At 73.3% G+C, this 57494-nt stretch carries 53 protein-coding genes and 2 tRNA genes; 28 read left to right on the forward strand and 27 right to left on the reverse strand.

What is annotated here, in order from left to right:
- The first annotated feature begins 4 nt into the window (after window positions 1-4).
- The 12 genes from FH969_RS15380 (at window position 5) to FH969_RS01025 (ending at window position 10740) form a co-directional block, all read left to right on the forward strand.
- On the forward strand, window positions 5-235 hold the full coding sequence (locus tag FH969_RS15380) for a DUF6112 family protein (RefSeq protein ID WP_246071637.1): 231 nt from the start codon (window positions 5-7) through the stop codon (window positions 233-235).
- Window positions 236-362: 127 nt separating this feature from the next.
- Entirely contained in the window at window positions 363-632 is a 270-nt protein-coding gene (locus FH969_RS00975; protein ID WP_108717360.1) for a DUF6112 family protein, read from the forward strand.
- Window positions 633-663: 31 nt separating this feature from the next.
- Window positions 664-1995: a TrbL/VirB6 family protein gene (locus tag FH969_RS00980; protein ID WP_139985514.1), complete on the forward strand. Its 1332-nt coding sequence runs from the start codon at window positions 664-666 to the stop codon at window positions 1993-1995.
- 6 nt (window positions 1996-2001) lie between these two features.
- Window positions 2002-3468, forward strand: coding sequence for an SCO6880 family protein (locus tag FH969_RS00985; RefSeq protein WP_139985516.1), 1467 nt, complete (start codon window positions 2002-2004; stop codon window positions 3466-3468).
- A 49-nt stretch (window positions 3469-3517) separates the two neighbouring features.
- Window positions 3518-4309 (forward strand): hypothetical protein, encoded by a 792-nt coding sequence (locus FH969_RS00990; protein ID WP_108717357.1) that lies wholly within the window; start codon window positions 3518-3520, stop codon window positions 4307-4309.
- 42 nt (window positions 4310-4351) lie between these two features.
- The gene (locus tag FH969_RS00995; RefSeq protein ID WP_108717356.1) at window positions 4352-4813 is read left to right on the forward strand and encodes a hypothetical protein; all 462 of its coding nucleotides are present in this window, start codon (window positions 4352-4354) and stop codon (window positions 4811-4813) included.
- Complete coding sequence (locus tag FH969_RS01000; protein ID WP_139985518.1) at window positions 4810-6294, forward strand: ATP-binding protein; 1485 nt, start codon at window positions 4810-4812, stop codon at window positions 6292-6294. The genes FH969_RS00995 and FH969_RS01000 overlap by 4 nt, the downstream gene beginning before the upstream one ends.
- A 66-nt stretch (window positions 6295-6360) precedes the next feature.
- Entirely contained in the window at window positions 6361-6873 is a 513-nt protein-coding gene (locus FH969_RS01005) for a hypothetical protein (RefSeq protein ID WP_139985520.1), read from the forward strand.
- A gap of 53 nt (window positions 6874-6926) precedes the next feature.
- Complete coding sequence (locus FH969_RS01010) at window positions 6927-8648, forward strand: type IV secretory system conjugative DNA transfer family protein (RefSeq protein WP_139985625.1); 1722 nt, start codon at window positions 6927-6929, stop codon at window positions 8646-8648.
- A 79-nt stretch (window positions 8649-8727) separates the two neighbouring features.
- The gene (locus FH969_RS01015; protein ID WP_139985522.1) at window positions 8728-9315 is read left to right on the forward strand and encodes a hypothetical protein; all 588 of its coding nucleotides are present in this window, start codon (window positions 8728-8730) and stop codon (window positions 9313-9315) included.
- Entirely contained in the window at window positions 9312-9527 is a 216-nt protein-coding gene (locus tag FH969_RS01020; protein ID WP_108717352.1) for a helix-turn-helix transcriptional regulator, read from the forward strand. The genes FH969_RS01015 and FH969_RS01020 overlap by 4 nt, the downstream gene beginning before the upstream one ends.
- Window positions 9511-10740 carry a tyrosine-type recombinase/integrase gene (locus FH969_RS01025; RefSeq protein WP_139985524.1) on the forward strand — a complete coding sequence of 410 codons (1230 nt, stop codon included), beginning with the start codon at window positions 9511-9513 and terminating at the stop codon, window positions 10738-10740. Before FH969_RS01020 ends, FH969_RS01025 begins: the two co-directional genes overlap by 17 nt.
- A 208-nt stretch (window positions 10741-10948) precedes the next feature.
- Here the strand turns inward: FH969_RS01025 and FH969_RS01030 are convergent.
- The 4 genes from FH969_RS01030 to FH969_RS01040 form a co-directional block, all read right to left on the reverse strand.
- Window positions 10949-11022, reverse strand: a tRNA-Pro gene (locus FH969_RS01030).
- Window positions 11023-11043: 21 nt separating this feature from the next.
- Window positions 11044-11113, reverse strand: a tRNA-Pro gene (locus FH969_RS15050).
- Window positions 11114-11216: 103 nt separating this feature from the next.
- Window positions 11217-11873, reverse strand: a complete 657-nt coding sequence (locus tag FH969_RS01035) for a nucleotidyltransferase family protein (protein WP_139985526.1) — start codon at window positions 11871-11873, stop codon at window positions 11217-11219.
- A complete protein-coding gene (locus FH969_RS01040) occupies window positions 11870-13414 on the reverse strand; it encodes an amidohydrolase family protein (protein WP_139985528.1) in 1545 nt (514 codons plus the stop codon). The genes FH969_RS01035 and FH969_RS01040 overlap by 4 nt, the downstream gene beginning before the upstream one ends.
- A gap of 179 nt (window positions 13415-13593) precedes the next feature.
- Between FH969_RS01040 and FH969_RS01045 the strand changes: the two genes are divergently transcribed.
- From FH969_RS01045 to FH969_RS01065, 5 genes are read left to right on the forward strand one after another with little or no spacing between them, the layout of a single operon-like run.
- On the forward strand, window positions 13594-14664 hold the full coding sequence (locus tag FH969_RS01045) for an ABC transporter substrate-binding protein (protein ID WP_108717348.1): 1071 nt from the start codon (window positions 13594-13596) through the stop codon (window positions 14662-14664).
- Between the two features lie 14 nt (window positions 14665-14678).
- Entirely contained in the window at window positions 14679-15479 is an 801-nt protein-coding gene (locus tag FH969_RS01050) for an ABC transporter ATP-binding protein (RefSeq protein WP_108719853.1), read from the forward strand.
- Window positions 15469-16371 (forward strand): ABC transporter permease, encoded by a 903-nt coding sequence (locus FH969_RS01055; RefSeq protein ID WP_108717347.1) that lies wholly within the window; start codon window positions 15469-15471, stop codon window positions 16369-16371. Before FH969_RS01050 ends, FH969_RS01055 begins: the two co-directional genes overlap by 11 nt.
- Window positions 16368-17264, forward strand: a complete 897-nt coding sequence (locus FH969_RS01060; RefSeq protein WP_108719852.1) for an ABC transporter permease — start codon at window positions 16368-16370, stop codon at window positions 17262-17264. The genes FH969_RS01055 and FH969_RS01060 overlap by 4 nt, the downstream gene beginning before the upstream one ends.
- Before the next feature lies 1 nt (window position 17265).
- Window positions 17266-18378: an XdhC family protein gene (locus FH969_RS01065; RefSeq protein WP_139985531.1), complete on the forward strand. Its 1113-nt coding sequence runs from the start codon at window positions 17266-17268 to the stop codon at window positions 18376-18378.
- A gap of 138 nt (window positions 18379-18516) precedes the next feature.
- On the opposite strand, the gene FH969_RS01070 is transcribed toward FH969_RS01065, so the two are convergent.
- The 3 genes from FH969_RS01070 to FH969_RS01080 all read right to left on the reverse strand — a co-directional run bounded on the left by FH969_RS01070 (window position 18517) and on the right by FH969_RS01080 (window position 23413).
- Window positions 18517-21402, reverse strand: coding sequence for a molybdopterin cofactor-binding domain-containing protein (locus tag FH969_RS01070; protein WP_139985533.1), 2886 nt, complete (start codon window positions 21400-21402; stop codon window positions 18517-18519).
- Window positions 21399-22205, reverse strand: coding sequence for an FAD binding domain-containing protein (locus FH969_RS01075; protein ID WP_139985535.1), 807 nt, complete (start codon window positions 22203-22205; stop codon window positions 21399-21401). The genes FH969_RS01070 and FH969_RS01075 overlap by 4 nt, the downstream gene beginning before the upstream one ends.
- 161 nt (window positions 22206-22366) lie before the next feature.
- Window positions 22367-23413 carry an MsnO8 family LLM class oxidoreductase gene (locus FH969_RS01080; RefSeq protein ID WP_139985537.1) on the reverse strand — a complete coding sequence of 349 codons (1047 nt, stop codon included), beginning with the start codon at window positions 23411-23413 and terminating at the stop codon, window positions 22367-22369.
- A gap of 67 nt (window positions 23414-23480) precedes the next feature.
- Between FH969_RS01080 and FH969_RS01085 the strand changes: the two genes are divergently transcribed.
- The 5 genes from FH969_RS01085 to FH969_RS01105 all read left to right on the forward strand — a co-directional run bounded on the left by FH969_RS01085 (window position 23481) and on the right by FH969_RS01105 (window position 28149).
- Window positions 23481-24926, forward strand: a complete 1446-nt coding sequence (locus FH969_RS01085; RefSeq protein WP_246071631.1) for a dihydrolipoyl dehydrogenase family protein — start codon at window positions 23481-23483, stop codon at window positions 24924-24926.
- Window positions 24923-25747 carry an ABC transporter ATP-binding protein gene (locus FH969_RS01090; RefSeq protein ID WP_139985541.1) on the forward strand — a complete coding sequence of 275 codons (825 nt, stop codon included), beginning with the start codon at window positions 24923-24925 and terminating at the stop codon, window positions 25745-25747. The genes FH969_RS01085 and FH969_RS01090 overlap by 4 nt, the downstream gene beginning before the upstream one ends.
- A complete protein-coding gene (locus FH969_RS01095; protein ID WP_108717341.1) occupies window positions 25744-26397 on the forward strand; it encodes an ABC transporter permease in 654 nt (217 codons plus the stop codon). The genes FH969_RS01090 and FH969_RS01095 overlap by 4 nt, the downstream gene beginning before the upstream one ends.
- Window positions 26394-27083 (forward strand): ABC transporter permease, encoded by a 690-nt coding sequence (locus FH969_RS01100; protein ID WP_108719851.1) that lies wholly within the window; start codon window positions 26394-26396, stop codon window positions 27081-27083. The genes FH969_RS01095 and FH969_RS01100 overlap by 4 nt, the downstream gene beginning before the upstream one ends.
- Window positions 27084-27186: 103 nt before the next feature.
- Entirely contained in the window at window positions 27187-28149 is a 963-nt protein-coding gene (locus FH969_RS01105; protein ID WP_139985543.1) for an ABC transporter substrate-binding protein, read from the forward strand.
- Between the two features lie 218 nt (window positions 28150-28367).
- On the opposite strand, the gene der is transcribed toward FH969_RS01105, so the two are convergent.
- From der to FH969_RS01155, 10 genes are all read right to left on the reverse strand, one after another.
- Window positions 28368-29783, reverse strand: a complete 1416-nt coding sequence (der, locus tag FH969_RS01110) for a ribosome biogenesis GTPase Der (protein WP_246071638.1) — start codon at window positions 29781-29783, stop codon at window positions 28368-28370.
- A gap of 237 nt (window positions 29784-30020) precedes the next feature.
- On the reverse strand, window positions 30021-30704 hold the full coding sequence (locus tag FH969_RS01115; RefSeq protein ID WP_139985547.1) for a lysophospholipid acyltransferase family protein: 684 nt from the start codon (window positions 30702-30704) through the stop codon (window positions 30021-30023).
- Window positions 30701-31402: a (d)CMP kinase gene (cmk, locus tag FH969_RS01120; RefSeq protein WP_139985549.1), complete on the reverse strand. Its 702-nt coding sequence runs from the start codon at window positions 31400-31402 to the stop codon at window positions 30701-30703. Before cmk ends, FH969_RS01115 begins: the two co-directional genes overlap by 4 nt.
- Window positions 31399-32538, reverse strand: coding sequence for a prephenate dehydrogenase (locus FH969_RS01125; protein WP_139985551.1), 1140 nt, complete (start codon window positions 32536-32538; stop codon window positions 31399-31401). The genes cmk and FH969_RS01125 overlap by 4 nt, the downstream gene beginning before the upstream one ends.
- Before the next feature lie 17 nt (window positions 32539-32555).
- Window positions 32556-33284, reverse strand: a complete 729-nt coding sequence (locus FH969_RS01130) for a pseudouridine synthase (RefSeq protein ID WP_139985553.1) — start codon at window positions 33282-33284, stop codon at window positions 32556-32558.
- Window positions 33281-33886, reverse strand: a complete 606-nt coding sequence (scpB, locus tag FH969_RS01135) for an SMC-Scp complex subunit ScpB (RefSeq protein ID WP_108719849.1) — start codon at window positions 33884-33886, stop codon at window positions 33281-33283. The genes FH969_RS01130 and scpB overlap by 4 nt, the downstream gene beginning before the upstream one ends.
- A gap of 42 nt (window positions 33887-33928) precedes the next feature.
- Entirely contained in the window at window positions 33929-34963 is a 1035-nt protein-coding gene (locus tag FH969_RS01140) for a segregation and condensation protein A (RefSeq protein ID WP_139985555.1), read from the reverse strand.
- Window positions 34932-35801 (reverse strand): ParA family protein, encoded by an 870-nt coding sequence (locus FH969_RS01145; RefSeq protein WP_108719848.1) that lies wholly within the window; start codon window positions 35799-35801, stop codon window positions 34932-34934. Before FH969_RS01145 ends, FH969_RS01140 begins: the two co-directional genes overlap by 32 nt.
- 53 nt (window positions 35802-35854) lie before the next feature.
- Window positions 35855-36862, reverse strand: a complete 1008-nt coding sequence (xerD, locus tag FH969_RS01150) for a site-specific tyrosine recombinase XerD (protein WP_370445302.1) — start codon at window positions 36860-36862, stop codon at window positions 35855-35857.
- Window position 36863: 1 nt separating this feature from the next.
- Window positions 36864-37829: a heme o synthase gene (locus FH969_RS01155; RefSeq protein WP_246071632.1), complete on the reverse strand. Its 966-nt coding sequence runs from the start codon at window positions 37827-37829 to the stop codon at window positions 36864-36866.
- Between the two features lie 216 nt (window positions 37830-38045).
- Between FH969_RS01155 and tkt the strand changes: the two genes are divergently transcribed.
- Genes tkt through pgl form a run of 5 tightly spaced genes read left to right on the forward strand, consistent with a single transcriptional unit; the run spans window position 38046 to window position 44601 of the window.
- Window positions 38046-40205, forward strand: coding sequence for a transketolase (gene tkt, locus FH969_RS01160; RefSeq protein WP_139985559.1), 2160 nt, complete (start codon window positions 38046-38048; stop codon window positions 40203-40205).
- 34 nt (window positions 40206-40239) lie between these two features.
- Window positions 40240-41415, forward strand: a complete 1176-nt coding sequence (tal, locus tag FH969_RS01165; RefSeq protein ID WP_139985560.1) for a transaldolase — start codon at window positions 40240-40242, stop codon at window positions 41413-41415.
- Window positions 41412-42953, forward strand: a complete 1542-nt coding sequence (gene zwf / locus FH969_RS01170) for a glucose-6-phosphate dehydrogenase (RefSeq protein WP_108719846.1) — start codon at window positions 41412-41414, stop codon at window positions 42951-42953. The genes tal and zwf overlap by 4 nt, the downstream gene beginning before the upstream one ends.
- The gene (locus FH969_RS01175; protein ID WP_139985562.1) at window positions 42950-43876 is read left to right on the forward strand and encodes a glucose-6-phosphate dehydrogenase assembly protein OpcA; all 927 of its coding nucleotides are present in this window, start codon (window positions 42950-42952) and stop codon (window positions 43874-43876) included. The genes zwf and FH969_RS01175 overlap by 4 nt, the downstream gene beginning before the upstream one ends.
- Window positions 43873-44601 (forward strand): 6-phosphogluconolactonase, encoded by a 729-nt coding sequence (pgl, locus tag FH969_RS01180; protein WP_108717331.1) that lies wholly within the window; start codon window positions 43873-43875, stop codon window positions 44599-44601. Before FH969_RS01175 ends, pgl begins: the two co-directional genes overlap by 4 nt.
- Window positions 44602-44742: 141 nt before the next feature.
- Here the strand turns inward: pgl and FH969_RS01185 are convergent, their stop codons facing one another.
- From FH969_RS01185 to uvrA, 10 genes are all read right to left on the reverse strand, one after another.
- Window positions 44743-45096: an RNA polymerase-binding protein RbpA gene (locus tag FH969_RS01185; protein ID WP_108717330.1), complete on the reverse strand. Its 354-nt coding sequence runs from the start codon at window positions 45094-45096 to the stop codon at window positions 44743-44745.
- Window positions 45097-45109: 13 nt separating this feature from the next.
- Entirely contained in the window at window positions 45110-45355 is a 246-nt protein-coding gene (gene secG, locus FH969_RS01190) for a preprotein translocase subunit SecG (RefSeq protein ID WP_108717329.1), read from the reverse strand.
- Between the two features lie 105 nt (window positions 45356-45460).
- Window positions 45461-46258: a triose-phosphate isomerase gene (gene tpiA, locus FH969_RS01195; RefSeq protein WP_218975227.1), complete on the reverse strand. Its 798-nt coding sequence runs from the start codon at window positions 46256-46258 to the stop codon at window positions 45461-45463.
- Complete coding sequence (locus FH969_RS01200; RefSeq protein ID WP_108717328.1) at window positions 46255-47463, reverse strand: phosphoglycerate kinase; 1209 nt, start codon at window positions 47461-47463, stop codon at window positions 46255-46257. Before FH969_RS01200 ends, tpiA begins: the two co-directional genes overlap by 4 nt.
- 129 nt (window positions 47464-47592) lie before the next feature.
- A complete protein-coding gene (gene gap / locus FH969_RS01205; RefSeq protein WP_139985564.1) occupies window positions 47593-48600 on the reverse strand; it encodes a type I glyceraldehyde-3-phosphate dehydrogenase in 1008 nt (335 codons plus the stop codon).
- 214 nt (window positions 48601-48814) lie between these two features.
- Complete coding sequence (gene whiA / locus FH969_RS01210) at window positions 48815-49795, reverse strand: DNA-binding protein WhiA (RefSeq protein WP_108717326.1); 981 nt, start codon at window positions 49793-49795, stop codon at window positions 48815-48817.
- 106 nt (window positions 49796-49901) lie between these two features.
- Complete coding sequence (locus FH969_RS01215) at window positions 49902-51005, reverse strand: gluconeogenesis factor YvcK family protein (RefSeq protein ID WP_139985566.1); 1104 nt, start codon at window positions 51003-51005, stop codon at window positions 49902-49904.
- Window positions 51006-51010: 5 nt separating this feature from the next.
- Window positions 51011-52063, reverse strand: coding sequence for an RNase adapter RapZ (gene rapZ / locus FH969_RS01220; RefSeq protein ID WP_139985568.1), 1053 nt, complete (start codon window positions 52061-52063; stop codon window positions 51011-51013).
- Window positions 52060-54147 (reverse strand): excinuclease ABC subunit UvrC, encoded by a 2088-nt coding sequence (uvrC, locus tag FH969_RS01225; RefSeq protein ID WP_139985570.1) that lies wholly within the window; start codon window positions 54145-54147, stop codon window positions 52060-52062. Before uvrC ends, rapZ begins: the two co-directional genes overlap by 4 nt.
- Window positions 54148-54157: 10 nt before the next feature.
- Entirely contained in the window at window positions 54158-57052 is a 2895-nt protein-coding gene (gene uvrA, locus FH969_RS01230) for an excinuclease ABC subunit UvrA (RefSeq protein ID WP_139985572.1), read from the reverse strand.
- A gap of 153 nt (window positions 57053-57205) precedes the next feature.
- On the opposite strand from uvrA, the gene FH969_RS01235 reads away from it, so the two are divergent.
- Entirely contained in the window at window positions 57206-57493 is a 288-nt protein-coding gene (locus FH969_RS01235) for a YciI family protein (protein ID WP_139985574.1), read from the forward strand.
- The last annotated feature ends 1 nt before the right edge of the window (window position 57494 follow it).

Genomic DNA, 57494 nt, shown 5'->3' on the forward strand with positions numbered 1-57494 from the left:
CTTCCTGGCCATGATTCTCGGATCATCTCGCTTCCCCAGCACCAGGTGCCGGATTCAGCGTGTCCAAGATCCGGGGTCAGGCCCCATCTGCTGGGCGTTCGGCGCGTCGCACGGCAACCCCGCCCTCGCCTCCAAAGGCCGGGTCGGGGTGCTCGTCGGCATCGGCGCCGCCGCACTCGCCGGCGCGGGGGTTGCGTGGGTGAACTGGCTCATCGCCCTCGGCAACCAGCTCTGACCCGCACCGAGTGAAGGCCCGCCTGCGGGCGGGCCTTTCCCGTGCCTTCACCCGATCGCCGGAGTCCAGTCGCTCTCCGGCCTACCTCGCCGCCACAAGCCATCCGTTCAGCGAGGGAGTAACCGCCGTGATCGACATCGACCCCAACAGCAACGGCCTTCCGGGCATCGAACAGCTCCGCACCATCGTCGGCGCCGTGATGACGGTCGGCCTGATCCTGTCCGTGCTCGCGCTGATCGTGAGCGCGATCGTGTGGGCCTACGGCGCCAACAGCTCGAACCCGCACCTCTCGGGCAGGGGCAAGCTGGGCGTCCTCATCTCCTGCGGTGCCGCGGTGATCTGTGGCGCGGCGGTGACGCTCGTGAACTTCTTCTGGAACGTCGGCCAGGGCGTCTGAGCCGGCCCGCCACCACAGCAGGAGATTCGTGATGGGTGTCTGCGACGTTCCCGTGATCTCGACCGTCTGCGATGTGGCCGGCGAGGCCGCCGCGACGGTCGTGGCCGCCCCGTTCGACTGGCTCGCGCAGGCGATGGGCGGCGCGGCCGGCTGGCTGATCGAGGCGATGTGGTCGGTGTTCGACACGACCACGCTGGTCGATGTCCAGACGGACGGGTTCACCAGCGTCTACAACCTGATCTTCGGCATCGGGGTCTTCCTCGTCCTGATCTTCTTCTGCCTGCAACTCATCACCGGGCTGATACGCCGAGACCCGACCGCGCTGTCCCGCGCCGCGCTCGGCGCGGCGAAATCGGTGCTGGGTGCGTTCGTGGTCGTCACGCTGACTGCGCTCGCGCTGGAGATCGTGGACCAGCTCTGCATCGGCATCATCCAGGCGTCCGGCGAGACCACCGGGACGATGGGCGACAAGATCATCCTGCTCGCCGCCGGACTGACCGGCATCAACATCACCGCTCCCGGCGTCGGCGCGATCGTGACGATCTTCCTGGCCGGGCTGATGATCGCCGCCGTCGCGATCGTCTGGTTCTCGCTGTTGATCCGCAAGGCACTGCTGCTGGTCGGCGTGGTGCTGGCTCCCATCGCGTTCGCCGGCGCGTCCTGGGACGCGACCAAAGGGTGGATCGGGAAATGGGCGGCGTTCGTGATCGCCCTCATCATCAGCAAGCTCGTGCTCGTCGTCATCTTCCTGCTGGCGATCACGCAGATGGCCACCCCGATCGAGCTGGACATCGCCGCGGTCACCGAACCGATCACCGGCATCGTCCTCTTGGGCATCGCCGCGTTCGCGCCGTACATGGTCTACCGCTTCGTGTCGTTCGTGGGCTTCGACCTGTACCAGCAGATGGGCACCGAGCAGGAGGCCAAGAACGCCCTCAACCGCCCGGTCCCGATCCCGTCCAAGCCCCAAGGCGGAGGCGAGCCCAAGCAGGTTCTCGAAGACCCCAATGGCGGCGGGTCGGACGCAGGATCAGGTGGCACGTCTCCGCCGTCGCCCGCCCCGGCGCAGGCACCTGCCGTGGCCGGCAGCGAAACCGTGGGCGCTGAGGCCGGCGCTTCGGCGGCGGGCGCGGGACCGGCGGCAGCCGTCGTGGTCGGAGCGAAGGTCGCCAAGGATGCCGCCGAGGCCGGGCCGAAGGCCGGGCACGCGCTGGCCGGTCAGGCCGAGACCGCCGCGGACGCCGCGAGCGGGCAGAACGGCGGCACCCCGCCGCCGTCGCAGACACCGCCGCCGTCCACGCCGCAGCCGCGGACTCCCACCGAGCCGCCCAACCCCACAGCATCGCCATCGGGCAAGGAGTGACCGGCCATGCCCGCCGCGGAACAGAAGACACCCGGTAGCGAGCTGACGCCGATGAAGTTCAGCCGGCTCACCCGCCGCGGGGTGCTGCTCGGCCTCTCGGTCTCTCAGCTCGTCACCCTCGGCATCGGCGGCCTGGCGCTGCTGGCCGCGTTCTACGGCGGTGCCGGGATGCTGCTGGCCTACACCGCCCCTGTCTGGGTGCTCGCCGTCGTGCTGACCGGGGTGCCGGTCGCCGGGAGGCCGATGGTCGAATGGCTCCCGGTCGCCTGCTGGTGGCTGTGGCGCTCCACCGGCGGGCAACTGCTCTACCGGCGTCGGATCGTCAAGCCCCGCCCGGCCGGGAACCTCGCGCTGCCCGGCGACATGGCCCGGCTGCGGGAGCACCTGGACCCCGAGACCGGCGCGTGCATGATCCACGACCCCCGCCAGGCGACCTTGACGGTCGTGACGGAAGTGACGCATCCGGCCTTCATCTTGCTGGACCCCGGCGAGCAGGAGCGCCGGGTCACCTCCTGGGGTCGGGTGCTCGCCACGGTCTGCCGTTCCGGGAGGATCGCGACCCTGCAAGTGCTGGAACGGACCCTGCCGGACTCCGGTAGCGGGCTGGCCGAGTGGTGGGCGGAGCACGGCACCGACGACGGCTCCTGGGCGGCGACCACCTACCGCGAGCTGATCGAGCGGGCCGGCCCCGCCGGGGAACGGCACGCCACGACGGTCAGCCTCTCGCTGGACATGAAGGTCGCCGCCCGGCAGATCAGGACCGCCGGCGGCGGCATCCGTGGTGCCGCCGCAGTGCTCCGTCAAGAGATGGCGACGCTCGTCGCCGCGCTGCGGTCTGCGGACCTGACCCCCTCGGGGTGGCTCGGCCCCGGTCAGGTCGCGGTCATCCTCCGCTCGGCGTATGACCCGGCCGTGGCCGCGACCTTGGAGCGCCACGGGCGGCTCGGGCAGGAACTCGCCGCCGCCGGCCCGGTCGCGGTCACCGAGACCTGGGGCAACCTGCGCACCGACTCCGCGTGGCACACCGTGCTGTGGGTCTCGGAGTGGCCCCGCAGCCTCGTCTATCCGGGGTTCCTCGCGCCGGTGCTGCTCTCGACCGGCATCCAACGGTCGGTGTCGCTGATCTACACCCCGATGCGCTCGGACCAGGCGGCCCGCGACATCCGCAAGAAGAAGGTCGAACACATCTCGGATGCGGCCCAGCGCGCCCGGATCGGCCAGATCGAGGACGCCGCCCAGACCGCCGAGTACCAAGACGTGCTGCAACAGGAAGCCGACCTGACCGCCGGCCACGGCGTGCTGCGCGTCTCCGGCCTCATCTCCGTCTCCGCCCCCAGCATCGACGAGCTGGAAGCCGCGGTCGCCGCGATCGAACAAGCCGCGATCCAAGCCTCCTGCGAGACCCGAAGGCTCGTCGGCCAGCAAGCGGTCGCGTTCACGGCGGCCGCGCTGCCGCTGTGCCGCACGGTGTGAACGGCGCGCTCACCTGGCAGGCATCCCACCCTCGTTGAAGGAGCCCGTGATGCCCACGTTCACCAACCCGACCAGCGACGCCGACGACGCCTCCGAGGCGCTGCGCGGCCTCGCCCACGCCACCCGCACCTTCGAGAACCCGGCCGACACCTACCCGGTGATCGGAGACCTGCTGGCCGGGCTGCGATCGCTGCGGCAGGTCATGGATCAGCTCGCTACCGTCCACCTGGCCCATCAGCAACGGGTGACCGACGACGACCACAACCCGACCGCCGGTGCCACTGCGGCGCTGGCGGCAGCCGACGAGCTGCACCAGGCCGCCACCCTCATCGACCAGACCCACGACCGCCTCAACGACGCAATGGCGCACTCCGGGCGGATCGTGTGGAATCCCGAGGACCGGCTAGTGGAGCGGTGGATCGGGGTCGTGTTCCTCCAAGGCAACGAGGCCGACACGGTGCTCGACCTCATCGACAACGAGGGCGTCGAGGCCGGGATCGACCATCTGTCCGCTTGGGATTGGGGCAACGAGACCACCGAGGCGGCGATGGAGAACGGCGACGTTCACGACACCGCGCCGGTCTATGCCGGGGACCGGCAGGCCGAGACGGGCGACTACGCGATGACCTACAACGTGCAGGCCGGGCACGTCGCGCTCTACCGAAGGCACCTCATCCGCGCCAAAGACGCCATCGACCCGGCCGCGGAAGCGCACGTCCCCGCCCGGCACTCAACTCCCGCCCGCGAGACGACGGGTCGACGTAGCACCGTGCGCGAAGGTGGCTGGTTCGAGCATCCTGGCGTCGCCGCGGTGAAGCAAGCCCGCAGCCTGTCGATGTAGGTCGCGTGCACTCCGGGACGGGCGGACGAGCACCTGGCAGCCATGAACGCCAAAGAGCCCGCCCATCCCACGACCACGCAAGCCGGCGCACTCGTGCTCACGGTCTGGCCCGATACGCCATTGGGCGAGCACCAGAGGTACGCCTATCGCATCGAGGATTCCGCGACCGGGCAGGTGCTCGAAGGCCGGGACCTGTTCACCGGGGTCGGCGCCGCTGTCACCCCGGACCGGGCGATGCGTGACCTCGCCGCGTACCTGAGCGCGGCCGGCGACGCCCGCCAGTACGCCATCGACAACCCCGGCGGCAGGCCCGAGCATGAGGGGCTGTTCCCTGTGTGGACCGCCGAGGCAGCCCGTCAGAACGCCGACGCGCTGACTCTGCTGGCCGAGGAAGAACCGCCTGCTGACCGGCCGCCGCCACGATCGCGCACCGCGCCAGAGTCGTCATGGTTCGACCGTTCCGCCGGCGGCTGGGTCTCCGGGACACGAGGACGGTCGTTGTGAGCCGGGGCGAGAAGCTGCATACCGCTGTCCTCGTCGCCCCCGCATCGGAGCGGCGCCGGCTGCGCAAGCAGCGGCGGCAAGCGGCCGCCCGGCTCGTCGCCGAGCAACGCCAGGTCGAGAAGGAAGCGGCCCAGGCCAAGGCCGCCGCCGAACGGGCCGAACGCCGCGCCACGGTCTATCTCCCCGCCGCGGGCGAGCCCGGCCCGGCGGCGCTGAGGACGCCGGGCCGGTTCCGGGTGCCCCGGCATCAGGACACCAGCGCGGTGCTCGCTGGGCAGTACCCGTTCCTGGCCGAAGCCGGGCTCGGAGCCGCGGGAATCTTCATCGGCCAAGACCTCTACAGCGGCTCGTCGTTCGTGTACGACCCGTGGGAGTTGTACCGCAGGGGCTTCATCACCGCGCCGAATCTGATCTTGGCCGGGATCGTCGGCTCCGGGAAATCGTCGCTCGCCAAGAGCCTCTACACCCGCAGCCTGCCCTTCGGATACAGGGTCTATGTCCCCGGCGACCCCAAGGGCGAGCACTCCGGGGTCGCGGAAGCAGTCGGCGGGAAAGCGATCATCCTCGGACACGGGATGGGCAACAGGCTCAACCCACTCGATGAGGGCTACCGGCCCGGTGGTCTGTCCGACCAGGAGTGGGCCACCACCCTCGCCGCGCGGCGCCGCGATCTGCTCGGAGCCTTGACGGAGACGGTGCTGGATCGACGGTTGGCGCCGTTGGAACACACCGCGAACGACACCGCCCTGGCCGGGGCGGTGCGGGACGCCGACGTGCCGATCCTGCCGATGGTGGTCGAGCGGCTGCTGCGCCCCGACCCTGCCGACGACCCGGACGGCCGGCTCACCGAGGACGGCCGTCAGGTCGGCCACGCGCTGCGCCGGTTGGTGGCCGGGGACTTGGCCGGTCTGTTCGACGGGCCGAGCACGGTCAGGTTCGACCCGTCGTGGCCGATGGTCAGTCTCGATCTTTCGCGCGTCACGGAGAACAGCACGCTGATTTCGGTGCTGATGACCTGCTCGTCGGCATGGATGGAAGCTGCCCTGCTCGACCCCCACGGCGGCCGCAGATGGGTCATCTATGACGAGGCATGGCGGCTTATGTCCCACCCGGCGCTGCTGCGGAGGATGGATGCGCACTGGCGGCTGGCGAGGCACTACGGGCTGGCGAATCTGCTCGTGTTCCACAAGTTGACCGACTTGGAGAACGTCGGCGATGCGGGGTCGGCGAACCGGGCGCTGGCGAACAGCCTGCTGGCGAACGCGGAGACGAGGATCGTCTACCGGCAGGAGACCGATCAGCTCGGCCCCACCGCCCTCGCGCTCGGGCTGACCGGCACCGAACGCCGCCTGCTGCCTGGCCTCGGCACCGGGCAAGGGCTCTGGCGGATCAAGGACCGGGCGTTCGTGGTGCAGCACCAGCTCCACCCCGCCGAGCTGGCCGCGTTCGACACCACCGCCCGCATGACCGGAAACCCGTAAGTTCACGAATCCTGACCGGAACCGCGCGGCCCATGCGCGTAGTCGGGCTCGGGCTCACCTCGCGGCATGAGGAAACCCGAGCCTGAGCCCGTCCCGGTCTCCATCCCGCTGGTCGTGCTCGACGTGCACGAGGACGGCACCGTGACCGTCACCGTCGACGGGAAACGGCTGGACCCCGACCCTTTCGCGCCGCCGTGGCGACGATCCTCGTTCGGGCAGATCATCGACCGCGCCACGAACGATCGGACGACACCGGCCAGGGTCGAGGTCCGCGAGGCGGACGGCACGATCTTCACCGACATCATCGCCGCGCGTCGCCGGCGTTCCCGCCCCGAGCCCGAACCGGAACCGAAGGCGCCGGCCGGGCCGGCGTTCCACACCGTCGAGGGCGCGGGGTTCGTTCCCGGCGAGGACGTGGCGGTCGCCGTCGTCACCGGGCACACCGACGCCGCCCACACCGGCACCGCGCGCGCCCTCATCGACCCGGCCGGGGTCGGCGTCGATCAGACCGGCGGGGTCATCGAGGTCATCCTGTTCGGCCGGGTCTCCGGGACCGCGATCATCCGGCGCCTGCCGTGAACGAGCAGGGCCGGCAGACCGGCTCGTTCGGAGACGAGCTGACCAACGCCGCCATGATCGGGCTGGTCGTCCTGTTCGGCGTCGCGCTGATCCTGCGCGCCGCTGGATCGGTGGCCGCGTTCCTGACCGGCACACCGCAGCCGGCCGGCGATGCCGCCTCCGGGGTCGGAGTGCTGTTCCGCCCCGGTGATCCCGGCTCGGCGCTCGACGCGGACGGCCTGAACCCGGTCGTCTACTGGCTCGCGGCCGGGGTGCTGCTCGCCGGCCTCGTCACCGGCGGCCTATGGGCGTGGCTGCGTCTGCGCCGCCACACCCACCGGATCGAGACCGATCCGCGCCGCATGGCCGGGATCGCCACCCGGCACGAGGTCGCCGCCGCGGCGTCTGACAGGGCGCTGCTGCGCCGCGCGGGAAGCCTGCGCCCCGACCTGAGCGACCCGAAGCCGCAGGACGTGGGCTACCGGCTCGGCACCTCCAAGGGCACCGGCGTGTGGGCGTCGGTCGAGGACTCGATCATGGTCATCGGCCCGCCGCGCTCCGGGAAGGGCCTGCATCTGGTGATCCCGGCGATCCTCGATGCCCCCGGTGCCGTCGTCGTCACGTCGACCAGGCCGGACAACCTCACCGCGACCATGCGTACACGCCGCAGGATCGGCCCTGTCGCGATCTTCGACCCCCAGCACTTGGCCGAGGGTCTGCCCGCCGGTCTGCGCTGGTCACCGATCCGGGGCTGTGAGTCACCGCAGACGGCGATGATCCGCGCCACCGGGCTTGCCGCCGGCACCGGCCTGTCCGCGGGCGGTGTCGATGGCGGAGGCTTCTGGGAGGGCAAGACGCGGGCGGCGCTCCAAGCCCTGCTGCACGCGGCGGCGATCGACAACCGGCCGCCCGCCGAACTGTTCCGGTGGACTCTCGATCCGATCGCGGCCGCTGACGCGGTGGCGATCCTGACCGGCTCCACCCAGGCCGCGACCGGATGGGCCGAGTCCCTGGAAGCGATGATCGACTCCGACCCCCGCACCCGCGACTCGATCTGGCAGGGCGTCTCCCTGGCTCTCGGCTCGCTGGCCGACCCGCGTGTGCTCGACGCCGTATCACCCGGCCCCGGCGAGGGCTTCGACCCCGAGGCGTTCATCCGCGACCGCGGCACGTTGTTCCTGCTGGCAACCGGCTCCGGTGCCGGAGCCAGCGCCGCGCTGGTCGCCGCGCTCGTGGAAGACCTCATCGAGACCGCCCGCCGCCTGGCCGCACGATCGGCCGGTGCCCGGCTCGATCCGCCGATGCTGCTCGCGCTCGATGAGATAGCCAACCTCTCGCCGCTCCCCAGCCTGCCGACGCTGATGGCCGAAGGCGGCGGGTCGGGGATCACGACGATGCCGGTGCTCCAATCGCTCGCGCAGGCGCGGGACAAGTGGAACGAGCACCAGGCGAACGCGATCTGGGACGCCTCGATCGTCAAGGTGATCCTCGGCGGGGCTTCCAACAGCCGGGACCTGCAAGACCTGAGCGCCCTGGTCGGGGAACGCGACGAATACACCGACTCCGTGACGCTGGGCGACCACGGCACCCGCTCCAACCAGCGGTCCGTGCGCCGGGTGCCGATCTTCCCGCCCGACAAGATCAGGCGCCTCCCGTTCGGGACCGGGATCGTGCTGCTGCGCTCCGCACCACCGATCGTCACCGACCTGCACCCCTGGCCCAAGCGGCCCGACGCCGGCCAGCTCACGGCCGACCGCACCGAGATCGAAGCCCTGCTGCGCCGCTCTGACACCTGAACGCCGGTCGCGGCAAGGAGCACCTGCCCGCCACAACCGCCCGGCACCACCGGGGCCGGAGAGCAGACAGGAGCCCAGCATGTCCGACGAACCTCACGGCGACGCCACGACGAACGACGTTCCCGACTCGGATGTTGACGAGATGGACGACGACGGCTACGACGAGCCGCTTATCGCCGAGCCACCGCACCCGATCAACTGGAACCTGCTGAGTGCCGAGGACGCCGAGGCCGAGTGGCTGGAACTCAACCGCTGGGTGGACTGGCTGCGCCACACCTACGGGCTCCCCGCCTCCGTGATCCCGCCCGCCTGGCACATGCACCCCGAGCTGCTGTGGGAGCTGAGCGCGCTGCACCTTCACTGGCTCTGCGCCTACGACCCCGACCAGAACGGCAGCGCACCGCTCGGCTGGCACCGCGACTTCGCCGACGCCCGCCAGCGGCTCCGCGAATGGGTCGCCGCCTGCGGCACCCGACTCGACCACGACCGCCCCACCAGACAGGCCGTCTGGCCCGGCGAGGAACCCGGCGACCTAATCGAGGACATCCCGATCACCGACCGCGACGCCGAGTTCGTGGAGTTCGTCATGGCCGACGTCCAAGCCCGCCGCGACGCCGAGGAAGCCTTCTACCGCCTTCTCGACCCCGACACCGGAGAACTGTCGTGAGCGACAAGACCGAGGCAGTGGTCGTCTCGCCGCTGCTGGACAGCCGCGAGGTCGCCGCGTACTTGAAGGTCTCGGAATCCACCCTGTCGCGGTGGCGGTCCGCGAGCACGGGGCCGCCGTTCCTGCGCCTCGGCGGGATCGCCCGGTACCGGCTCGATGCCGTGGACCGCTGGCTGGGCGAGCTGGAACACGACCATGCCCCGGAGAGCTGAGCCGCAGCCGACCGCCGAGCCGAAGCCGGTCCCGCCGATCGGCGTGAAGGTCTCCACGGACATGGAGCGCCGCTCCTACGGCATTCGCGCCCGCGCCCGGTGGACCGACCCGACCACCAAGCGCCGCGTGATCCGCTCGGAGATCGTGCGGGACGAAGCCGCCGCACACGCGTTCTTCGACCAGCTCCGCAACTCCTCGACCAAGGGCATGGACGTGTCCATGACGCTGCTGGAGTTCGTCACCTCCATCGGCGACCGGTGGGCGCGGGGCCTGGACCCGACCTCGACGGGCGAGACCTACGGGTATGGGCTGAAACTGCGGGTGCTGCCCGCGCTCGGGCACCTGCCGGTCACCCAGATCACCGCCGGCATCATCGACCGCACCATTGACGAGTGGGAACAGCGCCACGGCGCCTCGACCATCAAGAACACCATCGCGCCGCTCGTGCGGGTGCTCGATGAAGCCGTGCGGGACGGGCTGATCCAGATCAACCCCGCGAAGAACCGCGCCCAGCGGAGCCTGAACCGCAACGCCTTCCGCGGGCAGGCGGCCGAACACGCCTACCCACGGGCGCACGCGATCCCGGACATGAAGACCCTCAACCGCCTCGCGCGCGCATGCGGGAAGGTGCACCAGTCCTACAGCGACTTCGTGATGCTCGCCGCGCTGCTCGCGGCCCGGTCCTCGGAGGTGTCCGGGTTGCAGGTCGGGGACGTGGACTTCGATAAGAACCTCGTGGTGATCCGCAGGCAGGTGTTCCCCGGCAAGGGCGGACTGGTCACCAAGCCGACCAAGAGCCGCAAGGAACGCCGCGTGCCGATCCTGGAACCGCTCCGTCCAGTGCTGGAACGCCTCACCGCAGGCAAGGAGCCCGAGGACTCGCTGCTGGTCGGGCCGAAAGGCGGCTACCTCACCACCGCGACCGTCCGCGACGCCACCAACTGGGACGGCATCGTGGCGAAGCTCGGACTGCCCGACCTCACCCGGCACGGGCTGCGCCACACCGGGGCGACCTGGATGGCCGACGCAGGCATCCCGCTGCACGTCCTCCAAGACATCCTCGGGCACGCCTCGATGGAGACCACCCGCGGCTACCTGCACCCCGACGACCGCCACCTCGCCTCCGCCGCAGAGCAGGCCAACGCCTTCCTCTCCGCCGCCGGACAGCGCAAGCACGCCCGGCGCAGCAGCCCCGTGACCAGGAGCCTGTGATGCGCTCCGATCCCTTCGGGAGTGCTCCCGGAAGCGTTCTGGTCCCCTTTTGGTCCCCTTATCCACAGGAGCCGGGTTCGAGGCGCCCCGTTCGTCCACAGGCGACCGCCCGCGAGAGCGCCGGGGGGACCAGAGGGGGACCACAGAAAACGACCCCCGGACACGAAGAAGCCCAGGCGAGAAACCTACTCTCACCTGGGCCTTAACGTCGGGCTGACAGGATTTGAACCTGCGACCCCCTGACCCCCAGTCAGGTGCGCTACCAAGCTGCGCCACAGCCCGTGGCATGGATTTTCAGTTGTTCTGGGCCGCCCGGGAGGGGTAAACCCCTTGACCCCCAGTCAAGTGCGCTACCAAGCTGCGCCACAGCCCGCTGGCCCGCAGCGCCGGAGCGTTCTGGGCCTCGGACAGTCTACACAGACCGAGGCACCCACCGTGACGCCACGCGTCGAGAGGCAGGTCTCAGGCCGCGCGCCTCACGGCAGCAGCGGCCCGTCACTGTCGGTCAGCGCGTCGGACTCGTTGACGCCGGGAGCGGCGTCGCTCACGCCCCGCGCCGCCTGCAGGTCGACGTCCCGCCCGTGCCACAGGTGCGCCACCTCGACCCGCTCGACCCCGGCTCGCGCGAGGTACGCACCTGCGCCCTTGTCACCCGTCACGGCCGCCGCGGTCGGCGCCCAGCTGTCTCGCCCGAGCAGCACCGGGTGCCCGGGCTCGCCCTCGTAGACCGCACGGCGCAGGACGTGGGAGTCCACGCCGTCGTGCATCACGGCGGTGACCACCGCCGGCGGCATGCCGACGAGGTCGGCGAGCGTCACCACGAGCGCGTGGACGGCCGCGGGCAGGTCCGCGGCCCAGGCGAGCCCGGCGCGCAGCGACGCAGACACGCCCGCCTCCCAGTCGGGAGCGCAGACGACGGCGGCGCCGTCCGGCACGAGAGCGCCCACCTCCTCCCCGCGGGCGCCGACCACTACGCCGATCCGCCCCACGCCGGCGAGCCGCAGTGTGACGCAGGCCGACACGATCCACGGCACGCCCGTCTCGTCGCGCGCGAGGCCCTTCGGCCCGCCGAACCGGGTTCCCGCACCCGCCGCGAGCACGAGGCCGGCCACCTCGCGCTCGCCGTCGGTCATGCCGCCCCGCTCTCCGCGAGCCCGACCGCGGGATCGACCGCGGGCTCGAGTCGGCGCCCGCGCACCACGACCCCGCTGATCGCCGCCTCGTGCAGCCCCAGCAGCAGCGCGAAGAGCGTCTGGCGCTGCGCCGTCGCCTCGTCCTCGGCACGGATGCCGTACCGCAGGGTCATGTCCAGTGCGTGCACGCGGGTGGGGTCCACGAGCACGAGGTCCGCGTCCTTGCCCACGTCGAGGTTGCCGAAGACGCCCTCGCAGTCCAGGGCACGCGCGCCGGCGAGCGTACCGGAGAACAGCAGCTCGGCGGGCGCGATCGCGACCGACTCCTCCCCCGGCTCGGACAGATGCACTCCGTAGCTGGCCGCGAGCACGCCCGGGATCGACCACTCGTCGCCCGCGCCGACGTCGGTGCCCATCGCGACGGTGACCCCCGAGCTGACCGTGCGCCGCCACGGCATGGTGCCGGAGCCGAGGAACAGCTGCGACGTCGGGCAGTGCGCCACGGACGTACCGGCGTCGAGCATCCGGGCGAGCTCGTCGTCGTGGCAGTGCACGGCGTGCGCCATGATCGTGCGCCGCCCCAGGAGGCTCTCGCCGCCGCGCCGTGAGCCGGGCAGGAACCGGCCGTCGTAGGTGTCGAGGTAGCGCTCGACCCCGTACGTGCCGAGCACCGCGGCGATCTCGCCGGTGCCGGCGCGGTTGTTCTCGCTCAGGTGGGTGTGCACGTAGACGCCCTGGTCCTTCACGGATGCGTAGAGCTCGCCGAGCGCGGCGAGCGTGTGCGCCGTGGTCGACAGGCTGAACCGCGGCACGATCGCGACCTGCACGAGGGCGGACCGGCCGTCCGACCCCGATCCGTGCCAACGGGCGATCTCGCGAGCGGTGAGGTCGACGGCGTCGCGCTCGCTCGTGATCAGCGGCGCGGCCGCCGGCGGTCCTACCGTCTGGATGCCGCGCCCGCTCACGGTGCGCAGGCCGGCGGCCAAGGAGGTCCGATAGAGCGCGTCCTGCGCCGCGGGGAAGGCGGACCCGAAGACCATCGCAGCCGTCGTGCCGGTGGCGATCCGGCGGGCCACGAAATCGTGCGCCACGAGCTCGGCGAACGCGGGGTCGGCCAGGCGCGCCTCGGCCGGGAAGATGCACTGCTCGAGCCACTCGAGCAGCTGTCCGCCGCCGTGTGCGGCCTGGGAGTAGGTCTGTGGGAAGTGCGCGTGGGCGTCGACGAAGCCCGGCAGGACGAAGCCCGCGCGGGTGACGCGCCACGACGCGTACTCGACCGGGAGATCTCGCCACTGCCCCACCCAGGCGATCCGGCCGTCCGCGCCCACCGCGACTGCGCCGTCGGTGATCGCCACGAGGTGCGCGTCCGCGTCCTGCACGCGCGGGGAGCCGGCGATATGGAAGACGTGTCCGCGATAGACGTGGCCCGGGCGGTTCGCGACGCGGTCGAGCGGATGGGTCGGGGCGTGCTCGCGCACGAGCTCCGAGCCCGTCCCCCGGGCGGCCTCGCCCACGTCGTCACCTCGCTCCGTGTGCGCCATGCCGCCCATCGTGGCCCCGCCACAAGAGACTTCTGGCCATTTCTGCAAGCTTTCACCTGCTCGTAACAGGCGCTCATCTCGCCGAAACACGCAGGGCGCGGCTCAGGAAACGACCCGGACGTAGCGTCGCTGCGATCAGGGGCCCGACGCGCCCCACGACCCCGCTGAAAGGGCCTTCCATGACCGCACCCTCCCGCCGTCGCACCCTGACCGGCCGCGTGGCGCTCGCCGCCACCGGCGCCCTCGCCGCCCTCGCCCTCACCGCCTGCGGCAGCGGCGACAGCAGCGACGCGGCCAGCGGTGGGGACGCGGACTACGGCGACCTGACCGTGCAGCTCTCCTGGATCAAGAACATCGAGTTCCTCGGCGAGTACATGGCCGACACGAACGGCTACTACACCGACGCCGGCTTCTCCTCGGTGAACCTCGTCGCCGGGCCGTCCACCGGTGTGGCCGAGCTCGTCTCGGGCTCGGCCGACGTCGCGCTGTCCGACGCCGTGTCGGTGGGCACCGCCGTCGCGAACGAGGACGCGCCGGTCAAGATCGTCGGCACCACGTTCCAGAAGAACCCGTTCACGATCCTGTCCCTCACCGACGGCGGCAACATCACGACGCCGGAGGACCTGGTCGGCAAGAAGATCGGCGTCCAGGACTCCAACACGAGCCTGTTCCAGGCGCTGCTGGCCGCCAACGGCATCGACCCGAGCAGCGTCGAGGTCGTGCCCGTGCAGTACGACGCGTCCGTGCTGACCAACGGCGAGGTCGACGGCTACGTCGCCTACCTCACCAACGAGTCCGTGATCGTCGAGCACCAGGGCTTCTCGGTGGCGAACCTGCCGTTCGCCGACAACGGCCTGCCGTTCGTGGCCGAGACGTTCACCGTGACCGACGACGCGATCGCCAACGACCGCGACCGGATCAAGGCGTTCCTCGTGGCCGAGATCAAGGGCTGGACCGACGCACTCAAGGACCAGGACACCGCGGTCGGCCTCGCCGTCGACACCTACGGCGCCGACCTCGGCCTGGACGCCGAGACCGAGGGACTGTCGGCAACCGCGCAGGCCGGGCTCATCGTCTCGCCCGAGACCGAGGCCAACGGCCTGTTCACGATCTCCGACGAGCTGCAGTCCGAGACCGTCGCCAGCCTCGCGGGCGCCGGGCTCGACGTCCAGGCGAGCGACATCTTCGACCTCTCGCTCCTGCAGGAGGTCTACGAGGAGAACCCCGACCTCAAGGCGTACGCAGAGTGAGCGCGGACGCCTCGATGGAGCCGGTGCCGCCCTTCGCGGGCGGCACCGGCGTCCAGATCAACGGGTTGTCCAAGACCTTCGCGCTCGGCACCAAGGCCGTGCAGGCGCTCCAGGAGGCCCACCTGCACACCGAGAAGGGGTCCTTCCTCTCCCTCCTCGGCCCGTCCGGGTGCGGCAAGTCCACGATCCTGCGCATCCTCGCGGGGCTCGAGGAGCCGACGTCGGGCTCGATCCTCGTGGACGGCAAGTCGCCGACCGAGCTGCGCCGCGGCCACGAGCTCGGCATCGCGTTCCAGGACTCGGCTCTGCTGCCGTGGCGCAGCGTCCGGTCCAACATCATGCTGCCGTTCGAGGTCGCCAGGGCTGAGCCGGACAAGGACTACGTCGCCGAGATGATTCACCTCGTCGGCCTCACCGGGTTCGAGAAGGCCAAGCCCGCGCAGCTGTCCGGTGGCATGCGCCAGCGCGTCTCGATCGCGCGCTCGCTCATCCTGCAGCCCTCGGTGCTGCTGCTCGACGAGCCGTTCGGCGCGCTCGACGACATGACGCGCCAGCGCCTCAACCTCGAGCTGCTGCGGATCTGGACGGAGAAGCCCGCCACCACGCTCATGGTCACCCACGGCATCTCCGAGGCGATCTTCCTGTCCGACCAGGTCGCCGTGATGTCCGCGCGGCCTGGCCGGGTCAAGGAGGTCATGACGATCGACCTGCCCCGCCCGCGGCTGCCCGAGATGCAGCGCACGCCCGAGTTCCACGCCCACGTCGACCACGCCTCCGAGCTCCTCTTCGGGAAGGTCGCCGCCGATGTCCACTGAGCTCGCGCCCCCCGGCAGCCCGCCCTCGCCGGGCACGACGACCACCGGCGGGACGCCCGACGGCGCAGCCTCGCCCCCACGCCCCGCTCGCCCGAGCGGGGGCGCCGTCCGCTCGGTGCTCACGGGCCTCGCCGGCGCCGTCGTGCTGGTCGGCGTCTGGTGGCTCGTGGCCGCCGTCGTGCTCACTGGAGTCGGCCCGGGCGAGGCCGCCCCGATCCCGACCCCGCCCGAGGTCGTGGCCGGCTGGGCGAGCGACGGCTGGTCCTTCTACGCGCGCAACTTCTCGGTCACGCTGCAGGAGGCGGCGATCGGCTTCCTGTGGGGCAACGGCCTCGCGCTCGCGGCGGCCGCGCTCGTGCTCGTCGCGCCGCGACTCGAGGGCGCGGTCATGCAGCTCGCGACCCTCACCTACTGCATCCCGATCGTCGCGATCGGCGGGCTCGTCGTGATCATCCTCGGCGCACCGCCGAGCGGGCAGCCCTCCCCCACGGCGATCTTCCTCGCAGCGCTCTCGGTGTTCTTCACCACCGTGGTGGGCAGCCTGCTGGGACTGAAGGCGGCCGACCAGGCCGCGCTCGACGTCGTGACCGTGTACGGCGGGTCGCGCTTCACCCAGCTCGTGAAGGTCCGCGTCATCGCGGCCCTGCCGCACATCCTCACGGCGCTGCAGATCGCCGTGCCGGCCGCGTTCCTCGGCGCGATCCTCGGGGAGTACTTCGGCAAGGTCGACCTCGGTATCGGCCCGGCGATGATCAACGCGCAGAACACGCTCGACGCCGCGCGGCTGTGGGGACTGGCCCTCGCGTCCGGCGCGGTCGCGATGGTCGGCTACCTGCTGTTCGGCCTCGTCCAGCGGTTCGTCGCCCCGTGGTCGAGGGGGCGGGCAGCATGACGACGACGAGCCCGCCGGGCGCCGCGGCGCAGCCGACGCGCGTCCCCGAGCCGCGGCCGCGTCCCAGCGACCCGGAGCCCGCCCAGTCCGCCGCTCGTCGCGCCCTGCTGCGCGCGATCGGCCGCAGCCTCCTGACGTTCCTCGGCACGCTCGTGACGGTCGTGGTGATCTGGTGGGGCGCGATCGTGCTGCTCGACCTCAGCTCCTACGTCGCGAAGTCGCCCCTGGACGTGGTCCAGTTCCTGTTCACCGAACCCGACGCCGCCGAGAACCGCGCCGTCGTGATGGACGCGCTCGGGATCACGCTCAACCACGCCTTCATCGGGTTCGTCACGGGTCTCGTCGCGGCCGTCGTGGGCGCCGTGCTGTTCGTCCTGTTCCGGCCCGTGGAGCAGACGCTCATGCCGGTCGCGATGCTGCTGCGCTCCGTGCCGCTCATCGCGATGGCGCCGGTCATCATCATGATCTTCGGCCGCGGCGTGGCGACGGTGGCCGTGATCGGCGGGATCGTCGTGGTGTTCCCGGCACTCGTCAACGTGGTCGCCGGGCTCAAGGCCGCACCGCCCGCGCTGCACGACGTCGTCGAGGTCTACGGCGGCTCGAGCTGGGCCATGGTGCGCAAGGTGTCGATCCCGGCCGCGATGCCGTCGCTGTTCGCGTCGATCCGGATCTCGGTGCCGGGTGCCATCACGGGCGCACTGCTCGCGGAGTGGCTCGCCACCGGGGACGGCCTCGGCGGCACGATCAACCGCGCTGCGAGCCAGGTGCAGTTCGACCTGCTCTGGGCCGGCGTCGTGGTCGTCACCCTCGCGGCGCTCGCGCTCTACGCGCTCGCGCAGGTCGTGGAGAACCTCGTCCTGGCCCAGCTCGGCATGCTGCGACCCGGGCGCTGACGTGCTCGACCACGCGGCGCGGGTCCTCGCCGAGCTGGACGCCGGGCGCAGCCTCGCGCTCGCCGTCGTGATCGGGGTGGACGGGAGCGCGCCGCACCCGGTCGGGACGTCGATGCTCGTGCTGCCACCGGTGGAGTACGCGGCGCGCGCCGCGACGGCGAGCGAACCGCTCGACCCGTGGCTCGCCGTCGGGCCCCGCGAGGTGGTGGGCAACGTGTCGGGCGGGTGTGTCGAGGCCGACGTGGTGACGCGTGCCATGGACGCGCTCGGGCTCGGCGCGGGATCGACCGCGGACCTGCCGGCGACCTGCTCCTACGGCTGGGACGCCGACCGCGCCGTCTCGCTGGGGCTGACGTGCGGGGGCGTGGTGGGGGTCGCCGTCGTGCGCCTGGACCCCGACCTGCCTGCCGACATGCGGGCGGCGTTCGCGGCGGCCGCGTCCGGCGGCGCGGCGTCGCTCGCGCTCGTGATGCACGACGGCGCCGCGCACCTGAGCACCCCGGCCCGCCTCGGCCTGGGCGAGCCGGCGCCGGGCGCGCGCCTCGTCGACCTGCCCGACGGCGGCTCCGCGCTGGTGGTCGGGCGGGGCGCTCCGCCCGCGCTGCTCGTGTACGGCGCGACCGACGTGGCAGGTGAACTCGCTGCTCTCGGGCGCCGGCTCGGCTACCGCGTCTCGGTGTGCGACCCGCGGGCGGCGTTCCTGCGGCCTGAGCGACTGCCGGACGCGGACGAGCTGGTGCTCGCCCGACCGGTCGAGCACCTTCGCGCCACGCCCACCGACGCGCGGACCGCGGTCTGCGTGCTCAGCCACGACGAGGGCGCGGAGGTGCCGCTGCTGGTCGAGGCGCTCGGGCGCGACCTCGGGTACGTCGGGGCGCTCGGGTCGCGGCGCACGCATGCGCGGCGCGTCGCGCTGCTGCGCGACGCCGGCGTGCCGACCGAGCGGCTCGCGCGGCTGCGGGGGCCGATCGGGCTGGACCTGGGCGGACGCACCGCGGCGGAGACGGCGCTGTCGATCCTCGCGGAGGTCGTGGCGTGCGCGCACGGACGGGGCGGCGGGCCGCTGTCTCTCGGGGCCGGGGCGATCCACGGGGAGCTCGTCCGTACGCATTGACTGGTCGCCCGTGCACATTGACTGGTCGAACCGGCGGCGCCGCACCGCGACCTGCGAGAACGCGTCCGCGAACCGTCCCGGTGGCGATCTGGCCAGTCAATGTGCACGGGCGACCAGTCAATGTGACCGGGCCAGGAGTCAGAGCGACTGGGCGTCCGCGCCGGAACGCGCGGCGGACTCGTCCCGCATCGCCCGCCAGACCCGGTCGCGGCTGAACGGCGCCTGCGTCACCCGCACCCCGATCGCGCGCGAGATCGCATTCCCCACCGCGGCCGCGACCGGGTTGAACGGCGACTCGCTCATCGACTTGGCCCCGTACGGCCCGAGCGAGTCCGAGGTCTGCGCGAACAGCACGTGCGTGCGCGGCACGTCGGCGAGCTGCGGCACCCGGTAGTTGCGGAAGGCCGCCGTCAGCACGCGGCCGTCCTCGATCGTGACCTCCTCCCACAGCGCGCTGCCGTACCCCTGCGCCGCGCCGCCCTCCACCTGACCCCGGCACTGCTCGGGGTTCATCACGGTGCCGGCGTCGGCGGCCTGCACACTGCGCAGCACGCGCACCTCGCCGGTCGCGGGATCGACGGCCACGCGCAGCGCGTGCACGTTGAACGCCACCGAGCGCACGTCCCCGTTCTCCACGCCGCGCCCCACGACGCCGTGCGCGTCCCGCTCGCCGGCCGGCGCGTGCCGGACGAGCACCGCGAACGGCACGGTGCCGACCGGGGTCCGCACGCCGTCGGGCGCCATCGCGCACTCGGCCACCGGCACGCCGGTGGTGACCGCCGCGATCTCGAGGAGCCGCACCCGCAGCACCGTCGCCGCGGCGTGCGCGGCCTTGCCCGCCACCGTGATGCCCGCCGAGGCGAACGCCCCGGTGTCGTAGCCCGAGGCGTCGGTGTCGGAGTGGCGCAAGTCGACCTGAGCGGGGTCGGCACCCATGGCCTCCGCCACGATCTGCCGGTGCACCGTCACGGTGCCCTGACCGAAGTCGGTGGTGCCCACCCGGATGAGGTACCGGCCCTCGCCGTCGACCGAGACGGTGGCCTCGCTGCGGTGACCGCGCGGCGCCATCGTGGCGATCAGCGCCGTGGCCATGCCCTCGCCGACGAGCCAGCCGGGCGGGGCCGGCACGTCGTCCGGGCCGGCGAGGGCCTCCTGCGCGAGGTCGAGGCACTGGTCCAGTCCGTAGCTGCCGTAGAGCAGGTCGGGGTCCGGGTCGGGCTCGAACGTCAGCAGCGGGTCGCCCTCGCGCACCGAGGTGCGCCGACGCAGCTCGAACGGGTCGAGGTCCAGCTCCAGGGCGAGGAGGTCCAGCGCACCCTCGACGGCGAGGATCACCTGTCCCAGGCCGTAGCCGCGGAAGGCGCCCGACGGCGGGTTGTTCGTGTAGACCGCCTCGCCGCGCACACGCTTGGCGTCGGCGCGGTACAGGCTGATCGACTCGGCGCACGCGTGGAAGAGCACCCCACGGGAGTGGTTGCCGTAGGCGCCGGTGTCCGAGACCGCCTCCACGTCCATCGCGGTCAGCGTGCCGTCCCGGCGCGACCCGAGCCGCACCGACACCGTGAACGGGTGCCGCAGCGACGTGCGCAGGAACTCCTCCTCGCGCGTCATCTCGTACACGACCGGCCGCCCCAGGCGCAGCACGGCGGCCGCCACGAGGTCCTCGGTGAGGATCTCCTGCTTCCCGCCGAAGCCGCCGCCCACCCGCGCGGTGAACACCCGCACGCGGTCCGGCTCGAGGCCGAAGACGTGGCAGAGCTCGTCGCGCGTGAGGAACGGGACCTGGCTCGACGTGCGGATGACGAGGCGACCGTCCTCGTCCAGCCAGCCCACGCTCGCGTGCGTCTCGAGCTGGGCGTGCGTCTGCCGCTGGCTGCGCCAGACCCCGCCCACGACGACGTCACTCGCCTCGAGCGTCGCGTCGACGTCGCCCCGCTCGCCGCCGAAGGAGAGCACGACGTTGCGTGCGGCGTCGTCGACGCGGTCCGCGGGCGTGCGGCCGGCGTGCAGGACCGGCGCGCCGGGGGCGCGCGCCGCGTCCACGTCGAAGACGGCGGGGAGCACGTCGTACTCGACCTCGACGAGTGCGCAGGCGGCGCGCGCGGTGGCGAGGGTGTCGGCGACGACCGCGGCGACCCGCTGGCCGACGTGCCGCACGACGTCGTCGAGCAGGCGGGTGTCGTCGGGATCGTCGGTGCGGTGCTCGTGTCGCGCGCTGGAGTAGCGCACGTCCGGTGCGTCCTCGTGCGTGAGCACGAGCGCGACGCCGGGCAGCGCCTCCGCGCGCGACGTGTCGATCGCGCGGATGCGCGCATGCGCGTGCGGGCTGCCGAGCACCGCGAGGTGGAGGACGCCGGCGGGCAGCTCGTCGAGCGTGAACGGTTCGCGGCCCTGCACGACCCGGCGCCCCGGGCCCGGGCGGACGGACGCGCCGACCGCGTGGGGCGACGGGGCGGACGTGGGTGCCGGGGCGCTCGTGGGCACGGCTGCGTCGCTCGTGGGCACGGCGATCGGGTCCGGCGCGGACGCCGTGGCCGGTGTCGTGGGGGTTGCCCCGGGGCACGTCCCGCACAACCCCGCGCACCCCGACGCACGCGAGACGCCGGCCGTCACCGCCTCCCGGATCGCCCGGTACCCCGTGCAGCGGCACAGGTTGCCCTTGAGCCGGCGGTCGAGGTCGGGCAGGTCGTCGTGGGTGAGCTGCGACGCGGTGACCGCCAGCCCCGGCGTGCAGAACCCGCACTGGAACGCGAAGCGCTCGACCAGGGCCTCCTGCACGGGGTGCAGCGCGTCCCCCGGCGCGAGGCCGCCCGCCGTCGTCACGGTGCGGTCGACCGCGCGCTGCGCCGGCACGAGGCACGAGTGCACGGCCGTGCCGTCGAGCAGCACGGTGCACGCCCCGCAGTCCCCCGCGTCGCAGCCCTTCTTGACCTCGCGGTGCCCGAGGTCGCGCAGCAGCGTGCGCAGGCACTGGCCGGGGGCGGGCGTCGCGTCGTGGGCCTCGCCGTCCACCTCGAGCCTCACGAGGCGTCCTCGAGGTCCGCGCGCACCCGCACGGCCAGCTCGGCCGCGACCGCGCGTCGCCAGTCCGCGGACCCGTGGGCGTCGGTGAACCAGCCCGCGAGCGCGTCGACGTCGGTGCGCAGCCGGTCGGCCGGAACCGGGCTCGGGTAGCGCAGCACCGCCGGACGCTCGACGGCGCCCGTCACCACGTACGTGCGCGCGCCGTCGTCGTCCGCGCGACCGGTCACCACCGCACCCGACCGCCCCAGCGCGTTGAGCGCGATCTTGCGCAGCGCGGTGCGCCCGCGCAGGGCGCGGTCGGGAACCTCCAGCGCGCGCAGCACTCCGCCGTCGAGCGCGTTCGTGCCGTTGCCCGTGACGAGATGCTCGACGGCGAGCCGCGCCTCGGTCCCGTCGGCTCGCCAGACCAGGGCCTGGGCGTCCAGGGTGACCGCCCACGCGATGAGCGCTCCCGCGGCGAACGACCGGGCGACGTTCCCGCCGACCGTCGCGACGTTCCAGACCTTCCACGATGCGAGCAGCGCGTTGGCGGCGGCGTCGAGGAGCGGCCAGGCCCGCCACGCGGGATCGGGTTCGGCGCGCAGAAGCTCGGCGATCGTGCACGTGGCGGCCACCGTGAGGCCGTCGGGCGTCCGCTCGTACGGGACCCAGTCCATGCCGGTGAGGTCGACCAGGCCCGTGACGTGGGTGTTCGCCTCGGAGTACAGCCAGGTCCCGCCGGCGAGCAACACCTCGCCGGGCGCCAGCGCGAGGTCCGCCCGGGTCCGAGCGACGCGGTACTCGCGCACGGCGGTGAGGTCCATCGCGCCAGTGAAGCGAGGCGATGTTTCCTGAAGGTGAGGCGGGTGTGTTGCGGGTGTGACTCGCGCGCTGCCCTGCACGGCACTGCACTGCACGGCGCCGCCCGTGCAGCACCCGTGGGCCGCCCGGCGCCGCCCGTGCGCCACCCGCGAGCCGCGGGCGGTCAGCGCAGCAGCGCCTCGGCGAGCAGCGTGAGGGTCTCCGCCCGCCCCGGCCCGGCGTCCAGCGCGTCCTCGGCGCTCGCCCCGGCGGCGGGCACCACCATCACCTCGTCGACCCCGGCGTCGGCGGCTGCTGCAGCCAGGCGAGGAACGACGTCGGACACCGCACCGACGAACCAGCGCTCGCGCACGGCGTCGCGGATCGACGCCTCGGCCTCGGTCCACGGATAGGCGGCCGCCTCCTCGACCGTGAGCTGCGGCAGCAGCGGCGCACCCGTGCGCAGCCGCACCATCTGCACGAGCTGCGGGCCGGCCCAGGCCTCGGCCTGCGCGGCCGTCCGAGCCACCACCACGTTGACCGGCAGCAGCGACGTCGGCTCCGGGTGGGTCGCGGAGGGCTGGTAGGCGGTCCGGTAGCGCGCGAGCGCGTCGGCGAGCCCGGGCATTCCGAAGTGGTTGGCGAACACGTACGGCAGCCCGAGCCGTGCCGCGAGGTCGGCCGAGAAGCCCGAGGACCCGAGCAGCCAGAGCGTCGGACCCGAGGTCGCGAGCGGCGTCGGACGCACGGCGAACGGCCGGCCGCCGATCGAGAGGGCGACGGCGTCCCCGGCCGCCGCGTCTCCCCTGCCCAGCAGCTCGCGCGCGAGCGTCACGTCCTGCACGAAGGCGTCCTCGGGCTGCTGACCTCCGCGCAGGAGGTAGGCCGTGACCGGGTCCGACCCGGGCGCTCGCCCGATCCCGAGGTCGACCCGGCCGGGCAGCATCGCCTCGAGCAGCGCGAACTGCTCGGCGATCGCGAGCGCGGTGTGGTTGGGCAGCATCACGCCGCCGGAGCCGAACCGGATCCGGTGCGTGCCCTGGGCGAGGTACGGGATGAGCACGCCCGGCACCGTCGAGGCGACGGCGGGCATGTTGTGGTGCTCGGCCACCCAGTAGCGCGTGTAGTCGGCGTCGTCGGCGAGCCGTGCGAGCGCCGCCGAGGCGCTCAGCGCCTGGGCAGTGGTCTGGCCGGTCCGGACGGGGATGAGGTCGAGCACGCTGAGCTTCACCTCTGGGCCAACCCGGGCACCCCCTCAGGTGTTCCCGTTGTCGGCGGCGGGCCGTACAGTGTCGACGGTGATCGTACGGACGTTCGACGTGGTGGTGATCGGCGCCGGCCCGGTGGGCGAGAACGTGGCCGATCGTGCGGTGCAGGGCGGGTTGACCTGCGCGATCGTGGAGGCCGAGCTCGTTGGCGGCGAGTGCTCCTACTGGGCGTGCATGCCCACCAAGGCGCTCCTGCGACCCGGCAACGCGCTCGCGGCCGCGCGGCGCGTGCCGGGCGCCCGCGAGGCGGTGGGCTCGATCGACGTCCCCGCCGCCCTCGCGTTCCGCGAGGCCGCGGCGGCGCACGGCGACGACTCCGGCCAGGTCGAGTGGCTCGAGGGCGCGGGCATCACGCTGGTCCGGGGGCACGGGTCGCTCGACGGCGAGCGGCGCGTCCGCGTGACCCGGGCCGACGGCGAGGTCGAGACGCTCGAGGCGCGGCACGCCGTCGCCCTGACCACCGGCTCCGAGCCGGTCGTGCCGCCCGTGCTGCGTGGCGTGGAGGTCTGGGGCTCGCGCGAGGCGGTGCGCGCCACCGCGATCCCGCCGCGCCTCGCCGTCGTGGGTGGCGGCGTGGTGGGCTGCGAGCTCGCGACGGCGTACGCGGCCCTCGGCTCCCAGGTCACCCTGCTCGTCCGCGGGGACCGCCTGCTCCCCTCCCACGAGCCCGTCGCCGGTGAGCTCGTCGCCGACGCCCTGCGTGCCGCTGGCGTCGACGTGCGCCTGAGCACGGCCGTCACCGACGCGACGGCGGGCGACGACGGCGCCGCGCACCTCACGCTGGACGGCGCAGGGAGCGCTGGCGCAGTCCTCGCCGTCGACCGCGTGGTCGCCGCGACCGGCCGCCGCCCCCGCACGCGGGACCTCGGCCTCGCGAGCGTCGACCTCGCGCAGGACGAGGCTCCGCAGGTCGACGACACGATGCTCGTGGACGGCACCGACTGGCTCTACGCCGTCGGCGACGTCAACGGCCGTGCGCTCCTCACCCACCAGGGCAAGTACCAGGCCCGGGCCGCGGGTGACGCGATCGCCGCACGCGCCACGGGCACGCCGCTGGACGACGGACCGTGGGGGCGGCACGTCGCGACCGCCGACCACGCCGTCGTGCCCCAGGTCGTCTTCACCGACCCCGAGGTCGCCGCCGTAGGACGCACCGCCGCGCAGGCGGAGGAGGCCGGGCTGCCGGTCCGCGTGGTCGACCTCGACCTCGGCGCCATCGCCGGGGCGACCGTGCACGCCGAGGGCTACACCGGCGCGGCGCGGTTCGTGCTCGACGCCGAGCGTGACGTCGTGCTCGGCGCCACCTTCGTGGGCCAGGACGTCGCCGAGATGGTCCACGCCGCCACGGTGGCCGTGGTGGGCGAGGTCCCGCTGCACCGGCTCTGGCACGTGGTGCCCTCCTACCCCACCCTCTCGGAGGTCTGGCTGCGGATGCTCGAGCAGGTGGGTCGCGAGAGCGCGCAGGTCCGCGCGTGATCGAGTTCGAGGGAGTCACGAAGCGCTACTCGAGCGCGTCGGGCGCCGCCGTCGACGACTTCTCGCTGGTGGTGCCGCGCGGCACCACGACCGTCCTGGTCGGCTCGTCGGGCTGCGGCAAGACGACGCTGCTGCGGATGGTCAACCGGATGGTCGACCCGACCCGGGGTCGCGTGCTGCTCGACGGCGAGGACGTCGCCGGGCGCGATCCCGTCGCCCTGCGCCGCAGCGTCGGGTACGTCATGCAGAACTCCGGCCTCCTGCCGCACCGCACGGCGGCGCAGAACGTCGCCGTCGTGCCGCGGCTCGCCGGGCGCGACCGGGCCGCGGCGCGGTCCCGGTCCCTGGAGCTCCTCGAGCTCGTCGGGCTCGACCCCGAGCTCGCCGACCGTTACCCCGCGCAGCTCTCCGGCGGGCAGCAGCAGCGGGTCGGCGTGGCGCGCGGCCTCGCCGCCGAGGGCGACGTGCTGCTCATGGACGAGCCGTTCGGCGCCGTCGACCCGGTGGTCCGCGGCGAGCTGCAGCACGAGCTGTTGCGCATCCAGCGCGAGCTGTCGCGCACCATCCTGTTCATCACGCACGACGTCGAGGAGGCGTTCCTGCTCGGCGAGGAGGTCGTCATCCTCAGCCGCGGCGGCCACGTCGAGCAGCGCGGCACGCCGGCGGACGTGCTCGCGGCGCCCGCCAACGAGTTCGTGGCCGCCTTCGTGGGCGCGCACCGGCGCGACCGTCGCCTGCGCGTCGACGAGCGCGACGGCGTGCGCCTCGTCGTCGACGGACGGGACCGCCCGCTCGGGGTGCTCACCGACGAGGCACCATGAGGTGGGCCCTGGACAACCTCGGGCTGCTCGGGCAGCTCACGATCGCCCACGCCCGCCTCGCGATCGTCCCGGTCGCCGTCGCGCTCCTGCTCGCGCTCCCCCTCGGCGCCCTCGCGCACCGCGTGCCCCCGCTGCGCGGCACGCTGCTCGGGCTGGCCGGCCTGCTCTACACGATCCCGTCGCTCGCGCTCTTCGTGCTGCTGCCGCCCATGCTCGGCATCCCGTACCTGTCCGACCTCAACGTCATCATCGCCCTCACGCTCTACGCGCTCGCGCTGCTCGTGCGCACGGTCACCGAGGCGCTGGAGTCGGTGCCGCCCGACGCCGTCGCGAGTGCGCGGGCGATCGGCTACAACGGCACGAGCATCTTCCTCGCCGTCCAGCTCCCGCTCGCCGGGCCGGTGCTGCTCGCGGGCCTGCGCGTCGCGACCGTCTCGACCGTGAGCATGGTGACCGTCGGCGCGCTGATCGGGGTGAGCAGCCTCGGTTCGCTGTTCACCGACGGCCTGCAGCGCCGGATCGTCCCCGAGGTTCTCACCGGCGTGGTGCTCACCGCGCTGCTCGCGCTGCTGCTCGACGTGCTGCTGCAGCTCGCGGGCCGTGTCCTCATGCCGTGGCTGCGCGCCGAACGGGCGGTCGCCACCGCATGAACCTCTTCGCCGACGCGCTCGCCTGGCTCACCGACCCGGCGAACTGGACCGGGCCCTTCGGGATCCCCACCCTCACGCTCGCGCACCTGACCTACACGCTCCTCGCGCTCGTCCTCGCGTGCGCCGTGGCCGCCCCCGCGGGCTGGGCGATCGGGCACACGGGGCACGGCCGCTCGTTCGCCGTCGCCCTCGCCGGGGCGGCGCGGGCCCTGCCGTCGCTGGGCCTGCTGGCGTTCCTCGTGCTGGTGCTCGGCGTCGGGCTCAAGGAGGTCGCCACCGTCGTCGTGCTCGTGCTGCTCGCGATCCCGCCGATCCTCGCCGGCGCCTACGCCGGCATCGACGCGATCCCGCGCGGCACGCTCGACTCCGCCCGAGGCGTCGGCATGACCGGGTGGCAACGGCTCTGGCGCGTCGAGGTGCCCCTCGGCCTGCCCCTGCTGCTCGGCGGCGTGCGCGGCGCGAGCCTGCAGGTCGTGTCGACGGTGATGATCGCCGCGTTCATCGGGCTGCCCAACCTGGGCACCTACCTCATCGCCGGGCAGCGCCTCGGCGACTACGCCCGCATGCTCGCGGGCGCCATCCTCGTGGCGGCCCTCGCCCTCGTGCTCGACGGCGTGCTCGCCGTCGCGCAGCGCCTCGCCGTGCCACGCGGCGTGCGCATGGCCACGGCCGCGGTACCCGCATGACCCCCCGTCCGAGCCCCGTCCCCGTCCAGCCTCGTCCCCGTCCGAGCCCCGTCCCCGTCCAGCCTCGTCCGCCCATCCGTCTGACCCACCGAAAGGCGCACCCATGACCCGCACCACGCCCCGCCGACTCACGCGCGGACTCACCCTCGCCGCGTCCGGGCTCGCCGTGCTCGCGCTCGCCGCGTGCTCCTCCGGCGACCCCCTCGACGCCGGTTCCGCCGACGAGACGCCCCTGTCCCCCTCCGGCGAGACGGCCGCGACCGGAGACGCCTCGGGCCAGACCGTCGTCGTCGGCTCGCAGGACTACTACTCCAACGAGATCGTCGCCGAGATCTACGCGCAGGCGCTCGAGCAGGCCGGCTGGACGGTCGAGCGGCAGTTCCGGATCGGCCAGCGCGAGGCGTACATCCCCGCGATCGAGAACGGCGAGGTCCAGGTGTTCCCGGAGTACACCGGCAACCTGCTGCAGTACTTCGACCCGGACACCACCGCCACGAAGGCGGCCGACGTCGAGGCCGCCCTCGCCGGTGTGCTGCCGGACGGCCTCGCCGTGCTCGACCCGTCGCCCGCGACCGACCAGGACTCCTACAACGTGACCTCCGCCTTCGCGCAGGAGCACTCGCTCACGTCGATCGCCGACCTCGCCGGGGTCGACGTGCCGCTCATCCTGGGCGGCCAGCCCGAGCTCGCCGAGCGTCCCTACGGACCGACCGGGCTGGAGTCGGTGTACGGCGTCACGGTGCAGTTCTCTCCCACCGGCGACACCACGGTCGACGAGCTCGTCGCGGGATCGGTGAACATCGCCAACGTCTACAGCGCCGACCCGCGGATCGCGAGCGAGGACCTCGTCACGCTCGAGGACCCCGAGGGCCTCTTCCTCGCGTCCAACGTCGTCCCGCTCGTGCAGGCGGACCTCGCCGACGCGCTCGGTGAGGTGCTCAACCCGGTGAGCGCCGCGCTCACCCCCGAGGGCCTCGTCGCCCTCAACGTCGAGAGCGTGGACCAGCAGCGCTCGGCGGCCGACATCGCGGCCGACTGGCTCAGCGCGAACGGGTTCGCCGGCTGACGCCCGTCGCCGGGACCGGCGCCGACGAGACGACCGGGCTGACGCCCGTCGTCCCGTCCGGTGCGACGCCTGACTGACGCCTCGTGACGCCCGACGGTTCGCCGTCGGGCGTCACGTCGTCTCGGGTGCGAGTGCGACCACCGTGAGCAGTCGGCGCACCGCCCGGTGCAGCCGGGCGCGCCCTTGACGTCGAGCAGACTGCAGGCCGAGGCCCGCGCTCAGCGGTCGCGGCGGCGCTTCTCCCGCACGCGGACCGAGATCTCGATCGGCGACCCCACGAAGCCGAACTCCTCGCGCAGGCGCCGCTCGATGAACCGGCGGTATCCGGCCTCGAGGAAGCCGGTCGCGAACAGCACGAACCGCGGCGGGCGGGTGTCGGCCTGCGTGCCGAACAGGATGCGCGGCTGCTTCCCGCCGCGCACGGGGTGCGGGTGCGCCGCGGCCAGCTCGCCGAGGAACGCGTTGAGACGGCCGGTGGGCACGCGCGTCTCCCAGCCCTCGAGCGCGGTCGCGAGGTGCTTGCCGAGCCGGTCGACGTGCCAACGGGTGAGCGCGGAGAAGTTGACCCGCGGCGCCCACGTGATCTGGACGAGCTCGCGCTCGATCTCCCGCTCGAGGTAGAAGCGCCGCTCCTCCTCCACGAGGTCCCACTTGTTGTACGCGACCACGAGCGCGCGGCCGGCGTCGACGACGTTCTGCACCACGCGGATGTCCTGCTCCGCGATGGGCTGGCTCGCGTCGATCACGACGACGGCGACCTCGGCCTTCTCGATCGCGGCCTGCGTGCGGAGCGAGGCGTAGAAGTCCGCGCCCTGCGTCTGGTGCACGCGGCGGCGGATGCCGGCGGTGTCGACGAACACCCACGGCCGACCGCCGACCTCGACGAGCTCGTCCACGGGGTCGCGCGTCGTGCCGGCGACGTCGTCGACCACGACCCGGTCGGTGCCGGTCACGGCGTTGAGCAGGCTGGACTTGCCCACGTTGGGCTTGCCCACGAGGGCGACGCGCCGCGGGCCAGTGCTCGGCACGCCGCCGACGGCCGTGACCTCGGGCAGCAGCGCCAGCGCGGCGTCGAGCATGTCGCCGCTGCCGCGCCCGTGCAGCGCGGAGACGGGGTACGGCTCGCCGAGCCCGAGCGACCACAGCGTGGCCGCGTCGGCCTCGTCGCGGGGGCTGTCGACCTTGTTCGCCACGAGGAGCACGGGCTTGCCCGAGCGGCGCAGCACCTGCACCACGCGCTCGTCGGTGTCCGTCGGTCCGACGGTCGCGTCGACGACGAACACCACGGCGTCCGCGAGCTCGACGGCGATCTCCGCCTGCTCGGCCACGCGCGCGCCGATGCCGCGCGCGTCGTGCTCCCAGCCGCCGGTGTCCACGAGGATGAACGGCCGCCCCGCCCACTCGGCGCGGTACCGCACGCGGTCACGCGTCACGCCGGGGGTGTCCTGCACGACGGCCTCGCGCCGCCCGAGCACGCGGTTCACGAGCGTCGACTTGCCGACGTTCGGCCGGCCCACGACGGCGAGCACCGGCAGCACGGAGTCCGGCAGCTCGTCGGGGGTCAGCTCGCGCACGCCCGACAGGAGCGCGGCGTCCTCGTCGTCGAGGTCGTAGCCCTCGAGGCCCGCGCGCATGACCTCGGCGGCCCGGCGGTCCTCCTCGGTCTCGGTGAGGTCGACGACGTGCTGGCCCTCGCCGTCGAGCGCGGCGTCGGGGTCGAGCTCGGGGTCGACGCCTGCGTCGGGTGCCGAGCCGGGTCCGGCGTCGGGGTCGGTCTCGAGGCCCGTCTCGAGGTCGGTCGCGTCGCTCGTCTCGTCAGTCACCGTGCCATTGTCCCAGGCTCGAGCGCGCCTGCGGGACGCCCCGGCGCCTCAGACCTCCGGCAGGCGCAGCCCCGTGCGCTCCTGCGCGGCGTCGAGCAGCGCCACCATCGCCGCGGTCACGGCCTTCATCGCGGCCGCGACCTCGCGCCGGCCGCCGCCCGCGGGCACCTCGACGGGAGCACCGAACTCGACCACGAGGCGGGCCCGCGGGTGCGGGACGTGTCCGCGGGCGGTGCCCGGCGGCCGCGTGCCGAGCACCGCGCACGGCACCACAGGTGCTCCCGTGTGCACGGCGAGCCAGGCGATGCCGGCCCGGGCCGCGGCCACGTCGCCCCGCCCGCGGGTGCCCTCGGGGAAGACGCCGACGCAGCGATCCTCCTCCAGCAGCGTCCGCGCGACCTCGAGGGCGGGCCGGCCGTTGGACCGGTCCACGGGGATCTGGCCCGCCCAGCGCATGAGGAACCCCAGCCGGGAGGTGAAGAACTCCTCCTTGACGAGGAAGTGCGAGCCGCGCGGGATGGCGCCGTGCACCACGGGGCCGTCCACGATGCCGGTGTGGTTGGGCGCGACGAGCACGCGACCGGTGGCCGGGACGTACTCGGCGCCCACGACGTCGGTGTGCCACCACACGTGGTCAAGGGCCCAGCCGACCCGCCGCGACCACGTGGGACCCCAGCGCCTGATCTGCTGCGCGGTCACGGTGCTCCCGGGGCCGACGTGCGCCTGGCTCACGACCGGCTCAGCACGTCCGTCACGATGCGCTCGGCCGCCGCGAGGGTCTCCTCGAGCGTGAGCGTGGAGGAGTCGAGGGTGACGACGCCGTCGGCCGCCTCGTGGAAGGTGCTCACCGTGGCGTCGTCCGCGTCCCGGCGCAGGATCTGGTCACGGGTCGCCTCGATCGCGTCGGCGTCCACGGAGCCGTGCACCTCCAGGGCCCGGCGCGCGAGCCGCTCCTCCGCGCGCGCGACGAGCAGCATGCGCACGTCCGCGTCGGGCGCGATGACGGTGGTGATGTCCCGGCCCTCGACGAGGATCCCCCGCCCGTCCGACCACCCGCCGGCGACCTCGGCCGCGATCGTCGAGCGCTGGCGCCGGCGGAGCTCGGCCCGGACCTCGAGGTTGGTCGCGACCTGGCTCACCACGGTCGAGATCCGCGGCTCGCGGATCGCGTCGGTGACGTCCACCCCGCCCACCACGACGCGCTGGTCGTCGGGGTCGAGCGACTGCTCGAGGGGGAGGTCGCGCGCGGCGACCGCCACGCCGTCGCCGTCAGCCAGGTCGATGCCGTGGGCGTCGCAGTACCAGGCGACGGCACGGAACTGTGCTCCGGTGTCGAGACAGCCGAGCCGGTGCACGCGGGCCAGGTGCCGTCCGACGGTGGACTTGCCGGAGCCCGAGGGTCCGTCGAGCGCGATGACGACGCCGGTCACGACCGCACCACCCGCCAGCCGCGGGCGTCCAGGCCCGCCTCGAGCTCCTCGGCGACCTCCGGGAGGACCGAGACGGTGGCGAGCCCGACCTTCTGCTGCGGCGCGTGCTCCATGGCGAAGTCCTCGATGTTCACGCCCAGCTCGCCCACCTGCGCGAACAGGCGGCCGAGCGACCCGGGCGTGTCCGGCACGAGCACCGTGACCTCGGCGTAGGAGCGCCGCACGCCGCCGTGCTTGCCGGGGATGCGGGCGACGCCCTGGTTGCCGCGGCTGACCGCCGCGCTCGCCGCGGCCATCGCGCCGGGCGTGAGCGGTCCGTGCTCCGCGGCCGCCTCGAGGGCGGTCACCAGCTCGGCGAGCTCGTCGCGCACCTGGCCGAGCAGGTGGGCCACCGGACCCGCGTTGCCGACGAGGATCGCGGCCCACAGCCGCGGGTCGCTCGCGGCGATCCGCGTGACGTCGCGCAGTCCCTGGCCGGCCAGCGCGAGGGCCTGCTCGGGCGCGTCCAGCAGTCGTGCCGCGAGCAGGGAGGACAGCACCTGCGGGGCGTGCGAGACGGCCGCGACGGCGTCGTCGTGCTCCTGGGCGGCGAGCGTCACGAGGGCGCCGCCGAGGTCGACGGCGAGCGTGCGCACCGCGAGCACGCCGCCGGGGTCGCTCGTCGGGTGCGGGACGAGCACCCACGGGCGACCCGAGAACAGGTCCGGGTCGGCCGCGGCGGCACCCGAGCGCTCCCGGCCGGCCATCGGGTGGCTGCCGACGTAGCGCGTGAGGTCGTCCGGCGTGAGCCGGCCGTCCGCGACGGCGGCGTGCAGCTCGGCGAGCACCACGGACTTGACGCTCGCGACGTCGGTGACGATCGCCGTCGGGTGCGCGCGCAGCGCGTCGACCACGACGTCGGCGGTGACGTCCGGCGGGACGGCCACGACGACGATCCGCGCGTCCTCCCCCGCGCCCAGCTCCCCGGCGCCGAGGTCGCGGGCGAGCGCGACCTGCGACGGCGAGGCGTCCGCGAGCGAGACGGCGACCCCCGCGCGGGTGAGCGCGAGCCCGACGCTCGCCCCCAGCAGGCCCGTGCCGATCACGTGGACGGGACCGGTGGTGGCCGTCGGGGAGCTGGGGTGTGCGCTGGACATCCCGACCACCCTAGGGCTCACAGCCCGACCTCCCGCTGCAGGCGCGCGAGCTCGGTGCCGGCCACGGCGCGGGTGGCACCGGAGCGCAGCTGCCCGAGGCGGACCGGACCGAACGACGTGCGGGTGAGCGCGATCACCGGGTGTCCGACGGCCTCGAGCATGCGCCGCACGATCCGGTTGCGGCCGGAGTGCAGCACGATCTCCACGATGCTCTCCTCCGGGCGCGCCTCGAGCACCGTGAAGGAGTCGGCGTGCGCCGGCCCGTCGTCGAGGGTGATCCCCCCGCGCAGCCGCTTGCCCACGCCGCGGGCGACGTGCCCGCGCACCCGCGCGACGTACGTCTTGGGCACCTCGTAGGAGGGGTGCGCGAGGCGGTGGGCGAGCTCGCCGTCGTTCGTGAGGAGCAGGAGGCCCTCGGTGTCGGCGTCGAGGCGGCCGACGTGGAAGAGTCGGGTCTCACCGTCGAGGTAGTCGGCCACGGTGGGCCGGCCGCGGTCGTCCGACATCGCCGAGAGCACGCCGAACGGCTTGTTGAGCGCGAGCGTCGTGTGGGTGTCGTCGAGCTGGACGCGCAGCCCGTCGACGTGCAGCACGTCCGTGGGCTCCACACGCGTGCCGAGCTCCCGCACGATCGTGCCGTTGACCGCGACCCGGCCGGCCACGATGAGGTCCTCGCAGACCCGCCGCGAGCCGACGCCCGCACCGGCGAGCACCTTCTGCAGGCGGATCCCCTCGCCGTCGGTCATCGGACCTCCTCCTCGAGCTCGGCGAGGTCGGCGTCGCCGGGCAGGTAGGGCGCCAGCGGCGGCAGGTCGGCGAGGCTGCTCAGCCCCATCCGCTCGAGGAAGTGCGTCGTGGTGCGGTACAGGATCGCGCCGCCCTCGCCGTCGCGCCCGGCCTCCTCGATGAGGCCGCGCGTGGTGAGCGTGCGGACCACGCCGTCCACGTTGACGCCGCGGATGGCGGCGATCCGCCCGCGCGTGACGGGCTGGCGGTAGGCGACCACGGCGAGCGTCTCGAGCGAGGCCTGGGTGAGGCGGGCCGTCTGGCCGTCGATCACGAAGGCCTGGACGTACGGTGCGAACGCTGGCGCGGAGTACAGCCGCCACGCACCCCCCGTCTCGCGCAGCACGTACCCGCGGGGCCGCTCGGCCTCCGCGCCGTCGGCCGTCTCGCCGCGGTAGCGCGCGGCGAGCTCGTGCAGGAGGGCCTCGGTGCGCTCGACCGTGAGCCCGAGCGCACCCGCGACGCGGGCCGCCGGCACCGGCTCGTCCACGACGGCGAGGATCGCCTCCACCGCGGCCAGCTCACCACCCGGGAGGTCGGCGAGGGCGGGGTGGTCGTCCATGACGGGCTCGGCGAGCGGTTCGACGTCGGTCACCGCCCGAGGTTACCGACTGGGGCGCTGCTGATCCGCGCCGCGCTCGGCCGCCGGCTCCTCCGGTGGCGGCACCGGCTGCCGGTCCGACGCCGGCACCTCCTCCTCCGACGGCGGCACCGCGCCCTCGTCCGACGCCGGCACGTCCTCGTCCGCCACGCCCGCCTGAGGCTCGTCGAACGAGGACTCCACGCTCGGCGCGGCGTCCCACGGCCCCACCCAGCGGATGGTGAGCTCGCCCAGGCTGTCCGCCTGCTCGAACGCGACGACACCCTGACGGTAGAGCTCGAGCAGCGCGAGGAACCGCCCGATCACCACCGGCCGGGACCCGGCGTCGTCGGTGAGCGTGCGGAACGTCGCCACCTTCGCGCGTCGCAGCCGCGCGGCGACCAGCGCCGCCTGCTCGCGCACGCTCACCACCGGGGCGTGCAGGTGCGCGAGGCCCACCTGCGGGACGACCTTCGGGGCGAGCGCGGCCGCGGCGATCCGGGCCAGGTCCGCAGGCCCGACGGCGAGCACGAGCTCCGGCAGCAGCGCCGCCAGCGCGGGCTCGAGCGGGGCGGTGCGCGGGTAGGCCCCGGCGGCCGCCTCCCAGCGCGCGGCGAACGCGCCGGCGACCTCCTTGAACGCGCGGTAGGCCAGCAGCCGGGCGAAGAGCAGGTCGCGCGCCTCGAGCAGCTCGAGGTCCTCGGGGTCCTCGGCGGACACCCCGGGCAGCAGGCGAGCCGCCTTGAGGTCGAGCAGCGTCGCGCCGATCACGAGGAACTCGCTCGCCTGCTCCAGCTCCCACACGTCCTGGGCGCGCAGGTAGGCGATGAAGTCGTCGGTCACGACACCGAGCGCCACCTCGGTCACGTCCAGGCGGTGCTTGGCGATGAGCGAGAGCAGCAGGTCGAACGGCCCGGAGAAGTTGTCGAGGTTGACCTCGAACACCGCGGCGCGTGCGTGCTGGTCCGTCGGATCGGCCGCGCCGTCCGCCCCGACGCGCCCCACCGCCGACGCAGCAGCGGAGGCGTCAGGCGACGTCGCCGCGCGCGACGAGCTCACGGGCCAGCTGCCGGTAGGCCTCGGCGCCCGGGTGGGTCGGCGCGTACGTGGTGATCGGCTCGGTCGCCACCGAGGCGTCGGGGAACTTCACCGTGCGGCCGATGACGGTGGTGAACACGTCCTCGCCGAAGGCCTCCCGCACGCGCGCGAGCACCTCGCGCGAGTGCAGCGTGCGACCGTCGTACATGGTCGCGAGGATGCCGTCGGTGCGCAGCCGCGGGTTCAGCCGGTCGCGGACCTTCTCGATCGTCTCGAGCAGCAGCGCGACGCCGCGCAGCGCGAAGAACTCCGTCTCCAGCGGGACGATCACGCCGTGCGCCGCCGTGAGCGCGTTGACGGTCAGGAGCCCGAGCGAGGGCTGGCAGTCCACGAGCACCACGTCGTAGTCGTCGAGCACCGGCCGCAGCACGCGCGCCAGCGCCTGCTCGCGGGCCACCTCGTTGACGAGCTGGACCTCGGCCGCAGACAGGTCGATGTTCGCGGGGACGAGGTCAAGGCCCTCGAGAGCCGTGCGGTGCACGATCGTGCGGATGTCGAACCGCGGGGTCATCAGCGCGGTGTAGATCGTGGACTCGAGCTCGTTCGCCGACACCCCGAGCCCGGCCGAGGCCGCACCCTGCGGGTCGAAGTCGACGAGCAGGACCCGTCGGCCGTACTCGGCGAGCGCCGCACCCAGGTTGATGGTGGTCGTCGTCTTGCCGACCCCGCCCTTCTGGTTGCACATCGCCACGATGCGGGCGGGGCCGTGCGAGGCGAGCGGCGCGGGGACGGGGAACTCGACGGCCGCGACGGCGGAGTCCTCCCGCGCTGCGGCGCCCTCGACCGGGTCTGCCCCCAGGTCCAGGGTCGGCTGCACGTCGGTCACCCTCCCACCGTAGCGCGCGCGACGCGCTACCCGAGCGCTCGCGGGTGCGCCGACGCGTACACCTCGCGCAGGGTCTGGACCGTGACGTGCGTGTAGAGCTGGGTCGTGGTGACCGAGGCGTGCCCGAGCAGCTCCTGCACCACGCGCACGTCCGCTCCCCCGGCCAGGAGGTGGGTCGCGAAGGAGTGCCGCAGGGTGTGCGGGGAGACGTGCGCCGCGAGGCCGGCCCGCTCGGCGGCGTCCTGCAGCACCGCCCACGCGCTCTGCCGCGACAGCGGGGCGCCGCGCACTCCGAGGAACACCGCGCCCTGGGACCGCCCGCGCGCGGCGAGGGTGGGCCGGGCGCGCACGAGGTAGGCGTCGAGGGCGCGCACGGCGTGCGTGCCGAGCGGCACCACGCGGGTGCGCCGGCCCTTGCCGGTGACGCGGACCAGCGGGGTGTCGGCATCGAGGTCGAGGTCGTCGACGGCCAGCGAGACGGCCTCGGAGATCCGCGCGCCCGTGGAGTACAGCAGCTCGAGCAGCGCGCGGTCGCGCAGGCCCACGACGCCCTCGGTGGCCGACGCGGCCTCGAGCAGCGCCTCGACCTCGCCCACGCTGACCGCCTTGGGCAGGCGCTTGCCCGTCGCGGGCGGGCGGACCTGGGCGGCGGGGTCGTCCGAGGTCGTGCCCTCCACGTGCGCGAACCGGTGCAGCCCGCGCACGGCGACCACGGCGCGACCGGCGGACGACGCCGCGAGGGGGGCTGCGCCGTCGGACCCCGTGCGCAGCACCTCGAGGTAGCGCTCGACGTCGAGCGCGGTGACGTCCTCGAGGTCGGCGCGGCCGAGCGTCGCGAGGTAGCCGGTGTACCGGGTGAGGTCCCGGTGGTAGGCCGCGATCGTGTGGGCGCTCGCCCCGCGCTCCACCGCGAGGTGGGCGAGGAAGGCCTCGAGCACGTCGGAGGGTCGCGAGGCGCTCACGCGTTCCCCGAGCGGGAGCGGTGCCGAGGCGTCGGCGCCCCGAGCGACGCCGAAGGTCGTCCCGGCGGACACGTCACCAGGGCAGGAACGGGTCGACCGCGACGGCCGCGAACAGCAGGGTGAGGTAGGTGATCGAGGCGTGGAAGACCTTCATCGCCGGGCCGCGCGAGACGAGCCCGCGACGCTCGGGGTCCACGGCCATCCGGTACAGCCGCACGCACAGCGCCACGAACCAGGCGCCCGCGACCACCGCGACGCCCAGGTACACCCAGCCCATGCCGGCCACCGGCACGAGGACGAGCGAGCAGACCACCATCGCGACGGCGTAGGCGAGCATCTCGGCGGCCACGCGGCGTTCGCCGGCCACCACCGGGAGCATCGGGACCCCGGCGGTGGCGTAGTCCTCGCGGAACCGCATCGACAGCGGCCAGTAGTGCGGCGGCGTCCACAGGAAGATGACGCCGAACAGGACGAGCGCGGCCCAGTCCAGGCCGCCGGTCACGGCCGACCAGCCGATGAGCACCGGCATGCAGCCCGCGGCGCCGCCCCACACGATGTTCTGCGAGGTGCGCCGCTTGAGGATCATGGTGTAGCCGACGACGTAGATCGCGATCGCGCCGAGCGTGAGCAGTGCGGCCACGGGGTTCACCACGAGCGCGAACCAGGCGATCGAGCCGATCCCGAGCGCGGAGCCGAACACGAGCGCCTGGCGCGGCGTGATCTCGCCGGTCACGAGCGGGCGGCGGCGGGTGCGACCCATCACCGAGTCGATGTCCCGGTCGAGGTAGCAGTTCAGGACGTTCGCCGAGCCGGCCGCTGCGGCGCCGCCGATCAGCGTGGCCACCATGAGCCAGATCGAGGGCAGGCCGCCCTCGGCGAGGATCATGGGCGGCAGGGTGGTGACCAGCAGCAGCTCGATGACGCGAGGCTTCGTGAGGGCGACGTACGCACCGAGCGTCCGACGCCACGTCCGTGTGGCGACCCGACGAGGTGGCGAGGGGGGCGCGTCGGCGGCCGGACGAGCATCGGTCGAGGCCACGCCGTGGTCCTTCCGTCGGTGGTGCACCACTCGGGTGAGGGTAGGTCCTCCCATGGTAGGGCAGCAGGGTCGTCTGCTGGTCGCGGCCCCCCGAGCGCGCCCTTGCGGCAGTAGGGTCGAGCCGTACCGAATCGGCAACGGACTGCCCGGGCGACGCGCGTCGCGCGTGTGCGGGACCCGCCCTGCGCCGCACGTGGATCGTCCGAAGGAGCATCCGTGAACGTCCCCGCCCCCCTCGCGAGCACCGTCGGCTGGACGGAGCTCGACGAGCGCGCCGTCGCCGTCGCCAAGGCCCTCGCCGCCGACGCCGTGGAGAAGGTCGGCAACGGCCACCCGGGCACGCCGATCAGCCTCGCCCCGGCCGCGTACCTGCTGTACCAGAACGTCATGCGGCACGACCCGGCCGACCCGCACTGGCTGGGCCGCGACCGGTTCGTGCTCTCGGCCGGGCACGCGAGCCTCACGCAGTACGTGCAGCTCTTCCTCGGCGGGTGGGGCCTCGAGGTCGAGGACCTCGAGGCGCTGCGGACGTGGGGCTCGAAGACCCCCGGCCACCCCGAGTACAAGCACACCGACGGCGTGGAGATCACCACCGGGCCGCTCGGCACCGGCCTGGCCTCGGCGGTCGGCATGGCGATGGCGGCCCGCCGCGAGCGCGGCCTGCTCGACCCCGACGCAGCCCCCGGCCAGAGCCCGTTCGACCACTTCGTCTACGTCATCGCCGGCGACGGCTGCCTCCAGGAGGGCATCTCGAGCGAGGCCTCCTCGCTGGCCGGGACGCAGGAGCTGGGCAACCTCATCCTCCTGTGGGACGACAACCACATCACGATCGAGGGCCACACCTCCATCGCGTTCGGCGAGGACGTCCTGGGCCGGTACGCGGCCTACGGCTGGGACGTCCACTCGGTCGACTGGACCCACGGCGGCACCGAGTACCGCGAGGACGTGGACGCGCTCGCCGCAGCGATCGAGGCCGCCAAGGCCGAGACCGGCAAGCCTTCGATCATCCGCCTGCGCACCGTGATGGCGTGGCCGAGCCCCACCAAGCAGGACACCCACGAGGCGCACGGCTCGAAGCTGGGGGCCACGGAGGTCGCCGGGCTCAAGGAGGCCCTCGGCCTCGACCCCGAGCAGTCCTTCCAGGTCCCGGCCGAGGTGCTCGCGCACACGCGCGCCCTCGGTGAGCGCGCCGCCGCTGCCCGTGCGGCGTGGGACGAGAGCTACCAGGCGTGGCGCGCCGCCAACCCCGAGCGCGCGCAGCTCCTGGACCGGCTGACCGAGCGGCGCCTGCCCGACGGCCTCGCCGACGTCCTGCCGACCTTCGAGGCCGGGACCTCGCTCGCCACCCGGGCCGCGTCCGGCAAGGTGCTCGCCGCGCTCGCCGCCCCGCTGCCGGAGCTCTGGGGCGGGTCTGCCGACCTCGCCGGCTCGAACAACACGTCGATGGCGGGCGAGCCGTCGTTCTTCCCCGCGCACCGCTCCAGCAAGGAGTTCACGGGTGACGAGTACGGCCGCACGCTGCACTTCGGCATCCGCGAGCACGGCATGGGCGCCATCCTCAACGGCATCGCGCTGCACGGCCTCACCCGGCCCTACGGCGGCACGTTCTTCACGTTCTCGGACTTCATGCGCGGCGCCGTGCGGCTCACCGCGATCATGGGCGCGCCGGTGACCTTCGTGTGGACGCACGACTCGGTCGGCGTCGGCGAGGACGGCCCGACGCACCAGCCCGTCGAGCACCTCGCGGCCATGCGCGCCATGCCCGGGATCGCGATCGTGCGTCCCGGTGACGCCACCGAGGCGGCCGCCGCCTGGCTGGCGATCCTCGAGCGGGACGCACCCGCCGGCCTCATCCTGTCGCGGCAGAACATGCCGGTCTTCCCCCGCGGCGACGAGGGCTTCGCGGCGCCCGACGTGGCGCGCGGTGCGTACACCCTGCTCGAGGCCTCGACCGGGTCCCCCGAGGTGATCCTCATCGGCACGGGGTCGGAGCTGCAGCTCGCGGTCGCGGCCCGGGAGACGCTCGAGGCCGACGGCGTGCCCACGCGGGTCGTGTCCGCGCCGTGCCTGGAGTGGTTCAGCGACCAGGACGCCGCCTACCGCGAGTCCGTGCTCCCGCGCGGCGTGCGTGCCCGCGTGAGCGTCGAGGCCGGCGTCGCGATGCCGTGGCACGGGATCGTCGGCGACGCCGGTCGGACCGTGTCGCTCGAGCACTTCGGCGCCTCCGCGGACGCGGCGACGCTGTTCCGCGAGTTCGGGTTCACCCCGGAGGCGGTCGTCGCCGCCGCGCGCGAGTCGATCGCCGCGGCGCGTGGGGACGCGGCGCCCGAGGGCACCATCGAGGCCGGGCCCTCGGGCACCGGCGACCAGAGCTGAACCGGGCGAACACCCTCACGAGGAGACCTTCGACATGACCAGCACGAGCTCGACCAGCACCGGCCCGACGGCGAGCGACCCCCTGGCGCGCATCGTCGCCTCGGGCGTGTCGCCCTGGCTCGACGACCTGTCCCGGGCGCGCCTGCGCTCGGGCGGCCTCGCCGACCTCGTCCGCACCGCACACGTACTCGGCGTCACGACCAACCCGACGATCTTCGACAAGGCGATCGCCGACGGCGAGGCGTACGACGAGCAGGTCGCCGCGCTCGCCGCGGAGGGTGCGGACGCCGAGGCGGCCGTGCGCGCGCTCACCACCGACGACGTGCGCACGGCGGCGGACCTGTTCGCGCAGCTGCTCCCGGACCCGCGTCCGGGGGACGCGCGCGTCTCGATCGAGGTGGACCCCCGGCTCGCGCACGACACCGAGGGCACGATCGAGCAGGCCCGCGCGCTCTGGCGGCTCGTGGACCGGCCGAACGTCTACATCAAGATCCCGGCCACCACCGAGGGTCTCGCCGCGATCCCCGCGGTGATCGCGGAGGGCATCAGCGTGAACGCGACGCTGATCTTCTCCCCCGACACCTACCGCGCGGTCGCGAACGCGTACGTCGACGGCCTGGAGCAGGCGCACGTCGCCGGCGTGGACCTGTCGACGATCGCCTCGGTGGCCTCAGTGTTCCTGTCCCGGATCGACGCCGCGGTGGACCCGCTGCTCACCGAGGTCGGGACCGAGGAGGCGCTCGGCCTGCGCGGGCGCACCGCGCTGGCCGGCGCGCGGGTGTCCTACGAGGCGTTCACGGAGATCTTCTCCTCGCCCCGGTTCACCGACCTCGCGGCGGCGGGCGCCCACGTGCAGCGGCCTCTGTGGGCCTCCACCGGGACGAAGAACCCCGACTACCCCGACACCCTCTACGTCGACGAGCTCGTCGCGCCGGACGTGGTGAACACGATGCCGGAGAAGACGCTGCGCGCCGCGGCCGACCACGCCCGGGTGCCCGAGGGCGACGGCCCGTTCGACACGGTCACGCCGAACGTCGCCGACGCGCACGCGGTGCTCGAGGCCGTCGTGCGGGTCGGGGTCGACTACGACGGCGCGCTCGCCGACCTCGAGCGCGACGGCGTGTCCTCCTTCATCGCCTCGTGGGAGAACCTCCTGCTCACCGTGGCCGACTCGCTCGAGCAGGCTCGGGCCGCCGGGAACGGGCACTGATGCCGGCGCGGATCGCCGCCGGCGTCAACCCGCTGCGCCAGACCCAGGACCGGCGCCTGCCGCGGATCGCGGGGCCGAGCGGCCTCGTGATCTTCGGCGTCACCGGCGACCTCTCGCGCAAGAAGCTCCTGCCGGCGATCTACGACCTCGCCAACCGCGGCCTGCTCCCGCCGGGCTTCGGCCTGACGGGGTTCGCCCGGCGCGACTGGAACGCCGACCACTTCGCCGAGGTCACCAAGCAGGCCGTCCAGGAGCACGCCCGCACGCCGTTCCGCGAGCGGGTGTGGCGCCAGCTCGAGGCCGGCATCCGCTTCGTGCCCGGCGAGTTCGACGACGACGCGGCGTTCGACCGACTCGCCGAGACCGTCGCCGAGCTCGACCGCGAGCGCGGCACCGGCGGGAACCACGCCTTCTACCTGTCGGTCCCGCCCGGGGCGTTCCCCCTGGTCTGCCGCCAGCTGGCGCGCTCGGGCCTGTCCGACAGCAAGGGCGACGCGTGGCGCCGGGTCGTCATCGAGAAGCCGTTCGGCCACGACCTCGCCTCGGCCCTGGAGCTGCAGAAGGTCGTGGAGTCGGTCTTCCCGGGCGACTCGGTCTTCCGGATCGACCACTACCTCGGCAAGGAGACGGTGCAGAACCTCCTCGCCCTGCGGTTCGCCAACCAGATGTTCGAGCCGATCTGGAACGCCCACTACGTCGACCACGTGCAGATCACGATGGCCGAGGACATCGGGATCGGCTCGCGCGCGGGGTACTACGACGGCATCGGTGCCGCGCGGGACGTCATCCAGAACCACCTGCTCCAGCTGCTCGCGCTGACCGCGATGGAGGAGCCCGTCTCCTTCGACCCCGCTCCGCTGCGAGCGGAGAAGGAGAAGGTGCTCTCCGCCGTCGTGCTTCCCAAGGACCTGTCCCGGCACACCGCCCGCGGCCAGTACTCGGCCGGCTGGCAGGGCGGGGAGAAGGTGCTCGGCTACCACGACGAGGACGGCATCCCGCCCGGGTCGACGACCGACACGTTCGCCGCGATCCGCGTGGACGTCGACACCCGCCGGTGGGCCGGCGTGCCGTTCTACCTGCGCACCGGCAAGCGACTGGGCCGGCGCGTCACGGAGATCGCGATCGTGTTCAAGCGCGCGCCGCACCTGCCGTTCGCGCTGCCGGACACGCAGGAGCTGGGCCAGAACGCGCTCGTCATCCGCGTCCAGCCGGACGAGGGCGTCACGGTGCGGTTCGGCGCCAAGGTGCCCGGGACGGCCATGGAGGTGCGTGACGTCACGATGGACTTCGGCTACGGGCACGCGTTCACCGAGAACTCCCCCGAGGCGTACGAGCGGCTCATCCTCGACGTCCTGCTCGGCGACCCGCCGCTCTTCCCGCACAGCAAGGAGGTCGAGCTGTCCTGGCGCATCCTCGACCCGATCCTGCAGCACTGGGAGCGCAAGGGCATGCCCGACTCCTACCGGCCCGGCACGTGGGGTCCGGACAGCGCACACGAGATGCTGGCCCGCGACGGCCGGGCCTGGAGGCGACCGTGAAGATCCAGCTCCATGACACCACGTCCTCGAAGATCGCCTCGCAGCTCGTCAAGCTGCGCGAGGAGGGCGGCGCGGTCGCGCTCGGACGTGTGCTGACGCTGCTCGTGGTCGCCGACGAGGACGACGTCGAGGAGGCCGTCGACGCCGCCAACCAGGCCAGCCGCGAGCACCCCTGCCGGGTGATCGTGGTGACGGACGCGGTCCCCGGGGCCGACGGGCTCGACGCCGAGATCCGCGTGGGCGGTGACGCCGGGGCCTCCGAGGTCATCCTGCTGCACCCACGCGGCGCGGCCGGCGGGGACCCCGACACGCTCGTCACGCCCCTGCTCCTGCCGGATGCGCCGATCGTGACGTGGTGGCCCGGCGCGGCGCCCGACGACCCGTCCGACCACCCGCTGGGCCGGATGGCGCAGCGGCGCATCACCGACGTAATGCGCTGCGGGCACCCGCTGCGCAGCCTGGCGCGTCTCGCGGAGCACCACGCCCCCGGCGACACCGACCTCGCGTGGGCGCGCGCGACGCTCTGGCGCGGGCTCATCGCCGAGTCGCTGGACGAGCCGCCGTACACCCGGGTGGACGCGATCCGCATCGCCGGGAACACCGACCATCCCTCGCTGCTGCTGCTGGGCGCGTGGCTGCGGTACTTCCTCAAGGCGGACGTGACGCTCGAGGCCGTCGAGGCCGCACCCGCCATCACGGGCGTGACGCTCGTCCGCGAGAACGGCAACGTGGTGATGGAGCGCCCCGTGGACTCGACGATCCTGCGGATCGACGAGCCGACCGGGATCAAGCACCGCGTCTCGCTGCCGCTGCGCACGCTCGCTGACTCCCTCATCGAGGACCTGCGGCGGCTCGACCCGGACGAGGTCTACGGCGAGGTGCTCACGAAGGCCCTGCCGGAGCTCGTGGAGGAGCTGGCGTGACGCGGGAGGTCGTCGTCCACCCCGACGCCGGCGTCCTCGCGCACGCGACGGCGCAGCGGCTCGCGCTCGCCGCCCTCGACGCACAGTCGGTCCGCCCCGAGGTGCACGTCGTGCTCACCGGCGGACGGATCGGCACGCGGGTGGTGGAGCAGCTGGCCGCGTCGGAGCTGCTCGCCGCCCTCGACCTCACCGGTCTGCACCTGTGGTGGGGCGACGAGCGGTTCGAGCCCACCGGCAGCGACGAGCGCAACGACACAGCCGTGCTCGGGGCCCTGCGCGACGCGGGAGTCCCCGACGCCAACGTGCACGTCGTCCCCGGGCCCGACGTCGTGGGCTCCCCCGAGGAGGCCGGGCAGCGGTACGCCGCCGAGCTCGCGCGGTTCGCGCCCGACGGCGCGCAGGTCCCGTCCTTCGACGTGCTCGTGCTCGGCGTCGGGCCCGACGGGCACGTCGCCTCGCTCTTCCCCGGCCACGAGGCGCTCGGCGCCACGGGCGCCACCGTCGGCGTGCACGGCTCGCCCAAGCCGCCGCCTGAACGGGTGTCGCTCACCCTGCCCGCGATCGACGCCGCGCGCCGGGTGTGGCTCGTCGCGTCGGGCGCCGAGAAGGCCGATGCGGTCGCGGCCGGGCTCGCGAGCGACGACCTGCCCTGCGGGCGGGTGCACGGGACGGCGGAGACGCTCTGGCTGCTCGACGTCGAGGCGTCGGCAGCGGCGGCGCGCTGAGGGCGCCCGCGGCAAGCACTGGCACGACGAAGGGTCCGACCCGCGGGGTCGGACCCGTCGTCATGTCTCGGCCTCGTGCGGCCGTCGTCGCGTCCGCGTGCGGTTGCGCCGCACGCGTGCGATCGCGGCCGGCTCAGGACCTCAGCGCGTGGTGCCGCGGCGCTCGCGCAGGGCCTGCAGGGCCTCCTCGAGGAGCTCGGCGCCCTCCTCGTCGCTGCGGCGCTCCTTCACGTAGGCAAGGTGCGTCTTGTACGGCTCGTTCTTGGGCGGCGACGGCGGGTTCGCGGGGTCCTGCCCGGCGGGCAGGCCGCAGCGCGGGCAGTCCCACGTCTCCGGCGGCAGGTTGCCCGCCTCCTCGGCGAAGCTCGGCCGGGTCTCGTGGCCCGACGCGCACCAGTACGAGACCCAGACCCGGGGGGCCGCCTCGCCGCGCTCGGCCTCGCCCATGGGGCCCGCACCGACGCGCGAGCCACGAATGGCACTTCCTCCAGCCATGGTGTCCTCTCCCTCAGACCGCGAACTTCTCGATGAGCCCCAGCAGCACGATCGCGGTGCCCCAGAGGACCGCGGTGCCGATGGTGATCCGGTTGAGGTTGCGCTCGGCGACCCCCGAGGAGCTCATGCTCGAGGACAGACCGCCGCCGAACATGTCGGACATCCCCCCGCCCTTGCCCTTGTGCATGAGGATCGTGAGGACCAGGACGATGCTCGTGAGGACGAGGATCACCTGGAGTCCGATGCGCAGCGCGTCCACGCGGGCGCTCCTTCCGTGGCTGTTCCGGCCCCGTGTCGGACGGGACCCGGACAAGGATAACCGGCCGGGCGGGCGCAGGTGCGCCCGCCCGGCCGGTCGGGTGGGTCAGAGCTGACGGAACCGTGCGATCGCGGAGAACTGGTCGAGCACGAGGCTCGCCCCGCCCACGAGGGCGCCGTCGACGTCGGGCTTCGCCATGATCGCCGCGACGTTGTCCGCCTTGACCGAGCCGCCGTACAGGATGCGCATCCCGTTCGCGACGCCCGAGTCGAAGGTCTCGGCGATCCGCGCGCGGATCGCCTCGGCCATCTCCTGCGCGTCCTCGGGCGTGGCGACCTCACCGGTCCCGATCGCCCACACCGGCTCGTACGCGATGACGACCTGGCTCGCCTGCTCGCTGGTGAGGCCCGCGAGGGCGCCGTCGACGTGGCCGAGCGTGAGCGGGACGTGACCCTTGGCGTGGCGCACCTCGAGCGACTCGCCCACGCACACGATCGGCGCGATGCCCGCCCCGAGCGCCGCGGCGACCTTGGCGTTGATGAGCTCCTCGGCCTCGCCGTGGTACTGGCGGCGCTCGGAGTGCCCGATGATCGCGTAGCTGACGCCGAGCTTGGCGAGCTGCTCGGCGGACACCTCGCCCGTGTACGCACCCGAGGAGTGCGACGAGACGTCCTGCGAGGCGTAGCGGATCGACAGCTTGTCGCCGTCGACGAGGGTCTGCACCGAGCGCAGGCTCGTGAACGACGGCGCGACGACGACCTCGGTGAGGTCGTAGTCGTGCTTGGCGTCGGCGAGGGTCCAGGCGAGCTTCTGGACGAGGTCGATCGCCTGGAGGTGGTCCAGGTTGAGCTTCCAGTTGCCCACCATGAGGGGGGTGCGCGGGGAGTCGTACGTCACGGTCATGCCTCCAGAACGGCGAGTCCGGGCAGGGTCTTGCCCTCGAGCAGCTCGAGCGACGCACCACCACCGGTCGAGATGTGGCTGAACCCGGCCTCGTCGAAGCCGAGCGTGCGGACGGCGGCGGCGGAGTCGCCACCGCCGACGATCGTGAAGGCGCCGGCGGCGGTCGCGTCGACGAGGGCCTGCGCGACGGCGCGGGTGCCGCCCGAGAACGCCTCGAACTCGAACACGCCCATGGGGCCGTTCCACACGACGGTCCGGCTCGCGGTGATCGCGTCGGCGAACGCCTTGGCGGAGTCCGGGCCGATGTCCAGGCCGATCGAGTCGGCCGGGATGGCGTCGGCGGGGACGACCTCGTGCGCGGCGTCGGCGGCGAACGCCTCGGCGGCCACAACGTCCGTCGGCAGCAGGATCGTCGTGCCCTTCTCCTGCGCGCGAGCGAGGTAGCCCTTGACCGTGTCGATCTGGTCCGCCTCGAGCAGCGACTTGCCGACCTCGTGACCCTGGGCCGCGAGGAAGGTGAAGAGCATGCCGCCGCCGATCACGAGAGTGTCGGCCTTCTCCAGGAGGTTGGCGATGACGCCGAGCTTGTCCGAGACCTTGGACCCGCCGAGCACGACCGTGTAGGGCCGCTCGGGGTCGGTGATCGCCTTGTCGAGCGCCTCGACCTCGCCCTGCACGAGGCTGCCGGCGGCGTGCGGGAGGATCTGCGCGACGTCGTAGACGCTCGCCTGCTTGCGGTGCACGACGCCGAAGCCGTCGGACACGAACGCGTCGACACCGCCGCCGAGGGCGGCGAGCTCGCCCGCGAGCTCCGCACGCTCGGCGTCGACCTTCGAGGTCTCGCGGGCGTCGAAGCGCACGTTCTCCAGCAGCGCGACGCTGCCGTCGGTCAGTGCGGCGACCGTGGCCTTGGCGCTCTCGCCGACGAGGTCGTCGGCCAGCGTGACGTCCTGCCCGAGCAGCTCGCCCAGGCGGGCGGCGACCGGGGCCAGGGAGTACTTGGCCTCGGGGGCGCCCTTGGGACGACCGAGGTGGGCCGTCACGACGACCTTCGCTCCGCCGTCGAGCAGGGCCTTGAGCGTGGGCAGCGCGGCGCGGATCCGGCCGTCGTCGGTGATGGTCGTGCCGTCCAGCGGCACGTTGAAGTCGGACCGGACCAGCACGGTCTTGCCGCGCAGGTCGCCGAGGTCGGCGAGTGTCTTCACTGGTGCTCCTCCGTGCCCGCGGGGCGGGCGGATCGTCGAGGGTGGATCGGGGGGTTGTGACGAGCGAAGGCCCGCATCCGCATCCGGGAACCGGACACGGATGCGGGCCTTCGCGTCACATCGGGAACGTCAGAGCTTGCTGCCGACGTACTCGGTGAGCTTGACGAGGCTGCTGGAGTAGCCCCACTCGTTGTCGTACCAGGCGATGATCTTCACGAGGTTGCCGTTGCTGACCTTGGTGAGCTTGGCGTCGAAGATGCTCTGGTGCGGGTTGGTGACGATGTCCGAGGAGACGATCTCGTCCTCGGTGTACTCGAGCGTGCCGGCGAGCGGACCCTCGGCCGCGGCCTTCACCGCAGCGTTGACCTCGTCCACCGTGACGTCCTTGCCGGCCACGAAGGTGAGGTCGGTCGCCGAGCCGGTGATGGTCGGCACGCGGAGCGCGAAGCCGTCCAGCTTGCCCTTGAGCTCGGGCAGCACCAGCGCGACGGCCTTCGCGGCGCCGGTCGTGGTCGGGACGATGTTCTGCGCGGCGGCGCGGGCGCGACGCAGGTCGCGGTGCGGGCCGTCCTGCAGGTTCTGGTCACCCGTGTAGGCGTGAATCGTCGTCATGAGGCCCTTCTCGATGCCGATGGCGTCGTTGAGGGCCTTCGCGACCGGCGCGAGGCAGTTCGTGGTGCAGGACGCGTTCGAGATGATGTGCTGCGTCTCGGGGTCGTAGTCGGTGTGGTTCACGCCGACGACGAACGTCCCGTCCTCGTTCTTCGCCGGGGCGGAGATGATGACCTTCTTGGCGCCGGCGTCGATGTGCGCCTTCGCCTTGGTGGCGTCCGTGAAGAAGCCCGTGGACTCGATGACGATGTCGGCGCCCAGCTCGTCCCACGGCAGGTTGGCGGGGTCGCGCTCCTCGAGAGCGCGGATGGCCTTGCCGTCGACGATGATGTTCTCGTCGTCGTAGCTGACCGACTTGGGCAGCACGCCGAGCACGGTGTCGTACTTCAGCAGGTGCGCGAGGGTGTGGTTGTCGGTGAGGTCGTTGACGCCGACGACCTCGATGTCGGCGCCCGAGGCGAGGATGGCGCGGTAGAAGTTGCGGCCGATACGGCCGAACCCGTTGATCCCGACGCGGATGGTCACGATGAGTCCTCCAAGCGTGCCGATGCACGCACTCGTCCGGTGGCGCACCCAGGGGTGCGCGGAGGGGGTCGTCCCCGTTTCTCCACCGACGACACTACTACGGTCACCTGCCCGCCTACGGGGGACCAAGTGCCCGCAGACCGGTGCGCGAGACGTGCCGAGGGGGTCACCGACGCGACCCCGAACATCCATGCCGGAGTCACCTCGAGGTCACTCAGAGGTCAAGCATCTCCGGCGTGAGGATGCTCTCGGTGTCCGGGATGCCGAGCTCGGCGGCGCGCTTGTCGGCGGTGGCGAGCAGGCGCCGGATCCGGCCGGCGACGGCGTCCTTCGTCAGCGGCGGGTCGGAGTACTGGCCGAGCTCCTCCAGGGAGGCCTCGCGGTGCTCCAGGCGCAGCCGACCGGCCTCGACGAGATGCTCGGGCACTTCCTCACCGAGGATCTCGAACGCGCGCTGCACCCTGGCGCTCGCGGCCACCGCGGCGCGGGCCGAGCGACGCAGATTGGCGTCGTCGAAGTTGGCCAGCCGGTTCGCGGTGCCGCGCACCTCCCGGCGCATCCGCCGCTCCTCCCACGCGAGCACGGCGTCGTGCGCGCCCATCCGGGTGAGCAGCGCGGAGATCGCGTCCCCGTCGCGCACCACGACGCGGTCCACCCCGCGCACCTCGCGCGCCTTGGCCGAGAGCCCGAGCCTGCGGGCGGCGCCGACAAGAGCGAGTGCGGCCTCGGGGCCCGGGCAGGTCACCTCGAGCGCCGCGGACCGGCCGGGCTCGGTGAGGCTGCCGTGCGCGAGGAACGCGCCGCGCCACGCCGCGACGGTGTCGGCGACGCTCGCCGAGACGACCTGCGGCGGCAGCCCGCGGACGGGGCGACCACGGCCGTCGAGGAGGCCGGTCTGCCGGGCGAGCGCCTCGCCGTCGCGCACCACCCGGACGACGTAGCGGTTGCCCTTCCGCAGGGCACCGCCGGAGACCACGATGATGTCGCTCGCGTGGCCGAAGACCTCGGCGATGGCGACCCGGAGCCGGCGCGCCGCGGCCGCGTTGTCGAGCTCGGCCTCGATGACGATCCGGCCCGAGATGATGTGCAGGCCACCGGCGAACCGGAGCGTCGCCGAGACCTCGGCCTTGCGGCTGGAGGTGCGGTCGACGCGGACTCTGGCCAGTTCGTCCTTCACGGCAGCGGTCAGAGACATGCGGGACATCCTGCCATCGAACGGATGCCCACGCGGCGCGCTTCCCGGCCCCGCCCGTCCGCGCGGGCCGAGCCGGGCGCGCGGGTCACCACCGTGCGCACGGGCCTCAGCCCCGGTCCCGGGCGGGTGAGCCGGGGTGCGCGTGGACGGGCGCGGCGGGGCTCGCGCCCGCGCCCGTGACGGCGCTCGCCCCGGCAGCTCTCGCTCGCGCGGGATCGCTGCCGAGCCGGGCCTCCGCCTCCGGTCCGACGTCACCCCACGTGCCGGCGAACGCGTCGCGGTAGGCCGCGGCGAGGCGCATCGGGTCGTGCCGCGGCGTGCCGTCGTCGGCGCGGACCTGGCGCAGCAGGAGCCGTGCGCCGAGCTCGTCGGCGACCTGCTCGAGCGCCGTGACGTCGTCGACCCACGCCGGGTCCGCGATCACGACGTCGAGCCGCAGGTCGGGGTCGACATCGCGCAGGACGCGCACGTGGTCGGCCGCCGTGAAGCCGTCCGTCTCCCCCTCCTGCTGCTGCAGGTTGAGTGTGAGGGCGAGGTGGGCGGCGTCGTGCAGCGCGGCGCGCAGCGGCGCGACCTGGAGGTGCGGCAGGACCGAGGTGTACCAGGAGCCGGGACCGAGCACGACCCAGTCCGCGGCCCGGATCGCCGCGAGCGTCTCGGGGCACATCTCGGGATCCTCGGGCAGGAGGCGTACGCGCGAGACGCGGCCGCTCGTCACCGCGACCCGGCTCTGGCCGCGGACCACGAGGTCGGGCTGCCCGGTGCGCACGACGTCCGCCTCGATGACGAGCGGCTCCGCCGCCATCGGGAGGACCCGCCCTCGAGCGCCGACGAGGTCGGCGAGCAGGTCGAGGCCGGCCACCACGGAACCCGTCTGCGCCCACGCACCGGCGAGGACGAGGTTGCCGAGCGAGTGCGCGTCGAGCTCCCCGCGGGAGGTGAACCGGTGCTGGAGCAGGTCGTGCCACGCGCGGCCGCGGGGGGTGTCGTCGCACAGCGCGGCGAGCGCCATCCGCAGGTCGCCGGGCGGGAGGATGCCCATCTCGCCGCGCAGCCGGCCCGAGGAGCCGCCGTCGTCGGCGACCGTGACGACGGCCGTGAGCTCGGGCGTGAGGTGCCGCAGCGCGAGCAGCGACGCGGCGAGCCCGTGACCGCCGCCGAGCGCGACGAGGCGCTGCGGGTCGGGCCGCAGGGGGTCCAGAGCCACCATCGCGCTCACTCCCGCCCGAGGTCGCGGTGCAGGGTGCGGACGGAGAGTCCCCGGGCGCGCAGCAGCTCGCCGAGGCGGATCGACATCGCCACCGAGCGGTGCTTGCCGCCCGTGCAGCCGACGGCGATCGTCAGGTAGTGCTTCTGCTCGCTGAGGTAGCCGGTGAGGACGGGCTCCAGCAGGTTGGCGTACCCCTCGATGAACTCCTGCGCACCGGGCAGCCCGAGCACGTAGTTCGCGACCGGGGCGTCCTGGCCGGTGAGGTGGCGCAGCTCGGTGACCCAGTACGGGTTGGCGAGGAACCGCACGTCGACGACGTGGTCGGCGTCGAGCGGGAGGCCGTACTTGAACCCGAAGGACACGATGCTCACCTGGATCGGGCGCTCGCCCTCCCCCGCGACCACGGAACGCACCTGCGCGGCGAGCTGGTGGACCGTGAGCGTGCTCGTGTCGAGGTAGACGTCGGCACGCCGGCGCAGGTGGTCGGTGAGGGCGCGCTCGGCGGCGATCCCGTCGAGGATCCGCCCCTCGCCCTGCAGCGGGTGCGGTCGACGGACCGACTCGAACCGCCGCACCAGCGTCGCGTCGTCCGCGTCGAGGAAGACGATGCGGTACTCGATGCCCTGCGCGCGGAACGCGTCGATGACGGCGGAGAGCTCGCTGAAGAACTCCTTGCCGCGCGCGTCCACGACCGCCGCGAGCCGGCGGACACCCCCGGTCGGGGACATCATCCCCACCAGCGGCGCCAGCAGCCGCGGCGGGAGGTTGTCCACGACGTACCAGTCGAGGTCCTCGAGCACCGCGGCCGCGCGCGTCCGGCCGGCTCCCGACATCCCCGTGATCAGCAGCACCTCGCTGCGCTGCGCGACCGGCGCTGCCGTGCTCGCCTCGAGCAGCGGGATCCCGGTCGGGACAGTGGGCGGCGCCTGCGGGTCGCCCGGCGCCGGGGTGGCGGCGCTCGGGTCGCTCAGGTCGGTCGGGCCGATCGGGTCGCTCGCGTCAAGGGACGACGGCGGACCGGCCGCGTCGCGCGGGTCGCCGGCACGGGGCTGCGTCATGGTTCCAGGATGCCAGCCTCCGCGCGCGGCGGGGCCGCGGCTGCACTCGGCTCCGCTGCCTCGTCCCCCACTGCATCGTCCCCCACGGCCTCCGTCGCGGCTGGTGCGCCCGCGTCGAGCGCCGGTGCTTCCGCGTCGAGCGCCGGTGCGCCCGGTCGGGTGAGCGCCTCGTGCACGACCTGCGCCAGTGTCGGGCCGATGCCGGGCACCGCGGCGATCTCGTCGGGCGTCGCGGCGGCGAGCGCGCGCACCGAGCGGAACGCGGCGAGCAGCGCACGCTGCCTGGCCGGCCCGAGACCGGGGACGTCGTCGAGCACGGACCGCGTCATCGCCGTCGAGCGCCGTTTGCGGTGGTGCGTGATGGCGAACCGGTGCGCCTCGTCGCGGACGCGCTGCAGCAGGTAGAGGCCCTCGCTCGTGCGGGGCAGCACGACGGGGAACTCCTCCCCCGGCAGCCAGACCTCCTCGAGCCGCTTCGCGAGCCCGACGAGGGCGACGTCGTCGACGCCGAGCTCGTCCAGCGCGCGCTGCGCGGCCGCGACCTGCGGCGGCCCGCCGTCGACCACGAGCAGCTGCGGCGCGTACGCGAACCGCGCCGGTCGCCCCGTGGTGGGGTCGACGGCCCCCGACAGCGGGATGCCGTCCTCGTCCACCGCGTCGCTGCCGCCGATCCCGGCCGCTCGCTCCGCGGCGAGCCGCTTGAACCGGCGCGAGATGACCTCGTGCATCGCCTCGGTGTCGTCCCGTGCGCCGGTGCCGTCCGCGCCGCGCACGACGAAGTGCCGGTAGGCGCTCTTGCGGGGCACGCCGTCCTCGAACACAACCATCGACCCGACCTGGTGGGAGCCCTGCGTGGTCGAGATGTCGAAGCACTCGATGCGCAACGGCGAGGTGGGCAGGTCGAGCTCGCGCTCCAGGTCGGCCAGGGCGCGCGAGCGCGCCGTGAGGTCGCCGGCCCGGCGCGTCTTGTGCAGCGCGAGGGCGCCCTCGGCGTTCGTGCGCACGGTCTCGGCGAGAGCGCGCTTGTCGCCGCGGGCCGGGACGCGCAGCGACACCTTGGCGCCGCGCGAGCGCGCCAGCCACTCCGCGACCTCGGGCGCGTCCTCCGGCAGTGCGGGGACGAGCACCTCGCGCGGCACGTCCGCCCCACCCTCGCCGTAGACCTGCAGGAGCAGGCGCTCCACGAGCGCGGCGTCGTCGAGGTCCTCCACCCGCTCCGACACCCAGCCGCGCTGGCCCCGCACGCGACCCCCGCGCACGTGGAACACCTGCACGGAGACCTCGAGCTCGTCGCCCGCGAGGGCGAACACGTCGGCGTCCGTACCGTCGGAGAGCACGACGGCGTTCTTCTCCACGACGCGCCGCAGCGCACCGAGGTCGTCGCGCAGCCGCGCGGCGCGCTCGAAGTCCAGCTCGGCGGCGGCCGAGGCCATCTCCCGCTCGAGCCGGCGCACGAACGTCGCCGTCTCCCCCGCCATGAAGGCGCAGAAGTCCTCGGCGAGAGCCCGGTGGTCCTCCGGCGAGATCGACCCGACGCACGGGGCGCTGCACTTGTCGATGTACCCGAGCAGGCACGGCCGCCCCGACGACGCGGCGCGCCGGAAGACGCCCGCGCTGCAGCTGCGGATCGGGAAGACGCGCAGCAGCAGGTCGACGGTCTCGCGGATCGCCCACGCGTGCGAGTACGGCCCGAAGTAGCGCGTGCCGGCCCGCTTGGCGCCGCGCATCACCTGGACCCTCGGGATCTCCTCCCCCATCGTGACGGCGAGGTAGGGGTAGGACTTGTCGTCGCGGTACTTGACGTTGAATCGCGGGTCGAACTCCTTGATCCACGAGTACTCGAGGCTCAGCGCCTCGACCTCCGTGCCCACCACGGTCCACTCCACCCGGTTCGCGGTGGTCACCATCGTGGCCGTGCGCGGGTGCAGTGTGGACAGGTCCGCGAAGTAGTTCGCCAGGCGGGACCGCAGGCTCTTCGCCTTGCCGACGTAGATGACCCGGCCCGAGGGGTCGCTGAACCGGTAGACGCCGGGGGCGTCGGGGATCTCGCCGGGCCGGGGCCGGTAGCTCGCGGGGTTGGTCATGCCGGGCGGCTCACGCGCTCGCCCGCGCGCGCTCGCCGTCGGGCAGGAGGTCCAGCAGGAAGGCACCGGTGTGGCTCTCCGGCACGCGGGCGACGTCCTCCGGGGTGCCCTCGGCCACGAGCGTGCCGCCGCCGGACCCGCCCTCCGGACCCATGTCGATGACCCAGTCGGCCGCGCGGATGACGTCGAGGTTGTGCTCGATGACGAGCACGGTGTTCCCCTTGTCGGCCAGGCCCTGGAGCACCTCGAGCAGACGACGCACGTCCTCGAAGTGCAGACCCGTGGTGGGCTCGTCGAGCACGTAGACCGTGCGTCCGCTGGACCGCTTCTGCAGCTCCGAGGCCAGCTTGACGCGCTGCGCCTCGCCGCCCGAGAGCGTGGTCGCGCTCTGGCCGAGGCGCACGTAGCCGAGACCCACGTCCACGAGCGTGTTGAGGTGGCGGGCGATCGCGGGCACCGCCGCGAAGAAGTCCGCCGCCTCCGCGATCGGCATGTCGAGCACGTCCGCGACGGTCTTGCCCTTGAAGTGCACCTCGAGCGTCTCGCGGTTGTACCGCGCGCCGTGGCAGACCTCGCACTGGACGTACACGTCGGGCAGGAAGTTCATCTCGATCTTCAGCGTGCCGTCGCCGGCGCACGCCTCGCACCGACCACCCTTGACGTTGAACGAGAAGCGGCCCGGCGCGTAGCCGCGCACCTTCGCCTCCGTGGTCTCGGCGAACAGGCGGCGCACGTGGTCCCAGACGCCGGTGTAGGTCGCCGGGTTGGACCGCGGCGTGCGCCCGATCGGGCCCTGGTCCACGTGCACGACCTTGTCGACGTGCTCGAGCCCGGTGACGCGCTTGTGGCGGCCGGGGACGCGGCGCGCGCCGTTCAGCTCGTTCGCCAGCACCGTGTGCAGAATCGAGTTGACGAGGGTGGACTTCCCGGAGCCGGACACGCCCGTGATGGCGACGAGCAGCCCCACCGGGAAGGACACAGTGAGATTCTTGAGGTTGTTCTCGCGGGCGCCGACCACCGTGATCTCCTTGCCCTTCGTGCGCGGACGGCGCACGGTGGGCACGGGGATGGAGCGCCGGCCGGACAGGTAGGCACCGGTGAGCGACTCCTCGTTGCTGAGCAGCCCCGCGTAGTCGCCGGAGTGCACCACGCGGCCGCCGTGCTCCCCCGCGCCCGGCCCGATGTCGACGACCCAGTCCGCGGTCCGGATCGTGTCCTCGTCGTGCTCGACGACGATGAGGGTGTTGCCCAGGTCCCGCAGCCGCACGAGCGTCTCGATGAGGCGCCGGTTGTCCCGCTGGTGCAGGCCGATGCTCGGCTCGTCCAGCACGTAGAGCACGCCGACGAGACCGGAGCCGATCTGGGTCGCGAGCCGGATCCGCTGCGCCTCACCGCCCGAGAGCGTCGCGGACGGCCGGGACAGCGTGAGGTAGTCCAGCCCGACGTCGAGCAGGAACTGCAGGCGGGCGTGGATCTCCTTGAGCACGGCGCCGGCGACGACCTGCTCGCGCGGGCCGAGCTGCACGCGGTCGAGGAACGCCTTGGCCTCGTCCACGGCGAGGTCGCAGACGTCCGCGATCGAGTGCCCGTCAACCTTCACCGCCAGGACCTCGGGCTTGAGCCGCGCACCCTGGCACACCGGGCAGGCGACCTCGCGCATGAAGCCCTCGTACCGCTCCTTCGACCAGTCCGACTCGGTCTCGGCGTGGCGGCGCTGGACGAACGTGATCGCCCCCTCGAAGCCCGAGGAGTACTGCCGCTCGCGCCCCCACCGGTTGCGGTAGCGCACGTGCACCTCGTGGTCCTGGCCGTAGAGGATCGCCTTCTTCGCGCGGTCGGGCAGGGCGCGCCACGGCACGTCGACGCCGAACCCGAGCTGGGCGCCGAGCGCCTCGAGCTGACGTGTGAAGTAGTCAGCCGACACCTGCGCCCACGGCGCGACCGCGCCCTGGGCGAGCGTGAGCTCCTCGTCCGGCACCACGAGCTCGGGGTCCACCTCGAGGCGGGTGCCCAGGCCGGTGCACTCGGGACACGCTCCGTAGGGCGCGTTGAACGAGAAGGTCCGCGGCTCGATCTCCTCGAGCGCGAGCGGATGGTCGTTCGGGCAGGCACGCTTCTCGGAGAACCGCCGCTCGCGCTCGGGGTCGTCGGCGGGCAGGTCGACGAGCTCGACGACGAGCAGGCCCTCCGCCAGCCGCAGCGCCGTCTCGACGGAGTCCGTGACGCGCTGCTTCGCGTTCGGGCGCACGACGAGGCGGTCGACGACGACCTCGATCGAGTGCTTGAGCTTCTTCTCCAGGACCGGCGGGTCGGTCAGCGCGACGACCTCGCCGTCCACCCGGGCACGGGCGAAGCCCTGCCCCTGGAGCTCGCGGAAGAGGTCGGCGTACTCGCCCTTGCGTCCGCGGATGACGGGGGCGAGCACCTGGAAGCGGGTGCCCTCGTCGAGCTCGAGCAGCCGGTCCACGATCTGCTGCGGGGACTGCGACGTGACGCGCTCGCCGCACACGGGGCAGAACTGCGTGCCCGCCCGGGCGAACAGGAGGCGCAGGTAGTCGTAGACCTCGGTGATCGTGCCCACGGTCGAGCGCGGGTTCCGGTTCGTCGACTTCTGGTCGATCGACACGGCGGGCGACAGGCCCTCGATGAAGTCGACGTCCGGCTTGTCCATCTGACCGAGGAACTGACGCGCGTACGAGGACAGCGACTCCACGTAGCGCCGCTGCCCCTCGGCGAAGATCGTGTCGAACGCCAGGGAGGACTTGCCGGATCCGGACAGGCCGGTGAAGACGATCAGGCGCTCACGCGGGAGGTCGATAGAGACGTTCCGCAGGTTGTGCTCGCGCGCGCCGGAGACGATGAGATTCACGCGTCCATGGTAAGTCCGACCACCGACACGTCGCACATCTGTTCGACGGGCCGGTGAGCGGGCGACGCTAGGTTGGGACCCGCAGCGCTCAGAACCGCACCCACGCACCCAACCACGCCCGAGCCGAACCCCGACCCGCACCAGATCCGCACCAGATCCGCACCGCAGCGTGCCGCACAGGAGGTCCCCATGCCCGTGTTCGCCGTCGAGTACACCTACGACGACCGCACCGCCGAGCGCGACGCGGTCCGGCCCGAGCACCGCGCGTTCCTGCGCGCCCTGCACGAGACGGGCGCGCTGCTCGCCTCCGGGCCGTTCGAGGGCGGCGCGAGCGCGCTGCTCGTCGTCGTTGCCGCCGACGACGCCGCGGCGCGCGACCTGCTGACGGGTGACCCGTTCGCGGCGGCCGGGCTCCTCGCCGACGTGCGGGTGCGCCCGTGGTCACCCGTGATCGGCGTGTTCGCGCACCTCGTGTAGC

It is taken from the genome of Miniimonas arenae (assembly GCF_006351005.1).
Classification (GTDB): domain Bacteria; phylum Actinomycetota; class Actinomycetes; order Actinomycetales; family Beutenbergiaceae; genus Miniimonas; species Miniimonas arenae.

Excerpts from the sequence above, each read along its gene's own strand:
- FH969_RS00980 (WP_139985514.1), top strand. The coding sequence starts at position 664 with ATGGGTGTCTGCGACGTTCCCGTGATCTCGACCGTCTGCGATGTGGCC.
- FH969_RS00985 (WP_139985516.1), top strand. The coding sequence starts at position 2,002 with ATGCCCGCCGCGGAACAGAAGACACCCGGTAGCGAGCTGACGCCGATG.
- FH969_RS00990 (WP_108717357.1), top strand. The coding sequence starts at position 3,518 with ATGCCCACGTTCACCAACCCGACCAGCGACGCCGACGACGCCTCCGAG.
- FH969_RS00995 (WP_108717356.1), top strand. The coding sequence starts at position 4,352 with ATGAACGCCAAAGAGCCCGCCCATCCCACGACCACGCAAGCCGGCGCA.
- FH969_RS01005 (WP_139985520.1), top strand. The coding sequence starts at position 6,361 with ATGAGGAAACCCGAGCCTGAGCCCGTCCCGGTCTCCATCCCGCTGGTC.
- FH969_RS01010 (WP_139985625.1), top strand. The coding sequence starts at position 6,927 with ATGATCGGGCTGGTCGTCCTGTTCGGCGTCGCGCTGATCCTGCGCGCC.
- FH969_RS01015 (WP_139985522.1), top strand. The coding sequence starts at position 8,728 with ATGTCCGACGAACCTCACGGCGACGCCACGACGAACGACGTTCCCGAC.
- FH969_RS01025 (WP_139985524.1), top strand. The coding sequence starts at position 9,511 with ATGCCCCGGAGAGCTGAGCCGCAGCCGACCGCCGAGCCGAAGCCGGTC.
- FH969_RS01035 (WP_139985526.1), bottom strand. The coding sequence starts at position 11,873 with ATGACCGACGGCGAGCGCGAGGTGGCCGGCCTCGTGCTCGCGGCGGGT.
- FH969_RS01040 (WP_139985528.1), bottom strand. The coding sequence starts at position 13,414 with ATGGCGCACACGGAGCGAGGTGACGACGTGGGCGAGGCCGCCCGGGGG.
- FH969_RS01045 (WP_108717348.1), top strand. The coding sequence starts at position 13,594 with ATGACCGCACCCTCCCGCCGTCGCACCCTGACCGGCCGCGTGGCGCTC.
- FH969_RS01050 (WP_108719853.1), top strand. The coding sequence starts at position 14,679 with ATGGAGCCGGTGCCGCCCTTCGCGGGCGGCACCGGCGTCCAGATCAAC.
- FH969_RS01055 (WP_108717347.1), top strand. The coding sequence starts at position 15,469 with ATGTCCACTGAGCTCGCGCCCCCCGGCAGCCCGCCCTCGCCGGGCACG.
- FH969_RS01060 (WP_108719852.1), top strand. The coding sequence starts at position 16,368 with ATGACGACGACGAGCCCGCCGGGCGCCGCGGCGCAGCCGACGCGCGTC.
- FH969_RS01075 (WP_139985535.1), bottom strand. The coding sequence starts at position 22,205 with ATGGACCTCACCGCCGTGCGCGAGTACCGCGTCGCTCGGACCCGGGCG.
- FH969_RS01095 (WP_108717341.1), top strand. The coding sequence starts at position 25,744 with ATGAGGTGGGCCCTGGACAACCTCGGGCTGCTCGGGCAGCTCACGATC.
- FH969_RS01100 (WP_108719851.1), top strand. The coding sequence starts at position 26,394 with ATGAACCTCTTCGCCGACGCGCTCGCCTGGCTCACCGACCCGGCGAAC.
- FH969_RS01105 (WP_139985543.1), top strand. The coding sequence starts at position 27,187 with ATGACCCGCACCACGCCCCGCCGACTCACGCGCGGACTCACCCTCGCC.
- der (WP_246071638.1), bottom strand. The coding sequence starts at position 29,783 with ATGCGCGCGGGCCTCGAGGGCTACGACCTCGACGACGAGGACGCCGCG.
- FH969_RS01125 (WP_139985551.1), bottom strand. The coding sequence starts at position 32,538 with ATGTCCAGCGCACACCCCAGCTCCCCGACGGCCACCACCGGTCCCGTC.
- FH969_RS01130 (WP_139985553.1), bottom strand. The coding sequence starts at position 33,284 with ATGACCGACGGCGAGGGGATCCGCCTGCAGAAGGTGCTCGCCGGTGCG.
- scpB (WP_108719849.1), bottom strand. The coding sequence starts at position 33,886 with ATGGACGACCACCCCGCCCTCGCCGACCTCCCGGGTGGTGAGCTGGCC.
- tal (WP_139985560.1), top strand. The coding sequence starts at position 40,240 with ATGACCAGCACGAGCTCGACCAGCACCGGCCCGACGGCGAGCGACCCC.
- FH969_RS01185 (WP_108717330.1), bottom strand. The coding sequence starts at position 45,096 with ATGGCTGGAGGAAGTGCCATTCGTGGCTCGCGCGTCGGTGCGGGCCCC.
- tpiA (WP_218975227.1), bottom strand. The coding sequence starts at position 46,258 with ATGACCGTGACGTACGACTCCCCGCGCACCCCCCTCATGGTGGGCAAC.
- whiA (WP_108717326.1), bottom strand. The coding sequence starts at position 49,795 with ATGTCTCTGACCGCTGCCGTGAAGGACGAACTGGCCAGAGTCCGCGTC.
- FH969_RS01215 (WP_139985566.1), bottom strand. The coding sequence starts at position 51,005 with ATGGTGGCTCTGGACCCCCTGCGGCCCGACCCGCAGCGCCTCGTCGCG.
- rapZ (WP_139985568.1), bottom strand. The coding sequence starts at position 52,063 with ATGACGCAGCCCCGTGCCGGCGACCCGCGCGACGCGGCCGGTCCGCCG.
- uvrC (WP_139985570.1), bottom strand. The coding sequence starts at position 54,147 with ATGACCAACCCCGCGAGCTACCGGCCCCGGCCCGGCGAGATCCCCGAC.
- FH969_RS01235 (WP_139985574.1), top strand. The coding sequence starts at position 57,206 with ATGCCCGTGTTCGCCGTCGAGTACACCTACGACGACCGCACCGCCGAG.